At 71.4% G+C, this 57330-nt stretch carries 45 protein-coding genes and 1 pseudogene; 29 read left to right on the top strand and 17 right to left on the bottom strand.

What is annotated here, in order from left to right; translation table 11 throughout:
• Positions 1-157: 157 nt before the first annotated feature.
• Positions 158-1654: an oligopeptide:H+ symporter gene (locus ACZ6KY_RS37815; protein WP_469314796.1), complete on the bottom strand. Its 1497-nt coding sequence runs from the start codon at positions 1652-1654 to the stop codon at positions 158-160.
• Between the two features lie 525 nt (positions 1655-2179).
• Between ACZ6KY_RS37815 and ACZ6KY_RS37810 the strand changes: the two genes are divergently transcribed.
• Entirely contained in the window at positions 2180-2857 is a 678-nt protein-coding gene (locus ACZ6KY_RS37810; RefSeq protein ID WP_018566970.1) for a response regulator transcription factor, read from the top strand.
• A 203-nt stretch (positions 2858-3060) separates the two neighbouring features.
• Positions 3061-4344 carry an ATP-binding protein gene (locus ACZ6KY_RS37805; protein WP_469314795.1) on the top strand — a complete coding sequence of 428 codons (1284 nt, stop codon included), beginning with the start codon at positions 3061-3063 and terminating at the stop codon, positions 4342-4344.
• Between the two features lie 91 nt (positions 4345-4435).
• Here the strand turns inward: ACZ6KY_RS37805 and ACZ6KY_RS37800 are convergent, their stop codons facing one another.
• The gene (locus tag ACZ6KY_RS37800; RefSeq protein ID WP_469314794.1) at positions 4436-4981 is read right to left on the bottom strand and encodes a GtrA family protein; all 546 of its coding nucleotides are present in this window, start codon (positions 4979-4981) and stop codon (positions 4436-4438) included.
• A gap of 208 nt (positions 4982-5189) precedes the next feature.
• On the opposite strand from ACZ6KY_RS37800, the gene ACZ6KY_RS37795 reads away from it, so the two are divergent.
• Genes ACZ6KY_RS37795 through ACZ6KY_RS37785 form a run of 3 tightly spaced genes read left to right on the top strand, consistent with a single transcriptional unit; the run spans position 5190 to position 8088 of the window.
• Positions 5190-6350: a 5-(carboxyamino)imidazole ribonucleotide synthase gene (locus ACZ6KY_RS37795; protein WP_469314793.1), complete on the top strand. Its 1161-nt coding sequence runs from the start codon at positions 5190-5192 to the stop codon at positions 6348-6350.
• Positions 6347-6871, top strand: coding sequence for a 5-(carboxyamino)imidazole ribonucleotide mutase (gene purE / locus ACZ6KY_RS37790; protein WP_401330718.1), 525 nt, complete (start codon positions 6347-6349; stop codon positions 6869-6871). Before ACZ6KY_RS37795 ends, purE begins: the two co-directional genes overlap by 4 nt.
• A 5-nt stretch (positions 6872-6876) precedes the next feature.
• Complete coding sequence (locus ACZ6KY_RS37785; protein WP_469314792.1) at positions 6877-8088, top strand: dipeptidase; 1212 nt, start codon at positions 6877-6879, stop codon at positions 8086-8088.
• A gap of 50 nt (positions 8089-8138) precedes the next feature.
• Here ACZ6KY_RS37785 and ACZ6KY_RS37780 read toward each other — a convergent pair whose 3' ends face one another.
• Positions 8139-8498 carry a VOC family protein gene (locus ACZ6KY_RS37780; protein WP_469314791.1) on the bottom strand — a complete coding sequence of 120 codons (360 nt, stop codon included), beginning with the start codon at positions 8496-8498 and terminating at the stop codon, positions 8139-8141.
• Positions 8499-8620: 122 nt separating this feature from the next.
• On the opposite strand from ACZ6KY_RS37780, the gene ACZ6KY_RS37775 reads away from it, so the two are divergent.
• A complete protein-coding gene (locus ACZ6KY_RS37775) occupies positions 8621-9160 on the top strand; it encodes a CGNR zinc finger domain-containing protein (protein WP_469314790.1) in 540 nt (179 codons plus the stop codon).
• Positions 9161-9433: 273 nt separating this feature from the next.
• Here ACZ6KY_RS37775 and ACZ6KY_RS37770 read toward each other — a convergent pair whose 3' ends face one another.
• Entirely contained in the window at positions 9434-10777 is a 1344-nt protein-coding gene (locus ACZ6KY_RS37770; protein WP_469314789.1) for a UDP-glucose dehydrogenase family protein, read from the bottom strand.
• Positions 10778-10966: 189 nt separating this feature from the next.
• Here ACZ6KY_RS37770 and ACZ6KY_RS37765 point away from each other — a divergent pair, with 189 nt between their 5' ends.
• Positions 10967-12139, top strand: a complete 1173-nt coding sequence (locus ACZ6KY_RS37765) for an acyl-CoA dehydrogenase family protein (protein WP_469314788.1) — start codon at positions 10967-10969, stop codon at positions 12137-12139.
• Positions 12140-12289: 150 nt separating this feature from the next.
• Here the strand turns inward: ACZ6KY_RS37765 and ACZ6KY_RS37760 are convergent, their stop codons facing one another.
• The gene (locus tag ACZ6KY_RS37760; protein ID WP_469314787.1) at positions 12290-12982 is read right to left on the bottom strand and encodes a tellurium resistance protein; all 693 of its coding nucleotides are present in this window, start codon (positions 12980-12982) and stop codon (positions 12290-12292) included.
• 203 nt (positions 12983-13185) lie between these two features.
• Here ACZ6KY_RS37760 and ACZ6KY_RS37755 point away from each other — a divergent pair, with 203 nt between their 5' ends.
• From ACZ6KY_RS37755 to ACZ6KY_RS37735, 5 genes are all read left to right on the top strand, one after another.
• A complete protein-coding gene (locus tag ACZ6KY_RS37755) occupies positions 13186-14712 on the top strand; it encodes a methyl-accepting chemotaxis protein (protein WP_469314786.1) in 1527 nt (508 codons plus the stop codon).
• Positions 14709-15188: a hypothetical protein gene (locus ACZ6KY_RS37750; RefSeq protein ID WP_469314785.1), complete on the top strand. Its 480-nt coding sequence runs from the start codon at positions 14709-14711 to the stop codon at positions 15186-15188. The genes ACZ6KY_RS37755 and ACZ6KY_RS37750 overlap by 4 nt, the downstream gene beginning before the upstream one ends.
• A gap of 17 nt (positions 15189-15205) precedes the next feature.
• Complete coding sequence (locus ACZ6KY_RS37745; RefSeq protein WP_469314784.1) at positions 15206-15871, top strand: vWA domain-containing protein; 666 nt, start codon at positions 15206-15208, stop codon at positions 15869-15871.
• Between the two features lie 88 nt (positions 15872-15959).
• Positions 15960-17420: a PP2C family serine/threonine-protein phosphatase gene (locus tag ACZ6KY_RS37740; RefSeq protein WP_469314783.1), complete on the top strand. Its 1461-nt coding sequence runs from the start codon at positions 15960-15962 to the stop codon at positions 17418-17420.
• Positions 17417-18364 carry a hypothetical protein gene (locus ACZ6KY_RS37735; RefSeq protein ID WP_469314782.1) on the top strand — a complete coding sequence of 316 codons (948 nt, stop codon included), beginning with the start codon at positions 17417-17419 and terminating at the stop codon, positions 18362-18364. The genes ACZ6KY_RS37740 and ACZ6KY_RS37735 overlap by 4 nt, the downstream gene beginning before the upstream one ends.
• A 98-nt stretch (positions 18365-18462) precedes the next feature.
• Here the strand turns inward: ACZ6KY_RS37735 and ACZ6KY_RS37730 are convergent, their stop codons facing one another.
• Positions 18463-19767, bottom strand: a complete 1305-nt coding sequence (locus ACZ6KY_RS37730) for an LCP family protein (protein ID WP_469314781.1) — start codon at positions 19765-19767, stop codon at positions 18463-18465.
• A gap of 119 nt (positions 19768-19886) precedes the next feature.
• Between ACZ6KY_RS37730 and ACZ6KY_RS37725 the strand changes: the two genes are divergently transcribed.
• A complete protein-coding gene (locus ACZ6KY_RS37725; RefSeq protein WP_469314780.1) occupies positions 19887-20435 on the top strand; it encodes an acyl-CoA thioesterase in 549 nt (182 codons plus the stop codon).
• 57 nt (positions 20436-20492) lie between these two features.
• Here the strand turns inward: ACZ6KY_RS37725 and ACZ6KY_RS37720 are convergent, their stop codons facing one another.
• Positions 20493-22004, bottom strand: a complete 1512-nt coding sequence (locus tag ACZ6KY_RS37720) for an LCP family protein (RefSeq protein WP_469314779.1) — start codon at positions 22002-22004, stop codon at positions 20493-20495.
• A gap of 176 nt (positions 22005-22180) precedes the next feature.
• Between ACZ6KY_RS37720 and ACZ6KY_RS37715 the strand changes: the two genes are divergently transcribed.
• Complete coding sequence (locus ACZ6KY_RS37715; RefSeq protein ID WP_469314778.1) at positions 22181-23212, top strand: glycosyltransferase family 2 protein; 1032 nt, start codon at positions 22181-22183, stop codon at positions 23210-23212.
• Between the two features lie 124 nt (positions 23213-23336).
• Here ACZ6KY_RS37715 and ACZ6KY_RS37710 read toward each other — a convergent pair whose 3' ends face one another.
• The 4 genes from ACZ6KY_RS37710 to ACZ6KY_RS37695 form a co-directional block, all read right to left on the bottom strand.
• On the bottom strand, positions 23337-25076 hold the full coding sequence (locus ACZ6KY_RS37710) for an LCP family protein (RefSeq protein ID WP_469314777.1): 1740 nt from the start codon (positions 25074-25076) through the stop codon (positions 23337-23339).
• 121 nt (positions 25077-25197) lie between these two features.
• Complete coding sequence (locus ACZ6KY_RS37705; RefSeq protein ID WP_469314776.1) at positions 25198-26967, bottom strand: LCP family protein; 1770 nt, start codon at positions 26965-26967, stop codon at positions 25198-25200.
• Between the two features lie 248 nt (positions 26968-27215).
• On the bottom strand, positions 27216-28511 hold the full coding sequence (locus ACZ6KY_RS37700; RefSeq protein ID WP_469314775.1) for an LCP family protein: 1296 nt from the start codon (positions 28509-28511) through the stop codon (positions 27216-27218).
• 174 nt (positions 28512-28685) lie between these two features.
• On the bottom strand, positions 28686-29441 hold the full coding sequence (locus ACZ6KY_RS37695) for a TIGR03089 family protein (RefSeq protein WP_469314774.1): 756 nt from the start codon (positions 29439-29441) through the stop codon (positions 28686-28688).
• 129 nt (positions 29442-29570) lie between these two features.
• On the opposite strand from ACZ6KY_RS37695, the gene ACZ6KY_RS37690 reads away from it, so the two are divergent.
• The gene (locus ACZ6KY_RS37690; protein WP_469314773.1) at positions 29571-30941 is read left to right on the top strand and encodes a peptidoglycan recognition protein family protein; all 1371 of its coding nucleotides are present in this window, start codon (positions 29571-29573) and stop codon (positions 30939-30941) included.
• 328 nt (positions 30942-31269) lie between these two features.
• Positions 31270-32352: a mannose-1-phosphate guanylyltransferase gene (gene manB / locus ACZ6KY_RS37685; RefSeq protein WP_469314772.1), complete on the top strand. Its 1083-nt coding sequence runs from the start codon at positions 31270-31272 to the stop codon at positions 32350-32352.
• 247 nt (positions 32353-32599) lie between these two features.
• Here the strand turns inward: manB and ACZ6KY_RS37680 are convergent, their stop codons facing one another.
• From ACZ6KY_RS37680 to ACZ6KY_RS37665, 4 genes are all read right to left on the bottom strand, one after another.
• Positions 32600-33625, bottom strand: a complete 1026-nt coding sequence (locus ACZ6KY_RS37680; protein WP_469314771.1) for a DNA-3-methyladenine glycosylase family protein — start codon at positions 33623-33625, stop codon at positions 32600-32602.
• 267 nt (positions 33626-33892) lie between these two features.
• A complete protein-coding gene (locus ACZ6KY_RS37675) occupies positions 33893-35263 on the bottom strand; it encodes a coenzyme F420-0:L-glutamate ligase (RefSeq protein ID WP_469314799.1) in 1371 nt (456 codons plus the stop codon).
• A 5-nt stretch (positions 35264-35268) separates the two neighbouring features.
• Entirely contained in the window at positions 35269-36252 is a 984-nt protein-coding gene (cofD, locus tag ACZ6KY_RS37670) for a 2-phospho-L-lactate transferase (protein ID WP_469314770.1), read from the bottom strand.
• 87 nt (positions 36253-36339) lie between these two features.
• Complete coding sequence (locus tag ACZ6KY_RS37665; RefSeq protein WP_469314769.1) at positions 36340-36828, bottom strand: cupin domain-containing protein; 489 nt, start codon at positions 36826-36828, stop codon at positions 36340-36342.
• Positions 36829-37559: 731 nt separating this feature from the next.
• Between ACZ6KY_RS37665 and ACZ6KY_RS37660 the strand changes: the two genes are divergently transcribed.
• From ACZ6KY_RS37660 to ACZ6KY_RS37650, 3 genes are all read left to right on the top strand, one after another.
• Positions 37560-37823 (top strand): WhiB family transcriptional regulator, encoded by a 264-nt coding sequence (locus tag ACZ6KY_RS37660; RefSeq protein ID WP_003975777.1) that lies wholly within the window; start codon positions 37560-37562, stop codon positions 37821-37823.
• Positions 37824-38054: 231 nt separating this feature from the next.
• Positions 38055-41777: a glycosyltransferase family 2 protein gene (locus ACZ6KY_RS37655; RefSeq protein WP_469314768.1), complete on the top strand. Its 3723-nt coding sequence runs from the start codon at positions 38055-38057 to the stop codon at positions 41775-41777.
• Positions 41774-43273 carry a DUF5719 family protein gene (locus ACZ6KY_RS37650; protein WP_469314767.1) on the top strand — a complete coding sequence of 500 codons (1500 nt, stop codon included), beginning with the start codon at positions 41774-41776 and terminating at the stop codon, positions 43271-43273. The genes ACZ6KY_RS37655 and ACZ6KY_RS37650 overlap by 4 nt, the downstream gene beginning before the upstream one ends.
• Positions 43274-43476: 203 nt before the next feature.
• Here ACZ6KY_RS37650 and ACZ6KY_RS37645 read toward each other — a convergent pair whose 3' ends face one another.
• Positions 43477-43926, bottom strand: coding sequence for a metallopeptidase family protein (locus ACZ6KY_RS37645; RefSeq protein ID WP_355854822.1), 450 nt, complete (start codon positions 43924-43926; stop codon positions 43477-43479).
• Between the two features lie 379 nt (positions 43927-44305).
• On the opposite strand from ACZ6KY_RS37645, the gene ACZ6KY_RS37640 reads away from it, so the two are divergent.
• The 9 genes and pseudogenes from ACZ6KY_RS37640 (at position 44306) to ACZ6KY_RS37600 (ending at position 54749) form a co-directional block, all read left to right on the top strand.
• A complete protein-coding gene (locus tag ACZ6KY_RS37640; protein ID WP_469314798.1) occupies positions 44306-44683 on the top strand; it encodes a DUF3499 domain-containing protein in 378 nt (125 codons plus the stop codon).
• A gap of 253 nt (positions 44684-44936) precedes the next feature.
• Positions 44937-46173, top strand: a pseudogene (locus ACZ6KY_RS37635) (L-lactate permease).
• Between the two features lie 188 nt (positions 46174-46361).
• The gene (locus tag ACZ6KY_RS37630; RefSeq protein WP_469314766.1) at positions 46362-47723 is read left to right on the top strand and encodes a phosphomannomutase/phosphoglucomutase; all 1362 of its coding nucleotides are present in this window, start codon (positions 46362-46364) and stop codon (positions 47721-47723) included.
• A 272-nt stretch (positions 47724-47995) separates the two neighbouring features.
• Positions 47996-48166, top strand: a complete 171-nt coding sequence (locus ACZ6KY_RS37625) for a Trm112 family protein (protein WP_078943765.1) — start codon at positions 47996-47998, stop codon at positions 48164-48166.
• A gap of 313 nt (positions 48167-48479) precedes the next feature.
• Positions 48480-49607: an SIS domain-containing protein gene (locus ACZ6KY_RS37620; protein ID WP_469314765.1), complete on the top strand. Its 1128-nt coding sequence runs from the start codon at positions 48480-48482 to the stop codon at positions 49605-49607.
• A 125-nt stretch (positions 49608-49732) separates the two neighbouring features.
• The gene (manA, locus tag ACZ6KY_RS37615; RefSeq protein ID WP_469314797.1) at positions 49733-50884 is read left to right on the top strand and encodes a mannose-6-phosphate isomerase, class I; all 1152 of its coding nucleotides are present in this window, start codon (positions 49733-49735) and stop codon (positions 50882-50884) included.
• Positions 50885-51028: 144 nt separating this feature from the next.
• Positions 51029-52009: a cation diffusion facilitator family transporter gene (locus ACZ6KY_RS37610; RefSeq protein ID WP_469314764.1), complete on the top strand. Its 981-nt coding sequence runs from the start codon at positions 51029-51031 to the stop codon at positions 52007-52009.
• 525 nt (positions 52010-52534) lie between these two features.
• On the top strand, positions 52535-53992 hold the full coding sequence (gene ahcY, locus ACZ6KY_RS37605; protein WP_469314763.1) for an adenosylhomocysteinase: 1458 nt from the start codon (positions 52535-52537) through the stop codon (positions 53990-53992).
• A 100-nt stretch (positions 53993-54092) separates the two neighbouring features.
• Positions 54093-54749 carry a hypothetical protein gene (locus tag ACZ6KY_RS37600; protein WP_469314762.1) on the top strand — a complete coding sequence of 219 codons (657 nt, stop codon included), beginning with the start codon at positions 54093-54095 and terminating at the stop codon, positions 54747-54749.
• Between the two features lie 37 nt (positions 54750-54786).
• Here ACZ6KY_RS37600 and ACZ6KY_RS37595 read toward each other — a convergent pair whose 3' ends face one another.
• Positions 54787-55914 carry an RDD family protein gene (locus tag ACZ6KY_RS37595; RefSeq protein WP_469314761.1) on the bottom strand — a complete coding sequence of 376 codons (1128 nt, stop codon included), beginning with the start codon at positions 55912-55914 and terminating at the stop codon, positions 54787-54789.
• Between the two features lie 138 nt (positions 55915-56052).
• On the opposite strand from ACZ6KY_RS37595, the gene ACZ6KY_RS37590 reads away from it, so the two are divergent.
• On the top strand, positions 56053-57060 hold the full coding sequence (locus tag ACZ6KY_RS37590) for a stage II sporulation protein M (RefSeq protein WP_469314760.1): 1008 nt from the start codon (positions 56053-56055) through the stop codon (positions 57058-57060).
• Positions 57061-57330: the final 270 nt, after the last annotated feature.

Genomic DNA, 57330 nt, shown 5'->3' with positions numbered 1-57330 from the left:
TGTTCCCCGCCTCCTCCCCCCCCCCCCCCCCCCCCACCCCTCCCCACCCCCCCTCCCCCCCCCCCCACCCCCCCCCCCCCCCCCTCCCCACCCCCCCCCCCACCCCCCCCCCCCCCCCCCCCCCCCCCCCCCCCTTCGCCGTGTCGTGGGACCGACGTCAGTGGACGTCGCCCATGAGCGCCTTGACCTTCTTGCGGTACATCCACACCGCGACACCGGCGATCACGGCGAGCGTGGCCTCCAGCGCGACGATGCCCGTCTTGTTGAGGTCGACGTCGGCGATGGAGAGCAGACCGGTCGTGGCGTCACCGGCGGTGACGGCCAGGAACCAGACACCCATCATCTGGGAGGCGTACTTCGCCGGAGCCATCTTCGTGGTGACCGAGAGGCCGACCGGGGAGAGCGTCAGCTCGCCGACGGTCTGCACGAAGTAGATCGCCACCAGCCACATCGCGGCCGCCTTGTGACCGCCCTCTGCGATCGTCAGCGGGGCCAGGAAGAGGAAGAACGACGCGCCGATCAGGATCAGACCCGAGGCGAACTTCGTCGCCGTGCTCGGCTCCTTGCCGCGCTTGTTCAGCCACAGCCACGCCCAGGCGAAGACCGGCGCGAGCGCCATGATCATGACCGGGTTGACGGACTGGTACCAGGAGACCGGGAACTCCCAGCCGAAGATCGTGTTCTTCGCGGACTCGTCGGCGAAGATCGACATCGTCGAGCCGCCCTGGTCGTAGATCATCCAGAAGACGGCCGCGGCGACGAAGAACCAGATGTACGCGGACATCTTCGACTGGTCGGCACGGCCCAGGGACTTGTCGCGCTTGATGCGCCCGATGACCATGACCGGGATGACCAGGCCGGCGATGATGATCGGGACCAGCAGCCAGTTCAGCGTGTAGTGGCCCGAGAAGCCGACGATCGCGTAGAAGACGACCGCGACAGCGGCCCACAGGGCGGACTTGCGCAGCGTCGCGGACTTCTCCTGGGCCGTCAGAGGCGTGGGGACCTCGTGCGAGCGGGCGCTGAGGTGACGGCCGCCGAGCAGGTACTGGGCGAGGCCCAGCGCCATGCCGACCGCGGCGAGGGCGAAGCCCAGGTGCCAGTTCACGTTCTCACCGACGGTGCCGATGATCAGCGGAGCGGCGAAGGCGCCGAGGTTGATGCCGACGTAGAACAGCGTGAAGCCACCGTCACGGCGCGCGTCGTCCGGGCCCTCGTAGAGGTGGCCCACCATCGTGGAGATGTTGGCCTTCAGCAGACCGGAACCGATCGCCACGAGGCCGAGGCCGCCGTAGAAGGTGCCCGAGGAGGGCAGAGCCAGCGTGAGGTGACCCAGCATGATGATCACACCCGCGACGGCGACCGTCTTGCGGGGGCCGAGGACACGGTCGGCGAACCAGCCGCCAGGCAGGGCGAGCAGGTACACGAGGGAGAGGTACACCGAGTAGATCGCGGTCGCGGTGGCCGCGCTGAGGTGCAGACCGCCCGGTGCCACCAGGTACAGCGGGAGCAGTGCCTTCATGCCGTAGTAGGAGAATCGCTCCCACATCTCGGTCATGAAGAGGGTGGCCAGTCCGCGGGGGTGGCCGAAGAAGGTCTTCTCGGAACCGGGGATCCCCGGAGTCACCGAGTCCTTCGTCAGGCTGGACGCCATGGTCGTTCCTTGCTGGTCTGGGACGCGCTGTTGGGGGTCCCCCGCGCTCGAGTGCAACCGAGAGCCCGGGAGAGTTACGCGCCCATGAGGGGCGGCCGGCACCGGCGGGAGTCCGGCGTCCGTCCCCACGCCCACGGGGAGTCCGCTCCGGAGTGCGAAGCGGCGGACGGCGACCACCGGGATCCACGCCCGTCACGCATGAGTGCGTTTGGGCCCGGCCACAGGTCTTCCTTCAAGGCTGGCTGACACCAGCCCGCACACAGAAGAGACCTTCAGCATCAAGTGCGCGCCAAAGGTCCTGATGTAGTGCTTGAGGCGTCTGGTCACCATACGACATGGCAATGCGGCATATGGAAGGACTTGAGACATGGATCACAGGCAACCATGGAACCGCAGACGATCATTCGAAGGTGTAATCCAGGATCGCATCCCAAACCCACAGGTAAGAAACACCCGGACAGAGGGTGTGAATCACGGAGGCGGATCACTGCCCGGGCGTCGTCCGCGGCGGACTACCATCACCCCATGACCCGTGTACTGCTCGCCGAGGACGACGCGTCCATCTCGGAGCCGCTGGCCCGTGCCCTGCGCCGGGAGGGTTACGAGGTCGAAGTCCGTGAGGACGGACCCACCGCGCTCGACGCCGGAATGCAGGGCGGTGTCGACCTGGTCGTCCTGGACCTCGGACTGCCCGGCATGGACGGCCTGGAAGTCGCCCGCCGGCTCCGCGCCGAGGGCCACACCGTGCCCATCCTCATCCTGACCGCGCGCGCCGACGAGGTGGACACCGTCGTGGGCCTCGACGCGGGCGCCGACGACTACGTCACCAAGCCGTTCCGGCTCGCCGAACTCCTCGCCCGGGTGCGGGCGCTGCTCCGGCGCGGCGCCGCCGAGCCCCAGCAGCCGCCCGCCACCCACGGCGTGCGCATCGACGTCGAGTCGCACCGCGCCTGGATGGGCGACGAGGAACTCCAGCTCACGGCCAAGGAGTTCGACCTCCTGCGGGTCCTGGTCCGGGACGCCGGCCGGGTGGTCACCCGCGACCAGCTCATGCGCGAGGTCTGGGACACCACGTGGTGGTCCTCCACCAAGACCCTCGACATGCACATCTCCTGGCTGCGCAAGAAGCTCGGCGACGACGCGGCGAACCCCCGCTACATCGCGACGGTACGAGGGGTCGGCTTCCGCTTCGAGAAGAGCTGAGGCCTCGCCCGGCCGGGCACCCCGGCCGGGCACCCCGGCCGTCCTGGGGTCCTGCGCACGGGACCCGACCGTCCCGGGGTCCTGTACGCCGGACATCCGGCGGCCGGCGACGGAAACCCGCGTCGCCGGACCGGCGCCCCGCTCGGGCCGGAGCGGCGAACGTGCACACTGGTCCCGGTACAGCCATCTGCCCGGAGGGCCCCGTGCGTCGCCGTCTGATCCAGTCCACCCTCGCCGTCGTGCTCGTGGTGATCGCCGTCTTCGGCGTCTCCCTCGTCATCGTCGAGACCCGCACGATCGGCAACAGCGCCCAGGAGCGCGTGGACTCCGAGGCGCTGCGGCTGGCCAGCATCGTGGACAGCCGCGTCCTCGGCGACGAGAAGATCACCGACGAGACGTTCAGGAACCAGGTCACCGACCGGCGCTACGCCGTGATCAGGATTCCGGGCCGCGACCCCATCGAGGTCGGCAGCGAGCCCACCGGCGACGTCATCCAGTACACCGCCAAGGGCGAGTCGGGCGAGACGGTCACCGTCCAGGAGCCCCGCTCCGCGGTGACCAAGGAAGTCGGCCGTACGCTCCTGGTCATCGGCGCCGTCGCGCTGCTCGCGATCATCGCCGCCGTCCTCCTCGCCGTACGCCAGGCCAACCGTCTCGCCTCCCCGCTCACCGACCTCGCCGAGACGGCGGAACGGCTGGGCTCGGGCGACCCGCGGCCGCGCCACAAGCGGTACGGCGTCCCCGAGCTGGACCGGGTCGCCGACGTCCTGGACGGCAGCGCCGAGCGCATCGCCCGGATGCTCACCGCCGAGCGGCGCCTCGCCGCAGACGCCTCCCACCAGCTGCGGACGCCCCTGACGGCGCTCTCCATGCGCCTGGAGGAGATCACCCTCACCGACGACCCCGACACGGTGAAGGAGGAGGCGACGATCGCCCTGACGCAGGTGGAACGCCTCACGGACGTGGTCGAGCGCCTGCTCACCAACGCCCGCGACCCGCGGACCGGCTCCGCCGTCTCCTTCGACCTCGACGAGGTCATCAAGCAGCAGCTGGAGGAGTGGCGCCCGGCCTACCGCAGCGCGGGCCGCGCGATCGTCAGCTCCGGCAAACGCCATCTGCAGGCGGTGGGCACCCCGGGCGCGGTCGCCCAGGTGCTCGCGGCACTGATCGAGAACTCCCTCATGCACGGCGGCGGCACGGTCGCGCTGCGTACCCGCGTCACCGGCAACCAGGCCGTCATCGAGGTCACCGACGAAGGACCCGGCGTCCCCACCGACCTCGGCGCCCGCATCTTCGAGCGCACCATCAGCGGCCGCAACTCCACCGGCATCGGTCTCGCCGTCGCCCGCGACCTCGCGGAGGCCGACGGCGGCCGTCTGGAGATGCTCCAGGCCCAGCCCCCGGTCTTCGGCCTGTTCCTGTCCCGGACCCCGCTGAAGCGGTCGCCACGGCTCCCGGAGGACGACGAGGAGCGGACGGTCAGGTGACCGACCGGGTGACCGGCGCGGGGCGCCGGACCAGGCGGCCGACCAGGGATGGAAGCGCAGGTGGGAGGCGGGAGGTCCCGCCCCCGACCGATCAGTTCGCGCGGGCCCGCGGGCGGCGCGCCTCGGGCTCGGGGTCCTCGTCCAGGAACGATTCGGCACTGGCCACCGCTTCCCGGGCCGGAAGCGTCCGGAAGACCCAGGTGCGGTACGACCAGAAGCGGAAGAGGGTCGCGACGCCGATGCCGACGAACTTGAAGACGTTGCTCTGCAGCGGGCTGTCCCAGCCGAAGCCGTACGTCGCCGCGTAGAGGACACCGTTCTCGATGAACAGTCCCACCACGCTGAACAGCAGGAAGAGCGTCAGCTCCTTGGTGCGGCCACCCCTGTCGCGGTCCCGGTAGGTGAAGTAGCGGAACCCGACGTAGTTGAAGACGATCGAGACGACCGTGGCGATGACACTGGCCCGCACGACCTGCAGGCCCGTGAGGTGGCGTACGAGGTTGAACACGATCAGGTTGACGAGAAGCCCCGCACCGCCCACCGCGCCGAATTTGGCGACCTCGCGGAAGAGGAGGTCGAAGCGGCGCCGAACCGCGCTGCGATGCCCCGCTTGAGGCCCCGATGAAGCACTGCCCATGATGTCGCCAGCCCCCGTCGGTGGGTTATGTCGTCTGCTGCGTCGGTGGAAGTCGGCGCGTTACGCCAACCAGCCCATGCTAACCAGCGCCCCCGCACGGTGGTTGTGCATGTGCTCACAGGTAAGAAAAGACGCGGTCACCGACAGGGAAAATCGGGCGTATCGCCGCGGAAACCGGCCACTGTGGCGCGGCCGATACTCTTGGAGCGTGACGTTCCCGGTAGTCGGCATGGTCGGCGGGGGTCAGCTCGCTCGTATGACACACGAGGCGGGCATCCCGCTCGGCATCAAGTTCAAGCTCCTCAGTGACACTCCTCAGGAGTCCGCGGCGCAGGTCGTCGGCGATGTCGTCGTCGGCGACTACCGCGACCTCGACACGCTGCGCGACTTCGCGCGGGGCTGTGACGTGATCACCTTCGATCACGAGCACGTCCCGACCGAGCACCTGCGGGCCCTGGAGGCGGACGGCACCCCCGTCCGGCCGGGCCCCGACGCGCTCGTGCACGCCCAGGACAAGGGCGTGATGCGCGCGAAGCTCGACGAGATCGGTGTGCCGTGCCCACGGCACCGCATCGTGACCGGCGTCGAGGACGTCGCCGCGTTCGCGGCGGAAGGCCTCGCCGAAGGGGCCGACGGCGACGGCTTCCCGATCATCCTGAAGACCGTCCGCGGCGGCTACGACGGCAAGGGCGTCTGGTTCGTGCGCTCCCTGGAGGAGGCCGCCGACCCGTTCCGCGCGGGCGTCCCCGTCCTCGCCGAGGAGAAGGTCGACTTCGCGCGCGAGCTCGCGGCGAACGTCGTCCGCTCCCCGCACGGCCAGGCGGTCGCGTACCCCGTCGTCGAGTCCCAGCAGGTCGGCGGTGTCTGCGACACCGTCATCGCCCCGGCGCCCGGCATCGCCGAGGAGCTGGCCCTGGAGGCACAGGAACTGGCGCTGCGCATCGCCAAGGAACTCGGCGTCGTCGGCCACCTGGCCGTCGAGCTGTTCGAGACCCGCGACGGACGCATCCTCGTCAACGAACTGGCCATGCGCCCGCACAACTCGGGCCACTGGACCCAGGACGGCGCGATCACCTCCCAGTTCGCCAACCACGTCCGCGCGGTCCTCGACCTCCCGCTCGGCGACCCGCGCCCGCGCGCCAGGTGGACGGTCATGGCGAACGTCCTCGGCGGCGACTACCCCGACATGTACTCCGCGTACCTGCACTGCATGGCCCGCGACCCGCAACTGAAGATCCACATGTACGGCAAGGACGTGAAGCCCGGTCGTAAGGTCGGCCACGTCAACACCTACGGCGACGACCTGGACGACGTCCTCGATCGCGCCCGGCACGCAGCCGGCTACCTGAGAGGCACGATCACCGAATGAGCCCCGTTGTAGGCATCGTCATGGGTTCGGACTCCGACTGGCCGGTCATGGAGGCCGCCGCCCAGGCGCTGGACGAGTTCGAGATCCCCTACGAGGTGGATGTCGTCTCCGCGCACCGCATGCCGCGCGAGATGATCGCGTACGGCGAGCAGGCCGCGGAGCGCGGGCTCAAGGCGATCATCGCGGGAGCCGGCGGCGCCGCCCACCTCCCGGGGATGCTGGCGTCCGTCACCCCGCTGCCCGTCATCGGTGTGCCCGTCCCGCTCAAGTACCTCGACGGCATGGACTCGCTGCTCTCCATCGTGCAGATGCCGGCCGGCGTGCCCGTCGCGACCGTCTCCGTCGGCGGCGCCCGCAACGCCGGTCTGCTGGCCGCCCGGATCCTCGCCACCCACGACGAGGAACTCCTCGGCCGGATGAGGGAGTTCCAGCAGGAGCTGAACGACCAGGCCACCGAGAAGGGCAAGCGACTGCGCGCCAAGGTCGAGGGCGCCGCCGGCGGCTTCGGCTTCGGGAAGTGACGCGGATGTCCTACTCCTCCCAGGCCCCCGAGTCCTCCCTGCCCTCGCTCGACCGTGCCCGCGCCCTGCTCGACGAGTTCCCCGTCGTCGACGGGCACAACGACCTGCCCTACGCCCTGCGCGAGCAGGTCCGCTACGACCTCGACGCCCGTGACATCGCCGTCGACCAGAGCGCCCACCTGCACACGGACCTGGCCCGGCTGCGCGCCGGCGGCGTCGGCGCCCAGTACTGGTCGGTGTACGTCCGCTCGGACCTGCCCGGAGCGCTCACCGCGACGCTCGAACAGATCGACTGCGTACGGCAGTTGATCGACCGGCACCCGGCTGACCTGCGGGCCGCGCTGACCGCCGCCGACATGGAGGCGGCGCGCTCCGAGGGCCGTATCGCCTCCCTCATGGGCGCGGAGGGCGGTCACTCGATCGACAACTCCCTCGCCGCCCTGCGCGGGCTGTACGCGCTCGGCGTCCGCTACATGACCCTCACCCACAACGACAACATCGCGTGGGCGGACTCGGCCACGGACGTTCCCGTGGTGGGCGGCCTGTCGTCCTTCGGCCGTGAGGTCGTACGGGAGATGAACCGCGAGGGCATGCTCGTGGACCTCTCGCACGTGGCCGCGACGACCATGCGGGACGCGCTCGACACCTCCGTCGCGCCGGTGATCTTCTCCCACTCCTCGGCGCGCGCGGTGTGCGACCACCCGCGCAACATCCCGGACGACGTGCTGGAGCGGCTGCCCGCCAACGGGGGAGTGGCGATGGTGACGTTCGTGCCGAAGTTCGTCCTCCAGGCGGCGGTCGACTGGACGGCCTCGGCCGACGAGAACATGCGCGCCAACGGCTTCCACCACCTCGACACCACCGCCGAGGGCATGAAGGTCCACCGTGCCTTCGAGGAGGACAACCCGCGCCCCGTCGCGACGGTGTCGACGGTCGCCGACCACCTCGACCACATGCGCGAGGTCGCCGGCATCGACCACCTCGGCATCGGCGGCGACTACGACGGCACGGCGTTCACCCCGGACGGTCTTGACGACGTCTCCGGCTATCCGAACCTGATCGCCGAGCTCCTCGACCGCGGCTGGTCGTCCACGGACGTGGCCAAGCTGACCTGGCAGAACTCCGTGCGCGTGCTGGGCGCCGCGGAGGACGTGGCCCGCGACCTCCAGTCCCGTCGGGCACCGTCGAACGCGACGCTGGAACAGCTGGACTGCTGACCGCCGGCCCCCTGGAGCGGGCTCCAGGACGTGCCCCCGCCCGGGTGGGCTCAGCAGGCGCAGAGGCAGAACGGGTGCCCCGCCGGGTCGGCGTACACCCGGAACGTACGCGACCTGTCCTCGGTGTCCAGAGGGGTCGCGCCGAGCGCCAGCACCCCCTTCTCCGCCACGTCCAGGTCCTCGACCTTCAGGTCCAGATGGAACTGCTGCGAGGCGTCGGGCGAGGGCCAGCGCGGCGGTACGTACCCGGGCGCGGCCTGGAACGCCAGCTGCTGGCCGCCGGGCACCTCCAGGTCGATCCAGTCGGTCTGGTCCGTGATGGTGCCGCCGAGCACCCCGGCGTAGAACTCGGCCAGCGCGCGCGGGTCGGGACAGTCCAGGACGACGACGTCGAGCTTGGCGAGAGCCATGGCTTCCTCCGTGGGATCTCCGGCAACACCTGTGAATGAAGAGTGAATGACGGGTTACCTGTAAACCGCTCCAAGGAGTAACGGTTACTGCATGGTCCCGCATTGGAGGTAACGTCGCAAGCATGAATGACCGAGCGCCCGCACCCGGCGGTCTGGCCCTGGTCCAGGCCCTGGTGAACACCCTGGACATCGAGTCGGGCGCCGACTCCCTGGACACGCCCGAGGGGCTGGCGCGCTTCGGCCTGGCGGCGGCCGAGGCGGAAGGGGCGCGCGAGCTGCGCGAGTCGCTGCGAGCGGTGTGCCTGGCGCACGCGGGGCATCCGGCGCACCGGAAGGTGACCCCCCTCGGGGAACTCCTCGCCCGTGCGCCCCTGCGGGTGACGGTCGACGAGGACGGCGGCGCCGCGCGCCTGGTCCCCGCCACCGAGGCGACCTCCCCGGCCTTCCCGGCTCCCGCGGCCTCCTCGACCCCCCTGGCCTTCCGGATCGCCGCGGCGATCGCCGAGTCGCTGGTCGAGGACACCTGGCCGCGGCTGAAGGCCTGCGAGGCCCCGACCTGCCACTGGGCGTACTACGACCGCTCACCGGCGGGCCGCGGCCGTTGGTGCTCGATGTCGGTGTGCGGGGCGCGCGCCAAGATGCGCCGCTACCGCGCGAAGTAGGACCCGTCCGCGAAGACCTGGCGGGACGCCGGAGGAAGACCTGGCGCCCCGACGGAGGGAAACCCGGCGGCACGACGGACCAGGAGCCGAAGCGGGAGCCGTGCCGGGAGCGGGCCGGGAGTCGGACGAAGTCCGGAGGTCTCCGGTCACCGCACAGCGAAGTGGTGCAGAATGCAACCGACGCCGGTCCGGCCGACTGAGCCTCGGCCGGACCGGTGTCGTCCGCGACAGACATCGGCCGGCGCCCCGACGGGCGCCGGCCGATGGCGTGGATCAGGCGGTGGGCCGCCCCATCGCCCGGTACGTCCAGCCGGCCCGGCGCCACGTCTCCGGGTCCAGCGCGTTCCGCCCGTCCAGCAGTACGCGAGACGTGGCCGCCTCGCCCAGCACCGCCGGGTCCAGCTCACGGAACTCGCGCCACTCCGTCAGATGCAGGACGACATGGGCGCCCCGCACGGCCTCCACGGCGGAGTCGGCGTACCCGAGCGTCGGGAAGAGCCGCTTGGCGTTCGCCATGCCCTTCGGGTCGTAGACGGTGACCTGGCCGCCCTGGAGGTGGATCTGCCCGGCGACGTTCAGGGCCGGGGAGTCGCGTACGTCGTCCGAGTCGGGCTTGAAGGTCGCGCCGAGCACGGCGACCCGCTTGCCGAGGAACGAACCGCCGCCGAGCGCCTCACGGGCCATCTCCACCATCTGGCCACGGCGCCGCATGTTGATGGTGTCGACCTCGCGCAGGAAGGTCAGCGCCTGGTCCGCGCCCAGCTCACCGGCGCGTGCCATGAAGGCGCGGATGTCCTTGGGCAGGCAGCCGCCGCCGAAGCCGATCCCGGCCCGCAGGAACTTCTTCCCGATCCGCTCGTCGTGCCCTATGGCCTCGGCCAGCTTGGCGACGTCACCGTCGGCGGCCTCGCAGACCTCGGCCATCGCGTTGATGAAGGAGATCTTGGTGGCGAGGAAGGAGTTCGCGGACGTCTTCACCAGCTCGGCGGTCGGGAAGTCGGTCACCACGAAGGGCGAGCCGTCGGCGACCGGCGTCACGTAGACCTCGCGCAGCAGCTTCTCGGCACGCTCGCTGCGCACGCCCACCACGATCCGGTCCGGGTGGAGCGTGTCGTTCACGGCGAAGCCCTCACGCAGGAACTCGGGGTTCCAGGCCAGCTCCGCGTCCTCGCCCGCGGGGGCGAGCTCGACGAGCCGGGCGGCCAGCCGCTCCGCCGAGCCGACCGGCACGGTGGACTTGCCGACGACGAGGGCGGGACCGCGCAGATGCGGCGCCAGCGACTCGAAGGCCGCGTCGACGTACGACATGTCGCAGGCGTACTCGCCGTGCTTCTGGGGCGTGTTCACACAGACGAAGTGGACGTCGCCGAAGGCCCCGACCTCGGCCCAGTCCATGGTGAAGCGGAGCCGGCCCGTGGAGCCCTCGATCCCGGCCACGTGCTTGCGCAGCAGCTCCTCGAGACCGGGCTCGAACATCGGGACCTCGCCCCGCTGGAGCATCTCGATCTTCTCCGGCACCACATCGAGCCCGAGAACCTCGAAGCCGAGCTCGGCCATGGCCGCGGCGTGGGTGGCGCCGAGGTAGCCGGTGCCGATCACGGTGATCTTGAGGGCCATGGGTGCTCCTGAGGTGTGCGGCGTCGGTGCGCGCCTGAGCATAGTCGGGGCGTGGGGGAGCGCTTTCACGGGCGGTTTTCCCCCTGTCGCCAAGCTCACGTATCCGTCTGGCGGGCAGGCCCTTAAAATTTGTGTTACTTAACGGTAGTTAGCGCAGCCAGCACAGCATCACTTGGAGCGTGAGAGACCTTGGCCGGATCGGCTGATTTCGACCTGTACCGCCCGTCCGAGGAGCACGACATGCTCCGGGACGCGATCCGTTCGCTGGCCGAGGCGAAGATCGCGCCGTACGCGGCGGCGGTTGACGAGGAGGCCCGCTTCCCACAGGAGGCGCTGGACGCCCTGGTCGCCAACGACCTGCACGCGGTGCACGTCCCCGAGGAGTACGGCGGCGCGGGCGCCGACGCCCTCGCGACGGTCATCGTGATCGAGGAGGTGGCCCGCGTCTGCGTGTCCTCCTCCCTGATCCCGGCGGTGAACAAGCTGGGCTCGCTGCCGGTGATCCTCTCCGGTTCCGAGGACCTGAAGAAGAAGTACCTGGGCCCGCTCGCCAAGGGCGACGGAATGTTCTCGTACTGCCTCTCCGAGCCGGACGCCGGTTCGGACGCGGCCGGCATGAAGACGAAGGCCGTGCGCGACGGCGACTTCTGGGTCCTGAACGGCGTCAAGCGCTGGATCACCAACGCGGGCGTCTCCGAGTACTACACGGTCATGGCGGTGACCGACCCGACGAAGCGCTCCAAGGGCATCAGCGCCTTCGTCGTCGAGAAGTCCGACGAGGGTGTCTCCTTCGGCGCCCCGGAGCGCAAGCTCGGCATCAAGGGCAGCCCGACCCGCGAGGTCTACCTCGACAACGTCCGTATCCCCGCCGACCGCATGATCGGCGAGGAGGGCACCGGCTTCGCGACCGCCATGAAGACGCTGGACCACACCCGCGTCACCATCGCGGCCCAGGCCCTCGGTGTCGCCCAGGGCGCCCTCGACTACGCCAAGGGCTACGTCCAGGAGCGCAAGCAGTTCGGCAAGCCGATCGCCGACTTCCAGGGCATCCAGTTCATGCTCGCCGACATGGCCATGAAGATCGAGGCCGCCCGCCAGCTCACGTACGCGGCCGCCGCCAAGTCGGAGCGCGTCGCCGCCGGAGGTGGAGAAAGAGGCCTCACGTTCCAGGGCGCCGCCGCCAAGTGCTTCGCCTCGGACGTCGCCATGGAGGTCACCACGGACGCCGTCCAGCTCCTCGGCGGCTACGGCTACACCCGCGACTACCCGGTCGAGCGCATGATGCGGGACGCGAAGATCACTCAAATTTATGAGGGCACGAACCAAGTGCAGCGGATCGTGATGGCGCGCAACCTGCCGTAGTACACCATCTGGTGGCACTAAATCGCCGGCGGATCGGCAGCGGAGGTGAGAGGCACCCGGTGGGTGCCTCTCACCTTTTGTTTTCCCTCCCCGACCCCTCGATCCGACCCGACCTGACCCGCCGCGCCCCGCGCACGGCGTCGGCGCGGGTCAGTCCTTCCTCATCCGTACCCACGAGAGGCCGAAACCGTAGGCGCTGTCCACCTGTTCCTGGACCGAGTGCCGCAGGGTGCCGGTGAACCAGCGGACCTCGCGGCTGACGGTGAGACCGTCCTCCGTCGGGGTGGCCAGCGCGATGGCGCAGCCCGTGGCCCCCTCGGGGGAGTTGTCGAGGGCGATGCGGAAACCGCCGGACGGGGCCGTCACGGTGGCCGTGGCGCCGAGGCTGCGGAAATCCACGGCGCCGCTGTACACGTAGACGTGGAAGAGCAGTTGCCGGAAGAGTTCGCGCCGCTCCAGGTCCACCCGGACCGTCTCCCCGTCCGAGGCATCCCCGGTGCGGTCGTCCTGGTCGAGTTCCATGTACGGCCACCGTGCCAGTGAGCCGAAGTTGTTCCCCAGCGGCTGTACGGCCGCGCGGGTGCCGTCCGTGAACGCGGCCATGCAGCCGAGGTCGAGGTCGGCCCCGGTCCCCGGCGGCCGGTTCAGGTTGACCTGAAGGACGCCGCGCCCCGTGATGCGGGCGTGCGGCGCCGATCTGGTCAGCACCGTGTCGGCGCGCCCGGCGGGAAGTCGCCGCACTTCAGGGGGAGTCGGTGCCGCGCGCTGCGGGCCGGTCCGGGGCTGGGTGCCGGGCGCGGGCCGCAGGCGGATGGTCGCTCGTGGACGTTCGTCGTTGCTCAACTGTTCCCCCTCGCGCCGCCGTTGGGGAGAGCGGCGGGTGTCGCGAGTTTATGCGCGGAGCGTGTCGGCTGGAGTACTCTCTGTGCCCTCGGTCACGCGTCTGGTGCGTGTGAACCGGCGGGGGTACGGGGGCGCGCGACACGGGTGGGGATCCATGGTTGCCGTCAACGCACCCCCGCGTCCGTCGTGTTGTGGGGGTGGGCATGCCGTCAGGCGCCCTGATGGACCGTCATGTGATCGCGCAGAGCATCAAGGATCTCGCGGAGCGGCCGGCGCTCGGAACCCGGAAGGAGGAGCTGACCGCGCTCGCGGCGGCGCTCCGGGACCAGGACGTCACCGCGCTGGACCCCTGGTCCGAACTCGACCTCCTCGCCGCCTACGCCCGCCCCGAGAGCCTCCGGGCGGCCGGCGACCAGGGCGCGGAGCACACGCTCTGGTCCTACGCCGAAGGGGTGCTGGGCGCGCTGGTCTTCGTACCGCTGATGCTCACCTGGTACGGACTGACCCGGGCGTCGAGCGCGTACGGAGCGCTGACCGGCGCGGATCCGAAGGCCGCCTCCCGGCCCTTCCTCCAGCTGTGGCAGTCCGGATTCGAGGGCCACCTCACCGGCGCTTTCACCTTCGGCCATGTGGCGATGAGCGCCACCGTCGCCATCACGGTGCTCTTCGCCCTGGTGCTCGTGCACGGCCTGCGGCGGTCCGCCGTCGCCCGCCGGGAGGAGGATGCCGACCGGGGCTCCGGGGAGCTGATGGCGGCGCTCGTCCCGGCGCTGACCCGTGCCCAACTCGTGCTGAACCAGCGGCGGTCGAGCTCCCCGCAGCGTTTCGCGGCCGAGCTCACCGGAGCCGCCGCGACCCTCGGCCGGCTCGGCGACAAGGCTGTCCGGGTCCAGAAGGACCTGACGTCGGCCGCCTCGGCCGTCGGCGAAGCGGTGGAGGCCGCCGAACGCAGGCTGGCCGGGGTCGACACCTCCATCAAACCCCTGGAGGTCGCGGTGGGCCGGGTCGAGGCCGCCGTCAACGACGGCGGGGCGCAGGTCCGCAAGGCGCTCGACGGCGTCCGCGACGCGAGCGGTGAGGTCCGGCTCGCCGTACAGGGCGCCGGTGACCGCGTCGAGGACGCCGTCACCGTGCTGGCCGCGTCCCAGCGCGCCTACGCCACCGGCATCGAGGTCACCTCGGACATCTCCGCCCAACTCCTCGGCAGGTTCGGCGAGGTGGCGGACGGTACGGCCCGCGCGGTCGAGGAATCCCAGCAAGCGGTGCGCGAACTGAACGCCCAGAGCGGTGCGTTGCGGGCTGCCGCCGATGAGTTCGCCCGACTTGTGGACGAGTTGAGAGCGGACCGCCAGACACGCGCCAACCTGACGGACCGAGCGGACCCGACGGACCGAGCAGACCTGACGGATCGGATGGGCCGAGCGGACCGGGCCGAAAGGGCGGACAGCCCTGACTGGCAAGGCCGTTCCACCTCCGGGACCGACGCCCCCGCCGACCGGTTCGGTGCGCCCGGTGAGGTGGCCGATGCTCCCGCCGACCGGTTCGGTGCGCCCGGCGACGTGACCGATGCTCCCGCCGACCGGATTGGTGCGCCGGTCGAAGTGGCCGGCGCTCCTGTCGACCGGTTCGCTGCGTCCGGTGATGAGCCGGGCCGGCCCGGTCCCCGTCGGCCCGACCCCCGTCGTGAGCCCCCGCACCTGCCTCCCGCGTCCCTGACCGAGGCCCGATGAGACGCGGTGGAAGGTTCCAGCCGCTGCACATGGCGGGCTGGCTGTTCGCGGACATGCTGCTCGTCCTCGCCCTGGTCGCCATGGGGGACCAGGGCGACCCGCAGGCCGCCGAGAAGCGCCCCGCCTCTTCGTCCGCCGCCTCGGCCGCCGGGAAGAAGTCCCGGCACACCGGGCCGCGGGCGGTGGTCCGCACACCGGTCAAGGTGGCCGTCGACGCGCCCGCCGGCGACGACGAAGGCATCGTGCGGGCCCTGCGCGGCGCGACCGCGCGCTACCAGGGCCGGCGCGCCGCCTTCGTGCTGACCTTCGGACGCCACACCGACCCGGGCGCCGGGGGCCGTTACGCCCACGAGGTCAACGCCCTGCTGGAGAAGGCCCGTCCGGACATGTTCCGCGCCGCCACCACCCGCGACTTCTGGAAGGGCGGAGCCTCCCCGGGCCACGCCGACATCGAGATCTACTTCTACACGTACTGACCCGGAGGTACGAGACCTTGCAGATCCTGCCCTTCTACCTGCTCTGCGACGAGTCCGGGTCGATGATCGGCGAGCCGATCGACGCCATCAACGGCGCGCTCCCGGACCTGCACCACGAGATCAGCACCAACCCGACCGTCGCCGACAAGACGCGCTTCTGTCTCATCGGCTTCTCCGACACCGCCACCGTCCTGCAACCGCTCGTCGACCTCAGCGACATCGACTCGGTCCCGGCGCTCGCCGCGGGCGGGCTCACCTCGTACGGCGACGCGTTCCGCACTCTCCTGCGCTGCGTCGAGGCCGATGTGGCGGCGCTGAAGGCGGAGGGCCACGAGGTGTACCGCCCCGTCGTCTTCTTCCTGTCCGACGGCATTCCCACCGACCCGGACTGGGACCAGGCGTACAAGGAGATCACCCAGTCACGGTTCTGCCCGAAGATCATCGCCTTCGGCATCGGCGAGGCCCAGGAAGCGACGATCGCGCGGGTCGCCAACTTCCGCGCCTTCATGCAGAAGGACTCCTCGGTGTCACCGGCCCAGGCGCTGCGCGAATTCGCCTCCAGCCTCACGCGGTCCATCGTCCGGTCCGCCGGGAGCATCGGCGCGGACGGCGGCAACGGATTCACGCTGGCCGTGGACGACACCGTGCCCGGCTTCTCCATCGTCTCGCTCGACAAGCTGTGAGGTCGCACCGATGGGGAACGACATGAACGCCGCCCGACCGTCCCGGACCAGTCCACGGCAGCCCGATACGCGCGAGCCGGACGCGCGAATGCCCGATCCGCAACGGCCCGACGCGCGGGAGCCGGACGGGAACCGGCCCTACCCGGGTCAGGCGCACCCGGGCCGGCCCGATCTGCCGGAACCCGATCCGCGGCAACCGGCCGCGCGACAGCCGGAGTTCCGCTGGCCGGACGCGCGACAGCCCGACCCGCTGGACGCGACCTGGCAGAGCGTCGACCAGTTCTTCAGCGATCCACCGGAGCCCGGCACGGCCGCCACCGTGCCCGAGGCATCCGCGGCACCCCCCTTGCCGTACGGGCCCACCCGGCCGTCGCCACCGTCCTCGTCGTACGACCCGACGCCGCCGCATGCGGACCGGCCCGCGTACGAGCCGACGCCGACGCCGCCGTATCCCCAGCCCGGCTTCGCGCAGCAGTCGTCGCCGCACCGTCCCGTACAGCCGTCGCTCCCGCGCGTGCACATGCCGCCCGAGCCCGAACCCGGATCCTCAGCCACACCCGTACCCCCACCCCCACCTCCACCCGTACCCGCATCCGCATCCGCATCCGCATCCGAGGAGTCCGCCACGCGGGTCGGGCCCGTTCCGACGCTCGGCGCGCCGCCGTACTCCGGCCCCAAGCCCCCGCTGTACGCGCCGGAGCCCCTGGAGCTTCCCTCGGTCCGGCAGGACCCGAGCGCGGCGTTGACGCCCGACATGGTGGTTGACGGCGCCGGGTACGGCGCTCTGACCGTGCGGGCGGCGTCCGTGCGCGGCGACTCGCACCGCTATCAGGGCGAGCCGCGCCAGGACTCCCTGGCCGTGGTGCGCCTCGGGGCGTCCGGCGCGGACGGGCTGCTGCTGCTCGCGGTGGCGGACGGCGTGGGATCGGCGGCCCGTTCGCACGTCGGCTCCCAGGAGGCCTGCCGGCTCGCCGCGCTGGAGCTGGACAGCGTGTCCGCGGAACTCTCCGAGACCCTGCGCGCGGGCGACGAGACCGGGTTCGCCGTACTGGTGGACACCGCGGTGGGCCGGGTCGCGACCCTGCTCGCGCACCGCGCCCGCGAGCACGGCGACGAGCCCGCCGCGTACGCCACCACTCTGCGCGCCCTGCTCGTCCCGCTCGACCCCCGAGTGCGCACTCGGGGCTTTCTGGCCGTCGGCGACGGCGGTACGGCGCTGTTGCGCGCCGGGGAGTGGAACCTGTCCCTCACGGACCCCGAGCACGACGGCGACGGGATGATCGACACCCGTACCGCCGCCCTGCCGCACGCGCACCGCGCCCGCGCCTGTCTGCTCGCCCCGGCCTTGCCCGGCGACGTCCTCGTGCTGTGCACGGACGGCCTGTCCACGCCGCTCGCGGGGGACGCCGGGATGCGGGACTTCCTGGGGTCCGGGTGGGGGAAGGGAGCCGTGCCGGGACCGGCCGACTTCCTGTGGCAGTTGCAGTACCGGGTGAAGTCGTACGACGACGACCGCACCGCCGTCGTCCTGTGGGAGGCCGTGCCGTGAGCGCCGACGACGGCGCCGACGTGTCCCTCGGCCCGCTCACCCTCGGAGCGCGCGTCGGCGACGGCGGCCAGGGCGAGGTGTACGACGTCACCGGTCCCGGCACGCTGTTGTACAAGAGCTACCGTGAGCCGGGGAAGGCCGACGGCCGGGAACTCGCGGCACTCGTCGCGCTGCGTCAGGGGCTCGACCCGGGTGACCGCGACCGGCTGGACCGGGAGACGGCGTGGCCGCTGTGCCGGGTCATGGACGGCGGCAGGGCGACCGGCTTCCTGATGCGCCGCGCGCCGGACTCCATGACCTGGCGGACCTCGCGCGGCGAGGCCCGGCTGACCGACCTGTCCTATCTGCTCCGGCCACCGAGAGCGGCCTGGCAGGCCGTCGCGCAGCCGTCGCCGGCCGAGCGGTACGCGCTGGTGGTCGCCGTCCTCGGACTCCTCCGGTGGCTGCACACCCTGGGGCTGGTCGTCGGCGACGTGTCCCACGCGAACGTGCTGTGGACCGTCCGGCCCGGACCCGCCCCGTATCTCCTGGACTGCGACGGCGTACGCATGGCCGGCCGGCCCCCGGTCCTGGAACAGGCGGACACCCCCGACTGGCACGACCCGCTGGCGGCCGCCGGCACCGCCACGGTGGACAGCGACCGCTACAAGGCGGCCCTGCTGGTGGGCCGTGTCCTCAGCCAGGAGCCGTACGTGGCCCCCGGCAAGCCCCTGCGGCCACTGTCCGGCGTACTCGACGACCGGCGGGCCGACGCGGTCCGGGACCTGTGGGAGGAGGCGTCGGGACCCCGTGGCACCCGCCCCCACCTGGCCCAGTGGTGCACCGCCCTGGCGGGCCGCGACACCATCCGGCTCATGGCCGCGGAACCGGCCCCGAAACCCGTGGTCGACCGCTCCAAATTCGACGGCCCCCGCACCCGGGGCCGCATCACCCTACGCAACTGACCCACCGACACCGGCAAGCGGCGGTATCGGTGGGTCAGTTGGCCGGCGACCGCATGGGGCAATGGGTCGGTTCGCCGGCAACGGCGCGTGGAGGCGGGTCAGTTGCCCGACACCGTGACCGTCTCGTCGTTCTTGAGCTCGTTCACCAGCGTCTTCATCTTCGCCTTGTCCCAGACGAGGTTGCCGCCGACGGAACCGGAGATCGGCATGTTCATGGACTTGCCGTCGCCGCCGGTGACACCCTTCATGGCCCAGAACATGTCGGCCAGGTCCCACAGGCTCATGTCCTTGTCGACGACCAGCGAGTCGAGGCCCGCGCCCATCGTCGGGTAGAGCTTGAAGGGGTTCAGGACCGTCGAGGGGGTCGCGACCTGGTGGGCCAGGGCGGACAGGAACTTCTGCTGGTTCTTGGTGCGCTGCAGGTCCGAGGCGGCGAAGGCGTGCCGGGTACGGACGAAGGCGAGGGCCTGCTCGCCGTTCAGCGTCTGCTTGCCCGCCTTGAAGTCGGCGCCGGAGTACTTGTCCTTGAAGCCCTGGTCGAGGGTCATGTCGACACCGCCGACCGCGTCGACGATGCCCGCGAACCCGGCGAAGCCGATCTCCACGTAGTGGTCGATGTGCAGGCCGGTGTTGTACTCGACGGTCCTGACCAGGAGTTGGGGGCCGTCGAACGCGTAGGCGGCGTTCAGCTTGTTCTGGCCGAGCGGACCCTTGATCTTGCCGGACTCGGAGCCGCGGAACGTCGGGATCGTGACGTTGGAGTCACGCGGCAGCGAGAGGAGCGTCGAGCCGTTGCTCCCGGTGTGCAGGATCATCATCGAGTCGGTGCGCTTGCCCTCGGCGGAGCCGGTGTGCAGCTTCTTCTTGTCCGCGGCGGTCAGGCCGGCGCGGCTGTCCGAACCGACGATCAGATAGTTCGTCCCCTGGCCGCTCTCCGGCCGGTCTATGACCTTGGAGAGATCCACGTCGCGGTGGAGCTTGGAGTCGGCCCAGAAGTACGTGCCGACGGAGACCACGACCAGCGCGGTGACCAGCGTGATCGCGGTCCACTTGATCCGGCGCCGCCAGTTCGGCGCGGGGCGCCGCGGGTACGCGCCGCCGTCGCCGGGGCCCTGCGGACCGCCGGGCCCGTTGGGGTTCCCGTACACATGGCCGCTGTTGTAGCCGGAGTCGTACCCGTTGTCGTAGCCCTGGCCGTTGTCGTAACCCTGGCCGTCGACGTACGAGGGCTGCTGGGGAACCCCGCCGCCGTACGGCGGCGCGCCCTGGCCCGGAGCGGGTGCGGCCGGCCCACGGCGGACCTGTCGCATGACGCGGGCGCTCTCAGGCTGTGCGCCTGCGCTGCCGCGTCCGTAGCGGTTGCTGCGGTTGTCGTCGGACCGCCCGTCGGGCCAATCGTTCATGCCGACCAGTGTGCCGCTCTCCACTACGAGTCTTACAAGAGAGCCGGGAGATCTGGGTCACGCCTGTTGCAGAGCTGATGCAAAGCGACGGCCGTACGCCCCGGCATAAGGTGGAGGACATGACAGACCAGGCTCCCAACCCGGAATCCGACATCCCGGGCAAGCCGACCGCGGCGTCCCGGACCACCCTCAGCCACATCATGACCCACAACGACACGAACCTGCTGGGATCGGTGCACGGTGGAGTGATCATGAAGCTGGTCGACGACGCGGCGGGCGCGGTGGCCGGGCGGCACTCCGGCGGGCCCGCCGTCACCGCCTCGATGGACGAGATGGCCTTCCTGGAGCCCGTCCGCGTGGGCGACCTGGTCCATGTGAAGGCCCAGGTCAACTGGACCGGACGTACCTCGATGGAAGTCGGTGTCCGGGTCCTCGCCGAGCGCTGGAACGAGTCCACGCCGCCCCAGCAGGTCGGCTCGGCCTATCTCGTCTTCGCCGCCGTCGACGCCGACGGCAAGCCCCGCCGGGTCCCGCCGGTCATCGCCGAGACCGAGCGCGACGAGCGCCGCTACCAGGAGGCGCAGATCCGCCGCACCCACCGGCTGGCCCGCCGCCGCGCCATCATGGAACTCCGCGAGAAGCGCGCGGCGGAGGGCCTCGACGACTAGGCACCGACGAGGCGGCGGCGGGTCAGGGCCAGGCGGGCCCCGGTCGGGCGTCCTGGGTCACGGACAGACCACCTGGTCTCCCGTCACCACCCCGAACTCCCCCTGATCGGGATCGTCCGCCCGTACCCGCGTGACCTGCTTGAAGTCCGTACCGGCGATCACCTTCAGCAGCGGGCCCTGCCCGGGGACCACGCGCAGTTCGGAACCGGGCAGCGCGGCCGCGAGGGACTTCGCCGAGCGGTCCCAGCGGGGGTCGTACGTGACGACGGTGCGCCGGAGCGTGCGGTCCGGGGCCATGGCGGGCCGGCCCGTCGTCCTGAACCCGGTGGCGGCGAGCGCGCCGTCGACCCGCTTGCCGAGACCCGTCGTGGCGGTCCCGTTCTCGACCTGCACCCGGATCTGCTGCGGGGCCACCGCGACCCGGACGGCCTGGGGCCGCGGGGCCCGGGGCGACCGGGGCGCCGCGAGCGGCTTGTCGTCGCGCAGCGCCTCGAAGAGCTTCCTCGACTTCGGCTCGTCCCACTTCAGGGTCGAGCCGATGCCCTTGACGACATAGGCCATCTGCCCGATCGGCACGGTCGTGAACTCGGACGAGGAGGGGGAGAAGTTGCGCATCGCCCGGCCCAGATCCAGCAGCTCGTCCGTGCCGAAGCCCTTGTCGGCCCGCACCGAGCCCAGCACCGCCCGCGTCACGTCACGGAACCTCATCGGGTTCAGCAGCACCCCGGACGACGTGGCCTGTCCGACGAGCGCCGCCAGGAAACGCTGCTGGCGCTTCATCCGGCCGAGGTCGGAGGACCCGTCGGTGTGCCGGGACCGTACGTACTGAAGGGCCTGTCCGCCGCCCAGCAGATGCGTGCCCGCCGTCAGGTCGAGGCCGGTGTACCTGTCCTTCAGCGGCTGCGCGGTGCAGATACGGACCCCGCCGAGCACGTCCACCGTCTTCATGAAGCTGGTGAAGTCGACCTCCAGATAGTGGTCGATCTTCACGTGGGTCATGTTCTCGACGGTCCGCACGGTCAGGGTCGGGCCGCCCTCCGCGTACGCCGCGTTCAGCTTGAGGGGGTGGGGGCCGTGCCGTTCGCCGGTGACGGCGTCGGTGTGCGCGGGCGCCTCGGCGTAGGAGTCGCGCGGCAGGCTGACGATGCTGGCGCGCTCCCGGTCCTCCGAGATGTGCACGATCATGACCGTGTCGGTGCAGTGGCAGGGCGCGCCGCCCAGCCGGTACTTCCGCCGTTCCGCCTCGGTGATCTTCTCCCGGCCGTCGGTGCCGACCAGCAGCAGGTTCATACCGTGGCCGCCCTCGGGCCGGTTCTTCATGTCCTTGAACGGGTCGACCCGGGCGATGTCCGCGTCCAGGCTGCTCAGCACCGCGTGCCCGATGCCCGCCGAGGCGAGGACCACCACGGAGACGGTGGTCACCGCCCGCATGGCCCAGCGTGGCTTCTTGCGCCGTACGGGGCGTGCGGGGCGCATGGGACGTCCGTCGGAGCGCCGGGTGGGGCGCCGTCCGGGAGACGGCTGCGGGGGGCGCTGAGGGCGGACGGGGGAGCGGGGCGGCGTGGGCAAGGGGGACACCTCCGCGAGGCTGGACGGGGGAGGGCCGCGTTCCGCGGGGCCGGCCGGGGCCGCGGTCCGCGGGGCGTGGCGATCCGTGTGCACGGTAGGCCCATACGATCTGCGGCCCGGTCCTTACGCCGGGCGGCGCGCGACCGTGTCCCCCGTTCGCGGTAACGTGAGGACCGATGAGCGAGAAGTCTGACGTGCGGTCTCCCGCCGTTTCTGTGATCATGCCCGTCCTCAACGAGGAGCGGCATCTGCGTGGGGCCGTCCAAGCGATCCTGGCGCAGCGGTACGACGGCGAGATGGAGGTCGTGATCGCCCTCGGTCCCTCTGCGGACCGGACGGACGAGATCGCCGCCGAACTCGTCCGTGAGGACCCGCGGGTCCACACCGTGCCGAACCCGACCGGCCGGACGCCCGCGGCGCTGAACGCCGCGATCAAGGCGTCCCGGCACCCCGTCGTCGTGCGCGTCGACGGGCACGGCATCCTCTCCCCGAACTACATCGCCAACGCCGTACGGCTCCTGGAGGAGACCGGCGCGCAGAACGTCGGCGGCATCATGCACGCCGAGGGCGAGAACGACTGGGAGCACGCCGTCGCCGCCGCCATGACGTCGAAGATCGGCGTGGGCAACGCGGCCTTCCACACCGGTGGTGAGGCGGGCCCGGCCGAGACCGTGTATCTCGGGGTGTTCCGGCGCGAGGCGCTGGAACGGCAGGGCGGTTACAACGAGGAGTTCATCCGCGCCCAGGACTGGGAGCTGAACTTCCGGATCCGTGAGGCCGGCGGGCTGATCTGGTTCTCGCCCGAACTGAAGGTGTCGTACCGCCCGAGGCCGTCCGTCAGGGCGCTGGCCAAGCAGTACAAGGACTACGGCCGCTGGCGGCACGTCGTCGCCCGCTACCACGAGGGCTCCATCAACCTGCGCTACCTCGCCCCGCCGACCGCCGTGTGCGCGATAGCGGCGGGCGTGGTCGTCGGCGCGGCGCTGACGCCCTGGGGCTTCGTCGTCCCGGCCGGCTATCTCGCGGCCATAGCGCTCGGCTCGCTGCCCGCGGGCAAGGGGCTGCCGGCGAAGGCCCGGCTCCAGATACCCGTCGCCCTCGCCACGATGCACATGTCGTGGGGCTGGGGCTTCCTCACCAGCCCGAAGGCGCTGGCCAGGAAGGTCATCGCGTCCCGGCGTCCCGCGGTCCTCAGCAGCTCCAACTGAGCTTGTCGGGCTGCGGATGAGTCCGCTTCCGGCTCCAACAGGAGCCGTCCGCGCATGAGTTGGGCCCCTCTCGAAATCGAGAGGGGCCCAACTGCCTTTTGCCAACCGCCGTTTGCCGCTGGGGCTACGACCAGGTGTAGTTCGGGTCGACGTGCATGCACGTGCCGGTCTTCAGCTCATCGGAGGACGGCGTCGAGTCGTCCGCCGCGGGTGCCGTGTACGTCGTGCTGTCCCGCCAGTCGGCGCCGACGACCAGCGTGACCCCGGAGACGTCCGCGGACTTCTCCACCGCGCGCGACGGAATCCCGAGGGACTTGGCGACCCGCAGGGCGTCACCCTCCAGATCGGCGCTCGGGTAGCGGATCACCGTGGTCGCCGTGGCGGTCGCCGCCGACAGGTCGGCCCTCGACTGCGTGAAGCCCTTGCCGACGAGCAGTTCGGTCACCGCGCTCGCGCGTCCGGGCACCGGCGCCAGCACGCTGGTGCGCGTGCCGTTCCGCACCTGCACCGCGATCTTGTCGTCCGCCGCGGCCGGATCCGACGACGTCTTCTCGGCGGGGGTCTTCTTCTTGTCCTTGCCGTCGAGCGCGATGTCCTCGCGCAGCAGCCGCCAGACCTGGTCCGCGGCCGTCGGCTTGGGGAGCACCCGGTTGCCGTCGCTGGAGTACACCCACGGCATGGTCATCATGTTGATGCGCTTCGGCGGGACCTTCTTCAGCTCTTTGCTCAGGTCGTAGAGCTTGGTCACCGTGCCCAGGCTCTGGTCGACGGTCAGCGCGTTGGTGGCCGTCTCCGCGAGGCTCCGCAGCTTGCCGGGGTTGCTGAGGGTGGCGTTCTCGCGCAGCTGGGCCACCATCGAGTTCATGTACTGGTGCTGGGCCCTGGTCCGGCCTATGTCGCTGCCGTCCTCGAAGCCGTACCGCGTCCGCAGCCACTGGAGGGCCTGCTTGCCCTTGACGGACGTCGTGCCCGCCTTGAGCTTCAGCCCGGAGCCGTGACCGGAGGAGGTGTGCGAGTAGATGTTGGCGTCCACACAGACGGGGACGCCGCCGATCGCGTCGGCCATCGACACCACACCCGCGAAGTCGACCATGATGAAGTGGTCGATGTGGATGTCGGTCAGCTTCTCCCAGGTGGCGACCGTGCAGCCGGGGCCGCCGCGGCCCAGTGAGTCGTTCGTCATCGTGAGCGACGTGCTCGCGGCGTACGTCTTCCCGGTCTTCGGGTCGGTGCAGTTGGGTATCTGGAGCAGCGTGTCGCGCGGCATGCTCACGACCGACATATTGCTGCGGTCCGCCGACAGGTGCAGCAGCATCTGGACGTCCGCGCGGGCCGGTGTGTTGAACGTGTCCTTCGCGCCCCCGAGCTTCTGGTTCTCGGTGGAGTTCCGGGCGTCCGAACCGATCAGGAGGATGTTCAGCGGGGTCTGGCCCGCCGCGTTCGGTTTCGACTTGGCGGCGCGGTCCTTCGCGTCGCCGATGTTCAGGTCGTCCTTCTTGAGATTGCTGTTCAGGTGCTGGTAGTAGAGATAACCGGCACCGGCGGTGCCGAGTATCAGGACCGCCAGAACCATCGCCGACCAGCGCAGTATTCGACGTCTGCGACGCGGGCGGCCCTCGTTCCCGTGCCGCTTTCCGCCGTCGCCCCCGCCGTGCCGGCCCTGCCCCCGCGTACTGAGCGGCATGGTGTCGTCGGCCGGCCGAACGCTGTCGCCGCCACCGTCGCCGTCGGGTCGTGTGCCACTGCCGTCCGCCGTGCGAACGGGCTCGCCGCCCTGCTCGTACACGCTGTCGTCCCAGCCCAGTTCGCCGGCCTGCGGGACACGAGGTCGTGCTCCCTCCCCACGCACACTGCTTTGCGCCATCTCTCAGCCTCTCCCCACCCTGCGCCTGACAAACGGGTCCGTCGCACGCCCGGGCCGGGACGCTCTCACGTCCGGCCGGACGTTCCTCGCGTCCTGTAGGACGCTCGACGGACCCGTTAGGTCACTTCGCGCACACCGTTTTGTCCGCCGTGGACTTCTCCACGTCCGGCGCCTTCGCCGGAGCGCTCAAGGACACTCCGGCGCCCTTGAAGTCCTTGCCCAGGGTCAGCACGATCGCGGGCAGCCCCTGTGAGTTCTTCTCGCTCTTGCCGGGCTTCAGCGCCGCACCGGACAGCCCCATCAGATCCGCCAACTTGCGTGCCTGGTCGGCCTGGTCGGGAGAGTACTCCAGGGTCGTCCTGCTGAGGGTTTCCGGAGCGTTACCCAGCTGGCTGGACTTGAGCACGCCCTCAGTGTTCTGCAACCAGTTAAGAGTTTCCTGTGCGGAGCCGGCCTGGGCGCCGCCGTTGTAGATGTCGACGCGGATGTCGGACGCGGCGGACCGGGAGCCCTTGAGGCGGGCGGCCACCGCGGCCTTCTCCTTCTTCTCCTTCTGCTTCACCGCGCTGAAGGAGACGTCGTTCTTGATCGCGTCGAAGACCGGCTGGGCGGTTATGGGGTTGACCACGACCGTGGCGTGGACCTTCTCCGCGGGATTGTCGATCACCGGAACCGTGGTGAAGGTGATGTTCTTCGTCGGCACCTTCTTCAGCTCCAGGGCCATGTCCTTGAGCGTGCTGACGCTGCCGATGCCGGTGTCCACGGTGAGCGCCTTGGTGGCTGCCTCGGCCAGCTTGAACAGCTTGGTGGGGCTGGTGAGCGTGTTGCTCGAACTCATCTTGCGCATCAGGGAGCCGATGAACTGCTGCTGCACCTTGATGCGGTCGAGGTCGCCCGCGTTGCCGAAACTGTGCCGGGTGCGCACGAAGGCGAGGGCCTGCTCGCCCTCGATGACATGCTTGCCGGCGGAGAGCTTGAGGTGCGAGTTGGCGTCGTCGACGTTCTTGGCGAGACAGACCTCGACACCGCCGACCGCGCTGGTCAGCGTCTTCACCGCGTTGAAGTCGGCCATCATGAAGTGGTCGACCGTGATGCCGGTGACCGCCTTGACGGTGTCCATCGTGCAGCCCGGGTTCCGGTCGTCCTGGCCGAGGCTCGTGTTGAAGCGGACGTTGTCCGTGCCCGGGATGACCTTCTCCGTGCCGTCCGGCTGCTTCGTCCTGCACTCGGGGATGTTGACGATGAGGTCGCGCGGAATGCTCAGCGCGGTCGCGTTCGTCCGGTCCTTGGAGACGTGCAGCAGGATGTTCGTGTCGGCGTGCCCGACGCTGCCCTTGTCGCCGTATCCCGAGTTGCCCGCGCCGGTGCGCTTGTCGGTGCCGATGATGAGGAGGTTGAAGGCCTCGTCCTTGCTGAAGCCGCTCTTGCCCGAGGTGCCGACGTCCGTCGTCTGGACGTTGCCCTCAAGGTGCTTGAGGTAGACGTAGGCGGCGCCCGACACAACCACCAGGACCAGCGCCATGGCGCCGCCGGTCCAGAGCAGTATCTTCTTCGCCTTCGACTTCTTGGGCGGCTTGTTGCGTCCGCGCCGACGACCCGGCAGGGGTTCCGGCGGCTCGCCGCGCCGACGGCGCGGCCCCGGCACATCGGTGCCGGGCGCGTCACGTTCGCGTCCTGGTGCGTCACGGTCCCGGTCCGGTGCCGCGCGATCCCTGCCCGGAGCGCTTCGGGTGCGCGCCGCGGCGGAGGGGGTACCCCTCCGCGGTCGCGGCACTCCCGACTGCGCTCCGGAAGGGGTCAGTCGCAGTTCGTATTCACCGGTGTTCGGGTTGAGTACCCACTGGTCTGCGGGGTCGATGTTGTCCGCCCGCCCACGGCCTTGCGCGTCCACGGTTGTCTGAATCCTCCGTCGGGGCCACGCGGCGCCCTTTTCCCCCTCAAAAAGGCGCTCGGGTCTCGGTCAAGCAGTGCGCGACCTCCAGGAAGGACCTCGTGGCCGGGTGCACCGGGTCGCTCACACTATCCGCCCAGTTCGGCGTGGAGCGACGGCCGTGACAAATTCGACGTTCCTACAACCGGGCAATCCGGCCCATTCTCCGAGAGTTCTTAGCTCAGCTGTTCCCCACCTTGGCGCGCGCTTTACCCGCAAGCGTCCTGAGCCGCCGTGTTACCCCGGAAAGTCGGTACCGGTTCGGGTGTCGCGATGAGGCCGGTAACCCCTATTGCCATCGACATTCCGTCGTCGGGCGACTCCTCTTCGTAGTCACGGAAGGAGTTCCCGTACAGACTTACGGAATGCGGGGATTGGCCTTGGGCGAGCCGCTGGGGCGGTTCCTTCGCGACGGCCACCGGCCGGTCCGCGCGCAGCCGCGCGAAGAGCCGGGCCGCCTCCGGTTCCACGAGCTGATCACGGTTGGCGTTGAGGACGTAGGACGTCCGGGGCACCGTCAGGAACTGCATGTTCTCCGTGGGAATGTCGCGCACTCCGCGCACCAGGTCGTACAGGCCGCGCAGGCTCGCGAGCCCCGGGTCGGTGGTCAGTGACGAGGTGGCCGCGTCCAGCACCGGATACAGCTTCGCCGGGTTGAGCAGGACATCGTCGCTGCGCACCTTGTTGACCAGCGCGCCGAGGAACTTCTGCTGGCGGTCCATGCGGTCGGTGTCGCTGCCGTTGCCGATGCTCTTGCGGGCGCGGACATAGCCGAGCGCCTGCTCGCCGGTGAGCACGACCTTGCCCGCGGGCAGCCTCAGCTTCGCCGCCTTGTCGTTGATCGGCTTCCTCAGGCACACCTCGACGCCGTCCACCGCGTCGACCATGTCCTTGAAGCCATGGAAGTCCACCACCATGTGATGGTCGACACGGATGTTCGTGAGCTTCTCGACGGTACGGATCGTGCAGGCCGAACCGCCCACCTGGAAGGCGTAGTTGAACATCGCGAACATGGGCCGGGTCCGGGTGCCGTCCGGGCGCCGGCAGCCCGGCACGTCCACCATCAGGTCGCGGGGCAGCGACATGGCGGTCGCGCTGCGCCGGTTCGCCGAGAGGTGCAGCAGGATCGTGGTGTCGGACCGTTCCGTCCCGGAGTCGCGGCCGTACTTCTTGTTCCCGGCCCCCGCGCGCGAGTCCGACCCGATCAGCAGGATGTTCTGCGCGTCGCGCACCAGCGCGGTGGGCCGTTCCCTCTCGTACCGGGCGAGCTCGGCGGCCGCGTCGTTGTCGGCCTTGATGTTCCCGTTCAGCTTCTCGTACGCGGCCCAGCCGACCCCCACGGCGCCGAGGACCACGACGGCCACCCCGGTCGCCGTGTAGCGCAGCCAGCGCCGCCGCCGTCGTACGACCCCGGCCCCGGTGGGCGACGCTCCCGGCCCCGGCCCCTCCGGGCGTCCGGAGGGAGTGCCCGCGGTGTCGCTCACCTGCGAACCACCACCCCTCATGGCGTACGAGCGTGTCCTGCTGCTCCTACGACCATGTCCCGAAGCGGCTGGTGAGGGGGGCCGGTGATGGGCCGAACGGGGGACGCGCCCGGCACGGGCGGCGCCCCCTGGCGGGCCTCTGTCCGGGCGGCGCGCCCTGCCGGGGCCGTGCCGCCGCCCGCCGGGCGACGGTCTCTAACGAGCCGTCGCGGTCACCCGCTCGCTCTCGATCCGGCGGGCGAGCGAGTCGTCGCCCAGATCGTCGAGATTGCGGCACAGCACCACGGACCCGCCGGTGGCGAGCGGCGCGTACAGTCCCGCGGCCAGGCCCTCCCAGGTGTCGTACGAGAGCGCCGACAGGATGCGTGAACCGGGTCCCGTCAGATCCAGCCCGGGAGCGTCGGCGCGGGCCTGCTCCACGACCTCCGCGCCCGTGTACGCGGCCCCGGCGACGATCAGCGCCCGCTCCTCCGGATCGACCGGCGCGTACGGCGCGAACCGGTCGCCCTGGCTCGGCACCTCCACGGCGTAGTCGGCGTACCCCGCGGGCGGTGCCGGGAAGCGGCGGCCGAGCGGGGCGAGCGAGAGGGCGATCCGTTCACCGGAACAGGCGAGCCCGGCCTCGAAGCGTCCGGGGCCCGCGACGACGTGATCGGCGGCGGCCGGGTCGCCCCCGACATCCGCGACGACACCCACGGAGGAACAGGCGAGCAGCCACACCGCCGTCTGCCAGTGCGCGGGCAGCAGCAGCGCGACCCGCTCGCCGGGCTCGGCGGACAGCTCGCCCTGGAGCAGGTTGGCGGTCTTGGCCACCCAATTGGCGAAGGTGGCCACGGACAGTTCGACCCGTTCGCCCGTCGCGTCGTCGTAGAAGGTCACCAGAGGACGCGCCGGGTCCTCGGAGAGCGCGGATCGCAGCAGGTCGGCGGGGGTGCGGTCGGTGGCTTTCACGCGCGCAAGCGTACGCGGGGGCGCCGCGCGGCACGGACCGAGCGCGCCACCGGTTCGGCGGAGCGCGTCCCGACGGTCCGTCAATTCCGCGATGGACAGATATGTATGACTATGTCCAGGATCAGGAGCATGCGTGGATTCCTTGCTTCCTCGGTCGGCGTCACCTGCGCGGCCGCTCTCGCCCTTCCGCTCGCCCTGTCCGCCTCCCCGGCACAGGCCGGGCCGTCTGCGGTGACATCCGAGGCCGCCGCCCCCGGCAGTACCCAGTCCCTGCCCCTCGTCCCGCTCTCCGGTGATCGGGCCCTCGGTCCGGCCGCACCGGAACAGGGCCTCGCCCGCCGGAACGTACGGCCGTTCTCCATGGTCGGCGTCGTCTGGGACGACCCGAACAGCGAGCTCGACGGCCGTGTCCAGGTCCGCACCCGGGCGGCCGGCACCGGCCACTGGTCGGGCTGGCAGGACGTCGAGACCCACAACGACGAGCACGCCGCCGACCCGGACACCCCCGAGGGCACGTCGCGCCGGGTGCACGGCTCCACCGCCCCCCTGTGGGTGGGCGACTCGGACGGCGTCGAAGTCCGCGTCGACGCGGAGCGGGCGGCGCGGGAGGTCGCGGGCGGCCCGGCGGAGGGCGTGCGGGAGAGTCCGGGGGAGGAACGCGTGGCCGCCCCGGCGGACTCCCGGCTGCCCGGCGGCCTGCGCCTCGAACTGGTCGATCCCGGCGGGGATCCCCCACGCCCGGACGCCGGGACGGCCGGACGGGCCGGGGGCGCGCCCGCGGGTGTGCGCGCCAAGGGCGTGCACGCGGGCGCCACCGAGATCGCCGCGCTCTCCCGGGAGGAGACGGAGCGCGAATACTTCCCCGACGACCTGGCCGAGCAGCGCGCGATGCCGTACATCGGCCCGCGCCCCCGCATCATCACGCGCCGCGGCTGGGGCGCGAACGAGAACCTGCGCGAACGCGGCTTCGTCTACACGAAGTCGGTCAAGGCGGCCTTCGTGCACCACACGGCGTCGGGCAACAAGTACAGCTGTTCGCAGGTCCCTTCGATCATCCGCAGTATCTACCGCTACCACGTGGTGAGCAGCGGCTGGCGTGACATCGGCTACAACTTCCTCGTCGACAAGTGCGGAAACATCTACGAAGGCCGGGCCGGAGGCGTCGACAAGGCGGTCATGGGCGCCCACACCCGAGGGTTCAACACGAACAGCATGGGGATCGCCGTGATCGGCAGTTTCGGCAAGACCAAGCCGACCGACGCGGCGCTCAAGGCCATCGCCCGGCTCACGGCATGGAAACTCGGCCTCTACGGTGCCAATCCGCGTGGCAAGACATACCTGAAGTCGGCCGGTGGCAATCTCTACCGAAAGGGAAAGAACGTACGACTGAATGTGATCTCCGGCCATCGGGACGGGTTCGCCACGGAGTGCCCCGGACGGCTCCTCTACGGCAAGCTCGGCTCGGCCCGGACGACGGCGGCCCGCTACCAGGGCCGGTAGACAGGACCCGGGAACGGGGGGGGGGGGGGGGGGGGGGGGGGGGGGGGGGGGGGGGGGGGGGGAGGGGGGGGGGGGGGGAGAGAGGAGGGGGGGGGGGGGGGGGGGGGAGAAAGGGGGGCCCCCCGAAGAAAGGCCAGAGAAACCCCCCCCCCCCCCCCCCCCCCCCCCCTTTTCCCCCCCCCCCGGTTCCGGCAGAGATCACCTGAAGTCACGACAGAGGCCCGTCGAAGGACACCGCACGGCCATCGAAGGCGCCATCGAACGGTCTGCATAAACTGGCCGGCCGAAAGACAGTACGGCCGGTCCCGGCAGGAAGCAGAGACGACAGGTGACAGAAGCGATCCTCCTGGTCGGCGGCAGAGGCACCCGGCTGCGCCCTCTCACGGTGCACACGCCCAAGCCGATGGTTCCGGCGGCCGGGGTCCCCTTCCTCACGCACCAGCTGGCGCGGGCGCGCGCGGCGGGCGTCGAGCACATCGTGCTGGCGACCTCCTACCTGGCCGAGGTGTTCGAGCCGTACTTCGGTGACGGTTCCTCGCTGGGCCTCCACATCGAGTACGTCACCGAGGATGAGCCGCTCGGCACGGGCGGCGCCATCCGCAACGTGGCGTCCCGGCTGCGCTCGGGCCCCGACGACCCGGTCCTGATCTTCAACGGCGACATCCTCACGGGCCTGGACATCCCGGCACTGGTGGCGACCCACGAGACGACGGGTGCGGACGTCTCCCTCCACCTCACCCGGGTGGAGGACCCGCGCGCGTTCGGCCTGGTCCCCACCGACGCCACCGGGCGCGTCACGGCCTTCCTCGAAAAGCCGCAGACCCCCGAGGAGATCGTCACCGACCAGATCAACGCGGGGGCGTACGTCTTCCGCCGTTCGGTCATCGACACGATCCCCGAGGGCCGCCCGGTCTCGGTCGAGCGCGAGACCTTCCCGGAGCTCCTGGCCACCGGCGCCCACCTCCAGGGCATGGTCGACTCCACCTACTGGCTGGACCTGGGCACCCCGCAGGCCTTCGTCCGCGGCTCCGCCGACCTGGTGCTCGGCCGCGCCCCGTCCCCGGCCGTCCCCGGCCGCTGCGGCGACCGTCTGGTCCTGCCCACGGCCACGGTGGCCCCCGACGCCAAGCTCACCGGCGGCACGGTGGTCGGCGAGGGCGCCCGCATCGGCGAGGGCGCCCGGATCACCGGCAGCACCGTCCTGGCCGGCGCCGTCGTCGAACCCGGCGCCGTCATCACCGACTCCTTCGTCGGCGTCGGCGCCCGCATCGGCGCCCGCACCGTCCTCACCGGCACGGTCATCGGCGACGGCGCGGTCGTCGGCCCCGACAACGAACTCCGCGAGGGAGTCCGCGTCTGGTGCGACGCCCGCATCCCGGCCGCCACCCTGCGCTTCTCGTCGGACCAGTAGAGAACCTGCGCACGCCCCCGGAGGGGCCGGAACCTGTTTCCGGCCCCTCCGGGGGCGAAATTCAGCCCCTCCGGCGTTTGAGGAGCGGGGTCTGGGGCGGAGCCCCAGGTACGGGACGGGCAGGGGCGGAGGGGGCGAGAACCTGCCGCGGCGGAGGATGACGCAAGCCGCGGGCGCCCACGCGCGGAAGCCGTACTTGCCCGGAGCCGGGCGGAACACGGACCCGGAAGCCGGAAGCCGGGGCCGCCTACAGCCGCCCGATGTCCCCGCGAGGCATCTTCGGCGTGCGCCGCGGCGGCGTACGCCCGGCCAGCAGAATCAGCCGAGCGGCCCGATGCCGCTGCCCGGCATAGGGCTCCAGCAACTCCAGCATGACGGAGTCGTCCGCGTCCCGGTTCCCGGCCAGCGCGTACCCGACGATCCCCGGCAGATGCAGATCCCCCACGGTCACGGCATCCGCCGCGCCATGACTGCGCTGCACGACCTCCGCGGACGTCCACGGCCCGATCCCGGACACCAGCTCCAGCCGCCGCCGCGCCCGTTCGGGATCGAACCCGACGGCCTCCTCCAGCCGCGCGGCGACCCGTACGGCCCGCAGGACCGTGGAGGCCCGCTTGTCGTCGACCCCGGCCCGGTGCCACTCCCAGGACGGGATCAGGGCCCACGTCCGCGGCGCCGGCATGACGTACATCCGCTCGGGCGCGGGCCCCGGCGCGGGCTCGCCGAACTTCCGGACGAGCAACCGCCAGGCCCGGTACGCCTCGTCGGTGGTGACCTTCTGCTCCAGGACGGACGGGATCAGCGACTCCATCACGAGCCCGGTCCGCACCAGCCGCAGGCCGGGCCGCCGATGCCGGGCGAGCGCGACCAGCCGGTGCCGTGGCTCGAAGGCGCCGGGATCGTCCGCGGCGCCGAGCAGGTCGGGGAGCCGGTCGAGCAGCCACTCGGCCCCCGGCCCCCAGGCCTCGCCCCGGACCACCGCGCCGCGCGGAGCGACCCGCAGCGTCCCGGGCCCGGCGGGCGTACGGCTGGTCCGCCACACGGAGCCGTCGGGTGTCGTCCGGAACGTCGGATCGCCCGGTCCGCGGCGCAGCGGCCCGAGCACGAGCCCGAGATCGAGCGGCCCGTCGGGCGTCCACGTACGAACGCGTCCGGGCTCGGCCGTCTGGCGGGGCACACCACCCGGCACGCCGGCCGGTGCCCCGCCGGGCACGACGGCATGCCCGCCGCGCACGGTCGTACGCGTCGGCCGGGGAGCGAAACGTCCAGACACGAATGAGGTCCTAGAGATACTCGGGGCGTTCTACGAGAGTAGGCGCCAGCCCCCCCGACAACGGCGCCGCACGCCTCAGCGAACCCCACCGAACACCCCGGACCGCCGCCCCGAACCGATCAGCGGACCTCGAACGCTCCGGACCGCCGCCCCGGCGGACCGATCAGCGCACGGCGCCGAACGGATCGAGCCTCACCCCGGACCGATCAGCCCCCGTCGCCGAACGGTTCGCGCCGAACAGCGACGGACCGAACAGCGACGGACCGATCAGCGGACCTCGACGAAGTCGGCCGCGTCCCGGTCCGGCCGGGTTCTCGGTTCCTCCGCCGCGTGGCCGACGGCCACGGCCCCCATCGGGTCCCAGTTCTCCGGCAGCTCCAGCGTCTCGCGTACGACATCACGGCAGAACATCGTCGACGACACCCACGCGGAGCCCAGCCGCTCCCCGGCCAGCGCGACCAGGAAGTTCTGCACGCCCGCCCCGGTGGCGACCACGAACATCTCGCGCTCGGCCCCGTCCCGCCGTGCGTCCCCGTACGTGTGCGACCCGTCCATGACCAGGCACGGCACCACGAGATACGGCGCCCCGCGCAGCACGTCGCCCCGGCGGACCCGCTTGGCGATGGACTCCTCGCTCTTCCCGTCGCCCCGCAGATCCGCGATCCACGCGTCCCGCATGGCGTCGAGCAGCCGTGTCCGCGACTCGGCGGACTCCAGGAGCACGAACCGCCAGGGCGTGGTGTGGTGCGGCGCGGGAGCGGTCACCGCCGCGGCGACCGCTCGGCGTACGGCACCGGGGTCGACGGGCTCGCCGGTGAAGGCCCGTACGGTACGCCGCTGGGTCACCGCCTCCCGTACGGCTTCCGAGGTGCCGAGCCGGAACATGTCGTCCCGCGCGTCGCGCACCATCGCCCGCGCCCCGGTGCCGTCCCCCTCGGTCACCAGGTGCGCGAGCCCGCGCACGACGGCGACGGGGAGCCCGGAGGCCTTGCCCTTGACCAGGTCACCGGCGGCGGCGAGCTCGTCCGCCGTGGCGACGACGGTCGCGCTGAGCGGATTGCCGTGCGCGTCGGTGCCGCCCCGCAGATCGTCGAGCACGTGGACGCCCGCGGCGCCGATGGCGACATCGGTGAGCCCGGTGCGCCAGGGCCGCCCGAAGGTGTCCGTGATCACGACGCCGACGTCGACGCCGAGGGTGTCCCGCAGCCCCGCGCGGATCGCGTACGCGGAGGCGTCGGGGTCCTCGGGCAGCAACAGCACTGTCCCGGCAGGGGTGTTGGAGGCGTCGACCCCGGCGGCGGCCATCACCAGACCCTGCCGGTTCTCCACGATCCGCAGTGGGCCGCGCCGTGCCACGACCCGGACGGTCTCGGCGTCGATGGCGGCCTCGCGGTCGGCGGCCTCGACCATCCGGCCCTCGGCCTTCGACACGATCTTGGAGGTGACGAGGAGCACGTCCCCGTCGACGAGCCCGGGCTCGGCCGCCGCGATGAGCTTCGCCAGGTCGTCCCCCCGACGTACCTCGGGAAGTCCGCCCAGCGCCCAGACCCGGTAGCCCGCGCCGGCGGGCCTTCCCGGGTGTTCCCCGTCGGCGTGCCGTCCAGCGCGCTCCGCGTCGCCGGGTACCGCCGCGTCCATGGTGCTCATGAGGTCCGTACCTCCTCCGCCAGCGTCAGCGCCTCACGCGCCATCCGCGCCGTCGCGTCGAGGTCGGACATCATCAGCGGTACGGCCCGGCAGCGGATGCCGGCCGCCTCGACGCGCTCCACGGCCAAGGCGTCGACCGTGTCGACGAGCCAGCCGTCGAGGAGCCCCGAACCGTAGTGCTCGGCGACCGCGGCGGCGGTGGACTCGACGCCCACCGCGGCCAGCACCTTGTCGGCCATGCCGCGCACGGGCGCGTCGCCGACGATGGGGGAGAGGCCGACGACGGGCACGCCCGCCTCGGCGATGGCCTCCCGTATGCCGGGCACGGCGAGGATGGTGCCGACGGAGACGACGGGGTTGGACGGCGGGAAGAGGATGACGTCCGCCTCGGCGATGGCCTCGAGCACTCCGGGCGCGGGCTTCGCCTGCTCGGCGCCGACCGGCACGATCGCCTCGGCCGGGACGGAGGCCCGCAGCCGCACCCAGTACTCCTGGAAGTGGATCACCTTGCGCTCGCCGGCGACCCCGGCCGGGTCGCCCTCCGGCAGCGTCACGGCGACATGGGTCTCGACGCGGTCGTCGGACATGGGAATGAGACGCACGCCCGGATTCCACCGGTCGCACAGGGCCGCGGTGACGGCGCTGAGCGGATAGCCCGCGCCCAGCATCTGCGTCCGCACGATGTGCGTCGCGAAGTCGCGGTCGCCGAGCCCGAACCACGCGGGTCCGACCCCGTACGCCGCGAGCTCCTCCTTCAGATGGAAGGTCTCGTCGGCCCGCCCCCAGCCCTGCTCCTCGTTGATGCCGCCGCCGAGCGTGTACATCACCGTGTCGAGGTCCGGGCAGACCTTCAGCCCGAAGAGATGGATGTCGTCGCCGGTGTTGCCGATGACCGTGATGTCCGCGTCCGGCACGGCCCGCTGGAGACCACGCAGGAACCGGGCACCACCGATACCGCCTGCCAGAACCACAATGCGCATGGGGTTCAGTCTCGCAGGCGGGTACGACAACGCGTCAGCCGGTTACGAGACCCCGGCGACGGCGGGCCCGCGGTCCACGCGAACGCCTCACACGGTTTCGGCGACCGCGCAACGCGCCGCGTGCATCGGCATCTCGGTAAGACCCGGGTAATAGACGTGCAGGCTGACGGCGGGTTCGAGCGAGTCGTTGACGACCTCGTGGACGTAACCGGGCGCGAACACGCGCTGTGCGCCGGATCCAAGGGCGCGCGTGCCGCGCTCGGTGCGCTCGGTCAGCGCGCCGTCCAGGACGGTCAGCACGCCGGAGGAGCCGCCGTGGCCGTGCAGCCCGCTGCCCTGTCCGGGCACCCAGGACAGCAGCCACATCTCATAGCCGGGCCCGGTGCGCAGCCGGTGGTACCAGCGCGAGGCGGCGTCGTACCGGACGAGGTGTTCCCACTGGGAGCGGTCGGCGGCGATGGAACGCGCCAGGCCGACGAACTCGGCCACGGTGGAGGGGTGTTCGCGCGGCGGCTGAAGCAGGTGGGGGACTTCGAGGATGTCGCCGGCGATCTGGAGGTCGCTGTCGCTGTTCATGGATGCGGTGGTTCCTCGGCGGAAGAGTGCTGGGGTGTCGCTGGCCGTTTTCCGCCCGGGTCACGAGCGGGGATTCCGCCCGGGTCACGGGCGGGAGAGGGGCCCTGGTGCGGGCGGTGGCCCCGGTGAGGGGCGGGGTTTCGCCTCAGTGGCGGCGAGGCAGCCGGAGCGCGGTAGGGCTCAACAGCTGGAACGGCAACAACAGCTACAGCGAACGAGGGCAGCACCGAGGGACCCGGCGGTGCGGGTCGAGGTGGATGCCAAGTTCACGAGCATGCCCACAAGGACACCGGTTGACACCTCCACTGTCAACTGCATGTCCGGTATGTGGGAGATGTTTCACCTCATCCGGTTCATCTGGCAGGCGAAAGGTTTGTTCAGGGGCCTCCCCGGACACATGGCGCACAACCGGGTGAACAAACCCCGCCGCGGCCCCGTGATCTAAATGTGATCAGATTCGCTTCGGGGTCCGCGTCGGAACGAGATCGAACTCCTGGACGTCCTCCCCTGTGAGGGGCGGGCGTCTGACCTGGGCCTCTTGGGCTGTCAGGGTTTATGCCGATTTGAACACTTTCCGCATAGCCTTGGTTCCGCAGAGTGAATAAGGGGCCCAATAGCAGATCTCGGCTTGACTGGCCCGGATCGGCACACTTGTAATTTCACTCGTGTCGTTCAGCCGAAATCGGTGACGGCAGCATCACGGGGACGCGAATGACAGACGAGGGGCGCACATGACCGAGCTGGTGCAGCAACTGCTGGTCGACGACGCGGACGAGGAACTCGGCTGGCAGGAGCGCGCGCTGTGCGCCCAGACCGACCCCGAGTCCTTCTTTCCCGAGAAGGGCGGCTCCACCCGCGAGGCCAAGAAGGTCTGCCTCGCCTGTGAGGTCCGCTCCGAGTGCCTCGAATACGCGCTCGCCAACGACGAGCGGTTCGGCATCTGGGGCGGTCTGTCCGAGCGGGAGCGGCGTCGTCTGAAGAAGGCCGCTGTCTGAAAACGGTCGTACGGAAAAGCGGACGCGGAACAGTAGTCCACCCACGTGGGTGCCGCCGACCAAACGGCACACACTCTTACGTAAGGAACGGCCCGGCGCAGGTGGGTTATCCACAGGCGGCGGGCCGTCGTCTTGCTCAGCCGTTAGTGTGGGCCCTCGTCCGAGACGTCCCGCTGTCCCCGCCGGACACAGACGTCCACCGCAGTCCATCGAACCGGGGCCCGTACCTCGATGTCCGTGCACAGCCATTCGGCAGCCCGTAACGACGCCGCTGCCGCCCCTGAGTTCCCGCGCCACGTCGTGACCGCGGTGCTCGTCTCCCACGACGGCGCCCGCTGGCTGCCCGAGGCGCTCGCCGGGCTGCTCGGCCAGGACCGCCCCGTGCAGAACGCGGTGGCGGCCGACACCGGCAGCGCGGACGAATCCGCCGAGCTGCTCACCGAGGCGCTCGGCGCCGACCGTGTGCTGCACCTGGCACGGCGCACCGGCTTCGGCCAGGCCGTCGAGGAGGTGTCCCGCACCGCCGGTGAGCTGACCCCGGACGACCTGCCCTACCTCAGGCGTCCGAGCGGCTGGGACCCCGCCACCCGCACCTGGCGCGACGACGCGTACGACATGCCGGACCTCCCGCACGGCGAACCCGAGCAGTGGCTCTGGCTGCTGCACGACGACAGCGCCCCGGAGCCCGACGCCCTGGCCCAGCTGCTGCGCGTCGTGGAGAACGAGCAGGAGATCGGCCAGGACGTGGCCATCGTCGGCCCCAAGCTCCGCGGCTGGTACGACCGCAGGCAGCTCCTCGAAGTCGGCGTCACCATCGCCAACTCCGGCCGCCGCTGGACCGGTCTGGACCGCCGCGAGCAGGACCAGGGCCAGCACGACCACGTCCACCCCGTGCTGTCCGTGTCCACCGCCGGAATGCTGATCCGGCGCGATGTCTTCGAGGAACTCGGCGGCTTCGACCGCCGGCTGCCCCTGATGCGCGACGACGTCGACCTGTGCTGGCGCGCCCAGGCCGCCGGGCACCGTGTCCTCGTCGCCCCGGAAGCCGTCGTACGGCACGCCGAGGCGGCCTCCCGCGAGCGCCGCGCCGTCGACTGCGTGGGCCGCACCTCCGCGTCCCCGCACAAGGTCGACAAAGCGGGCGCCGTCTACACCCTCCTCGTCAACGCCCGCACCGCGCAGCTCCCCTGGATCCTGATCCGGCTCGTCCTCGGCACCCTGCTGCGCACGGTCGCCTACCTCGTGGGCAAGGTCCCCGGACAGGCCGTCGACGAGATCCGCGGCCTCCTGGGCACCCTGCTGCGCCCGGAGCGGATCATCGCCGGGCGGCGCAGGCGCGGCCGCCCGCAGGTCGACAAGGGCGAGCTGCGGGCCCTGTTCCCGCCGCCGGGCGCCACCGTGCGGGCCACCTTCGAGCAGGTCGCCGGCAATCTGACGAGCGGCTCCGACGCCGACGTCACCACGGGCGCCGGACGGCACGGAGGCGCCGTCGAGTCCGGACCCGGCGGCGACGACGGCGACTTCCTGGAGATCGAGCAGTTCGCCCGGATCAAGCGCATCGCGCGCAACCCCGGCCCGATGCTCTTCCTGGTGCTGCTGTTCGTCTCGCTCCTCGCCTGCCGCGCGCTGCTCGGCGGCGGGGCCCTCGCGGGCGGCGCTCTGCTGCCCGCGCCCGCCGACTCCTCCGAGCTGTGGGCGCGTTACCTCGACGGCTGGCATCCGGTCGGCGCGGGGAACACCCAGTCCGCCCCGCCCTACCTCGCGATCGTCGCGCTGCTGGCCTCCGCGCTCCTCGGCTCCACCGGGCTCGCGGTCACCGTGCTCCTCGTGGGATCCGTGCCGCTGGCCGGCTTCGCCGCGTACTTCGCCTCGCGCCCGCTCGTCGAGTCCCGCCTGCTGCGCGCCTGGGCCTCCGTCGCGTACGCCTTCCTGCCCGCCGCCACCGGAGCGCTCGCGGGCGGCCGCATCGGCACCGCCGTCCTCGCGATCCTGCTGCCGCTCATGGCGCGCGCTGGCATCGCCGCGAGCGGTCTCGCGCACGGCTCCCGCGCACGCGGGAGCTGGCGCGCGACCTGGGCGTACGCCCTGCTGCTGACGTTCACGACGGCGTTCACCCCGATCGTGTGGCCCATCGCGCTGGTCCTCGGCATCGCACTCCTCGTGGTGCGCCGCAGGGAGATCCCCGCCTACGGACCGCGTTTCCTGGCCCAGTTCGGCACCCCGCTGCTGGTTCTCGCCCCCTGGTCGCTGACCCTGCTGCCGTTCGGCTTCTTCAAGCAGGCCGGCCTGGACTACGGCGCCGGCGCGGCCTCCCCGCTCGACCTGCTCAGCGCCAGCCCCGGCGGGCCGGGCACGGTCAGCGGGCTGATGCTCTTCGGCATCGTGCTCGCCGCGCTCGCCGCCCTGCTGCGCTCCGAGCGCCAGGGGGGGATCCGGACCGCCTGGGTCATCGCCGTGGTGGCGCTCGTCTTCGCGGTCCTGTCCAACCGTTCCACCTGGGCAGGACCCGCGACCCTCGTCTACGGCCTCGCGCTGCTCGCCGCCGCCGCCGTCGGTTCGGACGGGGCACGCGCGCGTGTCGCCGAACAGAGCTTCGGCTGGCGCCAGCCGGTGGCCGCGCTCATCGCCTTCGCCTGCGCCGCCGGCCCGTTGCTCATCGCCGCCGGCTGGATCATCCGCGGCGCCGACGGACCCGTGGAGCGCCGGGACCCGGTGCAGGTGCCCGCGTTCGTCGCCGAGGAGAGCGGCACCCGCGACCAGGCCCGCACCCTCGTCCTCGACAGCCCTTCGGCCGCCAGGCTCGGTTACGTCCTCGTCCGCGGCTCCGGCGCCCGTCTCGGCGACGCCGAACTCGCCTCGGCGGACGGCGAGAACAAGAAGCTCGACAAGGTCGTCGCCAACCTGGTGGCGGGCTCCGGCGCCGACCAGGCCGACGAACTCGGCGGCTTCGCCGTGCGCTACGTCCTGGTCCGCAAGGGCGCGCCGCGCGAGGTGAGCCGCGTCCTGGACGCCACCACGGGCCTGACCCGGCTGAGCCAGCAGGACGGCAGCGCCCTGTGGCGCGTCGACCAGCAGGTCTCGCGCGCCGCGATAGTCCCCGCGTCCGGCGACCCGGAGTCCATCGCCGCCGGACCGGTCGAGGTGCACACCACGATCCCCGCCGGAGCCGACGGCCGCGTCCTGCGCCTGGCCGACAGCGCCGAAGCCGGCTGGACGGCGACCCTGGACGGCAAGCCGCTCACCGGCACCACGGTCGACGGCTGGGCCCAGGGCTTCCAACTGCCCGCCGACGGCGGCAGGCTGGACGTCACCTTCGACGCCCCGCTGAGCCACACCGCCTGGCTGTGGGCCCAGGGCGCGCTCGCCCTCGTCCTCGTGGTGCTCGCCCTCCCCGGGCGGCGCCGGGACGTCGACGACGACCTCCCCGAGGAAGAGGCCGTGCCCGCCCAGGACATGACGGGCGACGGCCGCCGAGCCCGCCGCCTGCGCGCCCAGGCCGAGGCGGACGCCGAGTCCGAGCAGTCGGACGAGGACCTCGACGACGAGTTCCCCGCGGACATGGACACGGGCACGGACACGGACCAGGAGGTCCCGGCCGGCGCCGTCCCGCACCAGCAGGCGTACGGCGAGTGGGACAGCCCGAGCTACGCGAACGCCGAGTACGACACCTACGGCGGCGAGCGGTACGAGGGGCAGCAGCAATACCCGGCGGGCACCTACGAGCAGCCGTACCAGGCGGACCCCTACCAGGGCGGCCAGTACGACCCGTACGCCTACGGGGGCACGGCGGCGTACGACCAGACCTACGGTCAGGGCTACGACGCGAACGGCCAGGCCTTCGACACCCGGGGCCAGGGCTACGACACGGGCGAGCAGGGCTACGACCCGGCGTACGACCCCACGCAGCCCCCGCACGGCACCGACAGTGAGCGCCCCGACGGGAGCCATCAGTGAACCGCACCACCCTGTCCCTGATCGCCGCGGCGACCGCGCTCGCCGCCGTCACCGGCTTCGCGACCCTCAAGTCGCCTGACGCGTCCGGCGGCGGCACGGCCGGTACGGCCGCGCGGCTGCCCGTGGAGCGCACCAGCCTGCTCTGCCCGCAGCCGAGCACCTCGGACATCGCCGATACCGCGTACACGTCCTTCACCCCCGTCGCGGAGGGCGCCGGCGCCGTCGGCAAGGCCCAACTCCAGGCCGCCACCGAGGAGTCGGCGGACTCCACGGCCGGCAAGAAGAGCAAGGGCAAGGCCGCCAAGTCCGTCGTCCAGCCCAAGGAGCCCGGCAAGCCGGCGTCCGGCGACTCCTCGGGTGCCGACGCACCCGCCCTCGTCGGCGTCGCGTCGGGCAAGTTCGCGCCCGGCTGGACGGTTCAGGAGACGACGGAGGTCGCCGCGGGCAACGGGCGCGGCCTGCTCGGCACCAACTGCACCGCCCCCGACACCGAGTTCTGGTTCCCGGGCGCCAGCACCGCCGCGGCGCGCACCGACTATGTGCACCTGACCAACCCGGACGACTCCGCGGCCGTCGTCGACATCGAGCTGTACGGCAAGGACGGCACGCTCAAGTCCACGGTGGCCGACGGGATCACGGTCCAGCCGCACGCCAGCGAGCCGATCCTGCTGAACACGCTGACCGGCGATCCGCAGACCGACCTCACCGTGCACGTGACGGTCCGCAGCGGTCGTGTCGGAGCCGCTGTCCAGGCACTGGACGAGAAGACAGGCGGCGACTGGCTGGCCGCCGCGGCCGACCCCGCGGGCAGCCTCGTCATGCCGGGTATCCCCAAGGACGCCACCTCCGTGCGCCTGGTCGCCTTCGTGCCCGGCGACACGGACGCCGACCTGAAGGTGCGCCTCGCCTCGCCCTCGGGACTGATCACCCCGGCGGGGAACGAGACGCTGCACGTGAAGGCCGGCATGACCTCCGCCGTCGACCTCGGGGACGTCACCCGTGGTGAAGCGGGCTCCCTGGTGCTCACGCCCACCGGCTCGTCCGTGCCGATCGTCGCCGCCCTGCGGGTGGTGCGCGGCAAGGGCGCCGATCAGGAGACCGCGTTCATTCCGGCCACCGTCCCGGTCGGCACGCGCGCGACGGTCGCCGACAACACCGCCAAGGGGTCCACGCTCGCCGTGACCGCCCCCGGCGGGGGAGCCACGGTCAGGGTCACCGCGTCCGCGGGCAGCCAGGGCGGTACGGCCGTCTCGAAGACGTTCACCATCAAGGGCGGGACCACCGAGAACGTCGCGGCACCGGTCCCGAGCGGCCTCAAGGGCACGTACGCCCTCACCGTCGAGCCGGTCTCCGGAAGCCCGGTCTACGCCTCCCGGATGCTCGCGGCGACCCAGGAAGGCGTTCCCGGCTTCACCATCCAGAACCTTCCGGACGACCGCGGAACGGTCTCGGTGCCGGAAGCGCGGCAGGACCTCTCGGTGCTGCTCAAGCAGTGACCCAGGACCGGTGATCGGCCCGGGTGCGGTGATCCGCCCGGGCCTGATCGGTCCGGTCCGAGCGGTCGGGTGCTGATCGGGTCAGGTCCGAGCGGCGCGGGTCGGAATGGTCCGGGTCTGGATGGTCCGGGTCCGAGCGGTGCGCGTCCGAATGGGCCGGGTCCGATCGGTCCGGGGCCGGGCGACCCGGTCCAGGTCCGTCCTCAGTCCTCGCCGTAGCGTGGATCAACCGTCTCCGGTGTCAGGCCCAGCAGTTCCGCGACCTGTTCCACGACGACCTCGTGCACCAGGGCGGCGCGCTCGTCGCGCCCCTTGGTGCGGATCTCGACCGGACGACGGTAGACGACCACGCGCGCGGGATGCCCCTCGCGCGCCGCGATCGTGCCGCCCAGCGGCACCGCCTCGTCGCTCCATGCCTCGCCCGAGCCCTCCAGGCGGGGGACTTCGAGGACCATGAAGTCGATGTCCGCGAGCTGCGGCCAGCGTCGCTCCAGCCGCTCCACGGAGTCCTGCACCAGGTCCGCGAAGACTTCGGCACGGCTCGCCGCGAGCGGCACCTGGGGCGGCGCCACGGGGCCGCGCATGCCCCTGCCATGGCGGTCACGACGGCGGGGACCGGCTGCTGCGGCACGGGGCGGTACGGGGTTGTCCATCACTGACGAAGAGTAGTCCCCGCCCGGCCCGGCCGCCCGGCCCCACGCGCCGTCGCCGACGGGCGGGCGGACCGACGGCACCCGGCCCGGCAGGTGTTCCGGATGACATCCGATGGCGCCGGATGACGCCTGATGACCATTCCAGCCAAGATTGGGCCCGATTTCGTATCCCTCCAAGACCGTCTCTGGCATGGCAATTGACATGATTCGCACCAAGTGGTGACCGGATTCAGGTCTGTTCGGCGTCCCGAGGCGTGATGTCGGCCCAGGTCAGGGTTCGATGCCCGGAAAACGGTGTGGGCCGTCCCACGACACGACACGGTGAGGCGACCGGGGGGAGAGTCGTCGCGGCCCGCTCAAGAGTGCGGTACCGTCCAACATCGTGAGCCTTGTACGTCGCTGTTCGCGCACCGCTTGCGGCCGTCCTGCCGTCGCGACGCTGACGTACGTCTACGCCGACTCGACCGCGGTCCTCGGCCCGCTCGCCACCTACGCCGAACCCCACTGCTACGACCTGTGTGCCGAGCACTCCGAGCGCCTCACCGCGCCGCGCGGCTGGGAGGTCGTCCGGCTCGCCGACTCCTCCGGTCCGGCTCGCCCCAGTGGTGACGACCTGGAGGCACTGGCGAACGCGGTGCGCGAGGCGGCCCGTCCGCAGAAACGTGCCGCGGAGGCCGGCGGCAGCGCCCGCTCGGTGGACCCGATGGAGGTCGCGCGCCGCGGCCACCTGCGGATTCTGCGCTCACCCGACAACTGAGCACCGCTCCACGCGCCCGCACCCCGTACTTCCGGCCGTACTTCACTCGTCGGCCGAACTCCGCCGCGCCTCCCGCATCGCACCCCACACCCGCTCCGCCATCCCGCCGTGCCGCCGTGCGTCCACCGCCCCTTCCCGGGGCACCGATTCCACTGAGCGACGCACGCCCATTGATGTGAAGTTGTCGCGGACGCGACGATTCCGGTTGCCGTGAGAAATCGCTTTCCGCATCACGGAATCCGGGGAGGCGTCCATGTGCGTCCAGGAGCTGCGACCCGTCGCCGACTCGCTCGGCCTGTCCGCCCTCGTGGCCGCCCTGCCCCTCATCGTCGTGCTGGTCCTGCTCGGCGGCGTCCGGCTGAAGGCCCACGTGACGGGCCTGGCAGGCCTTCTGGCGGCCTCACTGGTCGCCTGGCCCGTACGGCATGCCGGTGGGCCGGACGCTCCCCAGTGCCGCCCAGGGCGCCGCGTTCGGCCTCTTCCCCATCCTGTGGATCGTCGTCAACGTCCTGCGGGTGTACCGGATGACCGTCCGCACCCGGCACTTCGACATCCCGCGCCGGTCGTTCGGGCGGCTGTCCGATTCGCCGCCTCGAACTACGTCTCCGTACAACTCGCGGACATCGGCGCCTCCTTGGCCGGTGCCGCCGCCCTCGTCGCCGCATCGCACGCGCGCGTGCCCGCCGCCGAGTCCGTACGGGCGTCGGTCCCGACCGGCACGCGTAGCGAGGAACTCGACGAGCGGGACCCGACCCGCGAAGTCGTACGCGCCTACGCCCCGTACGCCCTGATCGTCACGGTCTTCTCGATCGCGCAGATCCCCGCCGTGAAGGACCGGCTGGCGCGGGCGACACGGACGTACGACTGACCCTTCCTGGACGTCGTCGACCCGGAACGGCAAGCCGGTGGGCGGGAACGTCTTCACCTGGCCGGTCGTGGCGACCGGCGGCACCCTCGTGCTGCTCGCCGGGCTGTGCGCGGCCGTGGTGCTCGGGGTGCACGCGCGCGTGGCGGTCCGGGAACGGCTCGCGACCGTGCGCGAGTTGAGGTTCGCGATCCTGACCGTGACGTCCGTACTGGCCCTCGCCTACGTCATGAACCTCTCCGGACAGGCCGCCACCATCGGCCACTTCGTGGCGGCGGCCGGCTCCGGACTCGCCTTCCTGTCACCCGTCCTGGGGTGGTTCGGCGTGGCCGTGTCCGGTTCCGGCACCTCGTCGAACGCCCTCTTCGGCGCCCTCCGGGTGAGCGCCGCCCGGGAGTCGGGGCTGTCACCCGAACTCCTCGCCGCCGCCAACGGTTCGGGCGGTGTCCTCGGCAAGATGATCTCGCCGCAGAACCTGACCATCGCCTGCGCGGCCGTCGGACTCGAGGGCCGCGAGGGCGACCTGCTGCGCAAGGTGCTGCCCTGGAGCCTCGGGCTCCTGCTCGTCATGTGCCTGATCGTGGTGGGACAGACCTCGCCTGTCCTCTCCTGGATGCTGCCCTGAGAGGGTTACGGGCGCTGGGCCCGCGCGCCGGGACGGTTCTGGACGTTGGCCCGGGTCGGGCGGGTTTCCCCCGGATGACGGGTCCGTTCCGCACGTCACGGATGCGCTCCACTCGGGCCCGACACCGCCCGCTGTCAGCCCGGACGGGTAGTTTGGGGTGACCGAAGTGGACTTCTGGAGGGTTGGCCGTGACTGCTGATCTGTCGCAGCTCGTGAAGGCGTACGACGTACGCGGGGTGGTCCCGGACCAGTGGGACGAGCCGCTCGCCGAGCTGTTCGGCGCCGCCTTCGTCCAGGTGACCGGAGCGGACGCCATCGTGATCGGGCACGACATGCGGCCGTCGTCGCCCGGACTGTCCCGCGCCTTCGCGCGCGGTGCGGCGGCGCGCGGGGTCGACGTGACCGAGATCGGCCTGTGCTCCACGGACCAGCTGTACTACGCGTCGGGCGCGTTCGGCCTGCCGGGCGCCATGTTCACCGCCTCGCACAACCCGGCCCAGTACAACGGCATCAAGATGTGCCGGGCGGGCGCGGCCCCCGTCGGCCAGGACACCGGACTCTCCGAGATCCGCCGACTCACCGAGTCCTGGCTCGACTCCGGCGCCCCGGCCTCGGACGCCACACCCGGAACGATCACGCGGCGGGACACGTTGGACGACTACGCGGCGTACCTCCGCTCCCTCGTCGACCTGACCTCGATCCGCCCCCTGAAGGTCGTCGTCGACGCGGGCAACGGCATGGGCGGACACACCGTCCCGACCGTCTTCTCCGGCCTGCCGCTGGAGCTCGTGCCGATGTACTTCGAGCTGGACGGCACCTTCCCGAACCACGAGGCCAACCCGCTCGACCCGGCGAACATCGTGGACCTCCAGAAGCGCGTCCGCGAGGAGAGCGCCGACCTCGGCATCGCCTTCGACGGCGACGCCGACCGCTGCTTCGTCGTCGACGAGCGGGGCGAACCGGTCTCCCCGTCCGCGATCACCGCGCTGGTCGCCGCCCGCGAGCTGGCCAAGCACGGCGGCGGCACGGTCATCCACAACCTCATCACCTCCTGGTCCGTCCCGGAGGTCGTCCGCGAGCTCGGCGGCACCCCCGTCCGCACCCGCGTCGGCCACTCCTTCATCAAGGCCGAGATGGCCCGCTCTGGTGCGATCTTCGGCGGCGAGCACTCCGCGCACTACTACTTCCGCGACTTCTGGAACGCCGACACCGGCATGCTGGCCGCCCTCCACGTCCTCGCCGCGCTCGGCGGCCAGGACGGTCCGCTCTCCGGGCTCGTCGCTGAGTACGACCGCTACGTGGGCTCCGGCGAGATCAACTCCACCGTCGACGACCAGGCCGCCCGCCTCGCCGCCGTCAGGGCCGCCTACGAGGGCCGCGAAGGCATCGCCATCGACGAACTCGACGGCCTGACGGTCACCGCCGAGGACGCGTGGTTCAACGTCCGCCCCTCCAACACCGAGCCCCTCCTCCGCCTCAACGCGGAGGCCCGCGACGAGGCGACGATGACGAAGGTGCGGGACGAGGTCCTGGAGATCATCAGAGGCTGAGCCCCGCACGGCCGGACCGGAGACCCGATACCGCCGACCGGGAACGGCCCGGCGGCCGACCGTCGAAACCGACAGGCACGGCACCCCGCGGGTACCGCGCCCGTCGGCGGTCGGCCGGGGGAGACGCGGTCACGGGGACGGACGCGGAGACGGGCCTCAGAGGCCCGTGCCGCCGCTCCGCGCGCCTCGCGAACCGTGGGCGCGCCCCGGCACCCGGCTTCCCGCAGCGGTACCCTGACCAGGCCGCATCCACCGTTTCGGAAGGACACCCCATGCCGCTCGAAGCCGGCCTCCTGGAGATCCTCGCCTGCCCGGCCTGCCATGCCCCGCTCAAGGAGCAGGAGACCGAGCTGATCTGCACGGGAGCGGACTGCGGCCTCGCCTACCCGGTCCGCGACGGCATCCCCGTACTCCTGGTCGACGAGGCCCGCCGCCCCGCGTAGCCGACGCGGCAGCCTCGCGGACAGCGGCGCCGCGACCGCCGCGCGCGAGGCGACAGCGGCGCCGTCCCCGCCCGCGGCCGCGCCGACGGCGCGGCAGCAGGTCCGACGACAGGCAACGACACCCGACGACAAGCGACAGCGCCGCGCCCGCCCGGACAACGGCGACGCGGTCGTCCCGATCGGCGACCGGCGCACCCCGGCCGGCACCCGGTCCGACCCAGCGCCGCTCGGCACCGCGCGCGAGCGACATCGTGCAAGCGACCCCGGCGGCTCACGCGCAAGCGGCCCCCGGCGATCGGAGGCTACCGACCCCATGCTCGACGAATCGCTCCTCGACGATCCCGACGCGCTCACCCGGGCCGACCGAAGGGCACTGCTCCGCGGCGCCGCCGAGGCCGGAGCCCGGGTGCGCACCGCGGTCCGGCACGCCACCGAGGCCGGCATCCCCGAGCTGAAGCCGGACGGCCGCCCGCGCGGCGTCCTGATCGCGGGCCCCGGCATGGCCGCCACCGGTGTCGCCGAACTGCTCGGCACCCTCGCCGGAGCGAGCTGTCCCCTCACCCGGCTCACCCCCACGGGTGTCGCTCCCGCCGGGGGCGCCCTGCGCTGGGACCTGCCCGGCTGGGCGGGCCCCGTCGACCTCCTGCTGATCGCCACCCCCGACGGCAGCGAACCCGGCCTGGAACTCCTCATCGAGCAGGCCTACCGGCGCGGCAGCACCGTCGCCGCCGTGGCCCCCGCCGGCTCCCCCCTCGCCGAGTGGGTGGAAGGCAGCCACGGCCTCTTCGTACCGATGGCGACCGCACCGTACGACCAGGACGAACCCCTCGCGGCCTCGGCCCCCGGCGTGCTCTGGGCGCTGCTCACCCCGCTGCTCGTCCTCCTCGACCGCACCGGCCTGGTCTCCGCGCCGCCGGAAGCCCTGCAGAAGGTCGCCGACCGCCTCGACCGCGTCGCCGAGCGCTGCGGCCCCGCCGTCGCCGCGTACAGCAACCCCGCCAAGACGCTCGCCGTCGAACTGGCCGAGGCGCTCCCGGTGATCTGGACGGAGGGCACCTCGGCGGGGCCGGCCGGCCGTCGGTTCACCGCCGCGCTCGCCGAACTCGCCGGCCGCCCCGCGCTCACCGCCGAACTCCCCGAGGCCCTCGCCTCGCACAGCGTGCTGCTCGCGGGCGCGCTCGCCGCTGGCGCGGACCCCGAAGACTTCTTCCGGGACCGCGTCGAGGAGCAACAGGCACTGCACGCGCGCGTGGTGCTGCTCCGCGACCGTCCGATCGGCGGGATCAGCGCCGCACCCGCCGCCCGCGAACTCGCCCTCAGCCACGACACCGCGATCAGCGAACTCGAACCCGAGGAGGGCGGCGAACTGGAAACCCTCGCCGAGCTGATCGCCATCACGGATTTCGCCGCCGTTTACCTGGCGCTCGCTTCGGGGGCTTGATCTTGGGCGGGACCTCGCGCCCGGCGCCCGTCGCCGGACCCCGCGACCGGCGCCCCTGACACCCCGCTTCCCGGACAGCGCCCGCACGGAGCGGGCCGAGCAGCGCACGTATGGAGAAGACACCGATGGACCGCCTCGACAACACCGTCCGCCCCTACGCCTGGGGTTCGACCACCGCCATCCCGCGGCTGCTCGGCGTGGAGCCGACCGGTGAACCGCAGGCGGAGATGTGGATGGGCGCCCACCCGGGCGCACCCTCGCGCACCGGGCGCGGTCCGCTCAACGAGGTCGTCGCCGAGGACCCGGAGAAGGAACTCGGCCGCGCCGCCGTCGCCAAGTTCGGCCCCCGCCTGCCGTTCCTCCTGAAGCTCCTCGCCGCCGGCTCCCCGCTCTCCCTCCAGGCGCACCCCGACCTCGAACAGGCGCGGGAGGGTTACGAGGACGAGGAGCGCCGGGGTGTCCCGATCGACGCCCCGCACCGCAACTACAAGGACGCCAACCACAAGCCCGAACTGATCTGCGCCCTCACCGAGTTCGACGGCCTGTGCGGCTTCCGCGCCCCCGAGGAGGCGGCCGGACTCCTCGCCGCCCTCGACGTCGACTCCCTCAAGCCGTACGTCGACCTGCTGCGCGCCCACCCGGAGGAGGCGGCGCTGCGCGAGGTCCTCACGGCGGTGCTGAGCGCCGACCCCGACGACATGGCCCGTACGGTCACCGAGACGACAGCCGCCTGCGCCCGACTCGGCGGCGCCTACGCCCCGTACGCCGACATCGCCCACCACTACCCGGGCGACCCCGGAGTCATCGCCGCGATGCTCCTCAACCACGTCCGACTCCAGCCCGGTGAGGCCCTGTTCCTCGGCGCGGGCATCCCGCACGCTTACCTGAACGGCCTCGGCGTCGAGATCATGGCCAACAGCGACAACGTCCTGCGCTGCGGTCTGACCCCCAAGCACGTCGACGTCCCCGAACTCCTGCGCGTGGTCCGCTTCGAGGCGGGCGACCCCGGTGTCCTGCGCCCGGAGGCGTCCCCCGACGGTGAGGAGGTCTACGCGACCCCCATCGACGAGTTCCGCCTCTCCCGGTACGTCGTCGCCGAGGGCGCCGACCCACGCGACCTCACCCGCGAGACCCCGCAGATCCTGCTCTGCACCTCGGGTTCCGTGCGCGCCGACGGCTTCGACCTGACCCCCGGCGCATCGGTCTTCGTACCGGCCGGCGAAAAGGCCGAAGTGTCCGGGTCCGGCACGATCTTCCGTGCGACAGTGGTCGCCTGACGGGACGACGGCACCCACCTGAGGCGCGTCGCCGACGGACCGGGCTGCAAGAATGGCCCACCGCAAAGGGCGGGCAAAGCCCGGACCGGGGGTACGAGGGTACGAACGGGGCCCGGACGGCGTACGAAGGGACAGCAGGAGCAGATGAGCGCTTCAGGCGGCACCAAAGCGATCGTGGCGGCACTCGGCGCCAACCTCGCGATCGCGGTATCGAAGTTCGTGGCGTTCGCCTTCAGCGGCTCCTCCTCGATGCTCGCCGAGGGCGTTCACTCGCTCGCCGACTCAGGCAACCAGGCGCTGCTCCTGATCGGCGGCAAGAAGGCCCAGCGCGAGGCGACCCCGCAACACCCGTTCGGCTACGGCCGCGAGCGCTACATCTACGCCTTCCTCGTCTCGATCGTCCTGTTCTCGGTCGGCGGCATGTTCGCCGTCTACGAGGGCTACGAGAAGATCAAGCACCCGCACCAGATCGAGAACTGGTACTGGCCGGTCGGCGTCCTGCTGTTCGCGATCATCGCCGAGGGCTTCTCCTTCCGTACGGCCATCAAGGAGTCCAACGAACTGCGCGGCTCGCACTCCTGGTCCCAGTTCATCCGCCGCGCCAAGGCCCCCGAGCTGCCCGTCGTCCTCCTGGAGGACTTCGGCGCCCTCATCGGTCTGGTCCTCGCGCTCTGCGGCGTCGGCCTCGCCCTGCTCACCGGCGACGGCGTCTGGGACGGCATCGGCACGGTCTGCATCGGTGTCCTGCTCATCCTGATCGCGCTGGTGCTCGCCGCCGAGACCAAGTCGCTCCTGCTGGGCGAGTCGGCGGGCCCCGAGGACACCGCGAAGATCGAGGCGGCGATGGTCGACGGTGACACCGTCACCGGCATCATCCACATGCGTACGCTCCACCTCGGCCCCGAGGAGCTGCTGGTCGCCGCGAAGATCGCCGTCCAGCACGACGACACGGCCGCCCAGGTCGCCACCGCGATCAACGCCGCCGAGTCCCGCATCCGCGCCGCCGTCCCGATCGCCCGGGTGATCTACCTGGAGCCGGACATCTACAGCGAGGCGGAGGCGGCCAAGGGCCCGGACCCCAAGGCGACTCCCGGCGGACCGTCGCAGTCGCCGGCCGACCACTGACACCACCCGCTCGTACGCCGTCGGGGCCCGTCTGAGATCTCGGGCGGGCCCCGACGCCGTTCCCTCGCCCCTCCACGCATCTCCACCGCCCATCTCCACCACTCATCTCCACCGCCCATCTCCACCGTTCAGCCCTGCCGTGCCGTTCCGCTGCCCGTCTCCGCCGTTCAACTCTCCTTTTCAGGGCCGCGGTACCGCCCACGCAGGCAACTCGGGCACCACCCACTCGGCGAACGGGCCGGTGCCGGGCCGTTCAACCCCCCTCCGTCCAGAGGTGGACTGGGGAGGGACGCGCCCGCCGGTGTAGCTTGGTGACCGAGCCAGACGTCGCTGCTGATGGCGGTCGGGCGGTCCCACCGAGGACCGGCCGAGGGAGAGAGGGCCTCCGACGGACTGCGCTGCGCGCACCGGGCACTGCTGTGCCCTGTCCGTGCACGTCCGTGCCCCGATCGGGGCACGCGTTCGTGCCCGCCGCCGCGCAGAACAGCCCTACCCACCTCGCCCCGATTCCGAGGAGCAGCTCGTATGACGACTGTCGACAACCGACAGGACTTCAAGGTCGCCGACCTCTCCCTGGCCGTGTTCGGCCGCAAGGAGATCACCCTCGCCGAGCACGAGATGCCCGGCCTGATGTCGATCCGCAGGGAGTACGCCGAGGCGCAGCCCCTCGCGGGCGCCCGCATCACCGGCTCCCTGCACATGACGGTGCAGACCGCCGTCCTCATCGAGACCCTGGTCGCCCTGGGCGCCGATGTCCGCTGGGCCTCCTGCAACATCTTCTCCACCCAGGACCACGCCGCCGCCGCCATCGCGGTCGGCCCGAACGGCACGCCCGAGAACCCGCAGGGCGTCCCGGTCTTCGCCTGGAAGGGCGAGACCCTGGAGGAGTACTGGTGGTGCACGGAGCAGGCGCTGACCTGGCCGAACACCCCCACCGGCGGCCCGAACATGATCCTCGACGACGGTGGTGACGCCACCCTCCTCGTCCACAAGGGCGTCGAGTACGAGAAGGACGGCAAGGTCCCCTCGCTCGACACCGCCGAGTCCGAGGAGCACGGCTTCGTCCTCGGACTCCTGCACCGCACCATCTCGAACGGCTCGCAGAAGTGGACCCAGCTCGCCTCGGAGATCCGCGGCGTGACCGAGGAGACCACGACCGGCGTCCACCGCCTGTACGAGATGTACCGCGACGGCACCCTGCTGTTCCCGGCGATCAACGTGAACGACGCCGTCACCAAGTCGAAGTTCGACAACAAGTACGGCTGCCGCCACTCCCTGATCGACGGCATCAACCGCGCCACCGACACCCTGATCGGCGGCAAGACCGCCGTCATCTGCGGCTACGGCGACGTGGGCAAGGGCTGCGCGGAGTCCCTGCGCGGCCAGGGCGCCCGTGTGATCATCACCGAGATCGACCCGATCTGCGCCCTGCAGGCGGCGATGGACGGCTACCAGGTCACGACCCTCGACGAGGTCGTCGACAAGGCCGACATCTTCGTCACCACGACGGGCAACAAGGACATCATCATGGCCTCGGACATGGCCAAGATGAAGCACCAGGCGATCGTCGGTAACATCGGCCACTTCGACAACGAGATCGACATGGCCGGCCTCGCCAAGATCCCCGGCATCGTCAAGGACGAGGTCAAGCCGCAGGTCCACACCTGGAAGTTCTCCGACGGCAAGGTCATCATCGTGCTGTCCGAGGGCCGCCTGCTGAACCTGGGCAACGCGACCGGCCACCCGTCCTTCGTGATGTCCAACTCGTTCGCGGACCAGACCCTGGCCCAGATCGAGCTGTTCACCAAGCCGGAGGAGTACCCGACCGACGTCTACGTGCTGCCCAAGCACCTCGACGAGAAGGTCGCCCGTCTCCACCTCGACGCGCTCGGCGTGAAGCTGACGACGCTCCGCCCCGAGCAGGCCTCGTACATCGGTGTCGAGGTCGACGGTCCGTACAAGTCGGACCACTACCGCTACTGAGCACGCCCGCCGAGCAGCGGTACCACCGCTCGGCGTCCGGATGTCAGCAGGCCCTCGCCGTCCCGGCGGGGGCCTGTCCCCGATGAGGACCTGAACGCCCATGCCCCGCGGCCGCTATTCGCTCCATGATCCGCACGATCACACCCCTCTCGCCGACGAACACTTCCACTGCGCGCCCGGCCCCTCCGGCTGGCGCTACGTCTCCCAGCTCACCACCCCGTCCGCCACGGGACCCGACGGCCTTCCCGAACCAGGGACGGGGACAGCCACCGGTTCCGTCGACCTGGCCCTCGACGATCTCGGCCGCCCCATCCGCCTCGAACTGCACGCCGCGAACTGGCAGGTACGGGGCGCCGCACTCGAAGGCGTGACCTGGGTCCGCACCGACCCCACCGGAACCGAGGCCACCGAAGGCAACGTGCCCGCCCATGCCTTCACCGGTACCTCTCCCGCGTTCCTCGTCGCCACCGCCCGTCTCCTTCGCCTCACCCCTTCCGCCGCCGCCCCGGCGACCCGCGTACGCCTCGTCGCCTTCACCGACCCGGTCCTCGCCCCGCGCACCCTCGACCAGTCCTGGGCCTTGATCGCAAGCGAAACACACGCCACTGACAACGGGCCTCTGACCGTGGACGAATACCAGGTCACAGCGCTGGACACGGGGGAGCAGCACGCCGTGCACATCGCGGGAGACGTCGTGCTCGCGGCCCCCGGCATCGAACTGGAGCACCTCGAATCACCGCCGTCGGTGTTCACCTGACGGCGGGTTCGCGGGGCCGGGCCGGTGGTGAGTGTGCCTACGCGGGCGGCGCGAAGCCGGTCGCGGGGCGTTCCGGCCGGCCGGCTTGCTCGGCCGGAGCGGCCGGAGCTGCCGAACCGACCGGGGGCGGGGACGGCTGAGGGGCCGCGGGCTGCTGGGCCGCGGCCGGATACCCGGCGGGGCCCGGCGGGGCGGAGTGCACACCGGGCCCCGGCTGGAAGGGATACCCGGCCGGACCACCAGGCTGGAAGGGATGGCCGGCAGACCCGCCAGGTTGCTGCGGGTATCCCACAGCGGCGTTCGGCCGGAACGGATACCCGGCGGGTGCGCTCGGCTGGAAGGGGTATCCGACGGGAGCGCCTGGCTGGGGGAAGGGATGGCCACCGGGTCCAGGTGCCGCGGGGAAACCGCCCGGCGCACCGGCGAACGCCCGACGGGCCTCCCGGGTCTGCCGCTCCTGCACCACGGCCGCCAGATACGCGCCCGCCGGCACACCCTGCGGCGCAGGCGCCCCGGTTCGAGCGGCGAGATCCGCGGCGAGCCGTTCCGCCATCGCCGCACCGACCCGCGGATCCAGCTGCTGCATCCGCGTCAGGTACTGGCGGATGGCCAGCCACAGCCCGTCCGGTACGGCGGACAGATCGAGCTCGGTGAACCGCCCCGCCAGCCAGGGCGGCGGCGCGGGGACGTACGGCATACGCCCTACCGGAATCCGCTCACGCACGACAAGCGTCCCCGCGAACACGTCACCGAGCCGCCGCCCGCGCTCCGACACCAGCGAGGCGACGCACGCGACGATCCCGAACGTCATCAGAATCTCGACCACCCCGACGGCACCGCGCACCAGCGCGTGCCGGAACCGGATCGGCCCGCCGTCGTCCCGCACCACCCGCAGCCCGCACGCCAGCTTTCCCAGAGAACGGCCGTGGCTGAGCGTCTCCACCGCGATCGGCCCGCCGACCAGCACAAGAAGGAAACTCGCGATCGAGACGGCGATCTGCGCCGCGTCGTCCAACGCGGCGGTCGCGGCGACCAGGCCGATGGTCACGATGATGTAGACCGCCACAGCCAGGGCCAGGTCGAGCACCACGGCAAGCGCCCGGCTCGGCAGTTTCGCGGGGCGCAGCTCCAGCGCCACCGCCTCGCCCGTCACTAGCTCACTCACGCGTGCCGTCCTTCCCCTGACCTGCCCCGAGAACCGCCAGTCTGCCAAGCTGAGGACACATCGCGCCGCAGTAAGACAAGCTGACATCCATGATGGGCGTCCGATGAGCAGACGAGCAGCCGAGGAGCAGGCAAACCGATGGACCTCGACGTCTTCGTCTCCGCCCACCGAGCCGAGTGGGACCGACTCGACGCCCTGCTGCGCCGTCAGCGCCGCCTCACCGGAGCCGAGGCCGACGAACTCGTCACCCTGTACCAGCGAACCGCCACCCATCTCTCGCTGATCCAGTCCACCGCGCCGGATCCCCAGCTCACCGGGCGCCTCAGCCAACTCGTGGCACGCGCGCGCAGTGCCGTGACAGGCACCCGCCGAGCCTCCTGGCGTGATGTCACCCGCTTCCTGACGCACGGTTTCCCGGCGGCGGTCTACCGCGCCCGCCACTGGTGGGTGCCCACGGCGCTGCTGTCCACGGCGATAGCCGCCCTCCTGGGGTGGTGGATCGGCACCCACCCCGAGGTCCAGGCCTCCATCGCCGCCCCCAGCGAACTGCGTACTCTCACCCGCCCCGGCGGCGAGTACGAGACCTACTACTCCAGTCATCCCGCCGCCGCCTTCGCCGCCCAGGTGTGGACGAACAACGCCGAGGCCGCCGCGATGTGCCTTGTCCTCGGCGTCTTCCTGGGTATCCCGGTCCTCTGGATCCTTTTCCAGAACATGCTCAACCTGGGTGTCGGCATCGGCCTGATGTCATCGGCCGGCCGGCTCGACACGTTTCTGGGGCTCGTCCTCCCGCACGGTCTGCTGGAACTGACCGCCGTCTTCGTCGCCGCGGGCACAGGACTGCGACTGGGCTGGACCGTGATCGACCCCGGCCCGCGATCCCGCCGTACAGCCCTTGCGGAAGAGGGTCGCGCCGCGCTGGGCATGGCGATAGGCCTGGCGCTCATCCTCTTTGTCTCGGGTGCCATCGAAGGCTTCGTCACGCCGTCGGGCCTGCCCACCTGGGCCCGAATCGGCATCGGAATCACGGCTGAACTGGCCTTTCTCCTGTACGTCTATGTCCTCGGAGGGCGCGCGGCCCGCTCCGGCGAGACCGGTGACGTCTCAGCATCCGAGCGAAGCGCCACTCTGCCGATGGCCGCCTGATGTGCGTGCGCACCCGCTGACCTGCTAGCCTTCTCTTCGCCCCAAAAAACCTGTTGACACGGGTTGAGCGGGGAGGTAGATTCGAACAGTTGCCTAGAACTGGACACGTCCGGCGGCAGCGGTTAGAGTCTGCTCGCTTCTCAAAGCAATCGACACGTCGATTCAGAAGAAGCCTCTCCTGATGGTTCAGAAATGGTCGCCGGTCAATCCGGCCCACAGATTCTGATAAAGTCGGAGCCGCCGGAAAGGGAAACGCGAAAGCGGATTACC

This window comes from Streptomyces sp. NPDC042002, from assembly GCF_055588305.1.
The sequence above is the reverse complement of the archived record's forward strand: the minus strand, read 5'-3'. Positions and strand labels throughout refer to the sequence as shown.

What these genes read in the sequence shown, in the direction of transcription:
- ACZ6KY_RS37815 (WP_469314796.1), bottom strand. Translation starts at nt 1,654, where the DNA reads ATGGCGTCCAGCCTGACGAAGGACTCGGTGACTCCGGGGATCCCCGGT.
- manA (WP_469314797.1), top strand. Translation starts at nt 49,733, where the DNA reads ATGGACCGCCTCGACAACACCGTCCGCCCCTACGCCTGGGGTTCGACC.
- ACZ6KY_RS37800 (WP_469314794.1), bottom strand. Translation starts at nt 4,981, where the DNA reads ATGGGCAGTGCTTCATCGGGGCCTCAAGCGGGGCATCGCAGCGCGGTT.
- ACZ6KY_RS37700 (WP_469314775.1), bottom strand. Translation starts at nt 28,511, where the DNA reads ATGAGGGGTGGTGGTTCGCAGGTGAGCGACACCGCGGGCACTCCCTCC.
- ahcY (WP_469314763.1), top strand. Translation starts at nt 52,535, where the DNA reads ATGACGACTGTCGACAACCGACAGGACTTCAAGGTCGCCGACCTCTCC.
- ACZ6KY_RS37810 (WP_018566970.1), top strand. Translation starts at nt 2,180, where the DNA reads ATGACCCGTGTACTGCTCGCCGAGGACGACGCGTCCATCTCGGAGCCG.
- ACZ6KY_RS37625 (WP_078943765.1), top strand. Translation starts at nt 47,996, where the DNA reads ATGCCGCTCGAAGCCGGCCTCCTGGAGATCCTCGCCTGCCCGGCCTGC.
- ACZ6KY_RS37770 (WP_469314789.1), bottom strand. Translation starts at nt 10,777, where the DNA reads ATGGCCCTCAAGATCACCGTGATCGGCACCGGCTACCTCGGCGCCACC.
- ACZ6KY_RS37690 (WP_469314773.1), top strand. Translation starts at nt 29,571, where the DNA reads ATGCGTGGATTCCTTGCTTCCTCGGTCGGCGTCACCTGCGCGGCCGCT.
- ACZ6KY_RS37660 (WP_003975777.1), top strand. Translation starts at nt 37,560, where the DNA reads ATGACCGAGCTGGTGCAGCAACTGCTGGTCGACGACGCGGACGAGGAA.
- ACZ6KY_RS37785 (WP_469314792.1), top strand. Translation starts at nt 6,877, where the DNA reads ATGTCCTACTCCTCCCAGGCCCCCGAGTCCTCCCTGCCCTCGCTCGAC.
- ACZ6KY_RS37590 (WP_469314760.1), top strand. Translation starts at nt 56,053, where the DNA reads ATGGACCTCGACGTCTTCGTCTCCGCCCACCGAGCCGAGTGGGACCGA.
- purE (WP_401330718.1), top strand. Translation starts at nt 6,347, where the DNA reads ATGAGCCCCGTTGTAGGCATCGTCATGGGTTCGGACTCCGACTGGCCG.
- ACZ6KY_RS37655 (WP_469314768.1), top strand. Translation starts at nt 38,055, where the DNA reads ATGTCCGTGCACAGCCATTCGGCAGCCCGTAACGACGCCGCTGCCGCC.
- ACZ6KY_RS37665 (WP_469314769.1), bottom strand. Translation starts at nt 36,828, where the DNA reads ATGAACAGCGACAGCGACCTCCAGATCGCCGGCGACATCCTCGAAGTC.
- ACZ6KY_RS37780 (WP_469314791.1), bottom strand. Translation starts at nt 8,498, where the DNA reads ATGGCTCTCGCCAAGCTCGACGTCGTCGTCCTGGACTGTCCCGACCCG.
- ACZ6KY_RS37775 (WP_469314790.1), top strand. Translation starts at nt 8,621, where the DNA reads ATGAATGACCGAGCGCCCGCACCCGGCGGTCTGGCCCTGGTCCAGGCC.
- ACZ6KY_RS37715 (WP_469314778.1), top strand. Translation starts at nt 22,181, where the DNA reads ATGAGCGAGAAGTCTGACGTGCGGTCTCCCGCCGTTTCTGTGATCATG.
- ACZ6KY_RS37755 (WP_469314786.1), top strand. Translation starts at nt 13,186, where the DNA reads ATGCCGTCAGGCGCCCTGATGGACCGTCATGTGATCGCGCAGAGCATC.
- ACZ6KY_RS37730 (WP_469314781.1), bottom strand. Translation starts at nt 19,767, where the DNA reads ATGAACGATTGGCCCGACGGGCGGTCCGACGACAACCGCAGCAACCGC.
- ACZ6KY_RS37675 (WP_469314799.1), bottom strand. Translation starts at nt 35,263, where the DNA reads ATGGACGCGGCGGTACCCGGCGACGCGGAGCGCGCTGGACGGCACGCC.
- ACZ6KY_RS37620 (WP_469314765.1), top strand. Translation starts at nt 48,480, where the DNA reads ATGCTCGACGAATCGCTCCTCGACGATCCCGACGCGCTCACCCGGGCC.
- ACZ6KY_RS37600 (WP_469314762.1), top strand. Translation starts at nt 54,093, where the DNA reads ATGCCCCGCGGCCGCTATTCGCTCCATGATCCGCACGATCACACCCCT.
- ACZ6KY_RS37610 (WP_469314764.1), top strand. Translation starts at nt 51,029, where the DNA reads ATGAGCGCTTCAGGCGGCACCAAAGCGATCGTGGCGGCACTCGGCGCC.
- ACZ6KY_RS37740 (WP_469314783.1), top strand. Translation starts at nt 15,960, where the DNA reads ATGCCCGATCCGCAACGGCCCGACGCGCGGGAGCCGGACGGGAACCGG.
- ACZ6KY_RS37645 (WP_355854822.1), bottom strand. Translation starts at nt 43,926, where the DNA reads ATGGACAACCCCGTACCGCCCCGTGCCGCAGCAGCCGGTCCCCGCCGT.
- ACZ6KY_RS37750 (WP_469314785.1), top strand. Translation starts at nt 14,709, where the DNA reads ATGAGACGCGGTGGAAGGTTCCAGCCGCTGCACATGGCGGGCTGGCTG.
- cofD (WP_469314770.1), bottom strand. Translation starts at nt 36,252, where the DNA reads ATGCGCATTGTGGTTCTGGCAGGCGGTATCGGTGGTGCCCGGTTCCTG.
- ACZ6KY_RS37725 (WP_469314780.1), top strand. Translation starts at nt 19,887, where the DNA reads ATGACAGACCAGGCTCCCAACCCGGAATCCGACATCCCGGGCAAGCCG.
- ACZ6KY_RS37710 (WP_469314777.1), bottom strand. Translation starts at nt 25,076, where the DNA reads ATGGCGCAAAGCAGTGTGCGTGGGGAGGGAGCACGACCTCGTGTCCCG.